This window comes from Pseudoalteromonas gelatinilytica, from assembly GCF_001641615.1.
GTDB lineage: Bacteria > Pseudomonadota > Gammaproteobacteria > Enterobacterales > Alteromonadaceae > Pseudoalteromonas > Pseudoalteromonas gelatinilytica.
Genome location: NZ_LRRU01000019.1, coordinates 1 through 57671, shown reverse-complemented (window position 1 = coordinate 57671; position 57671 = coordinate 1). Strand labels below are relative to the sequence as shown.

At 40.5% G+C, this 57671-nt stretch carries 47 protein-coding genes; 19 read left to right on the top strand and 28 right to left on the bottom strand.

Features of this window, described 5'->3' with window-relative positions; translation table 11 throughout:
• Window positions 1-116: 116 nt before the first annotated feature.
• Complete coding sequence (locus tag NH153_RS10720; protein ID WP_063703620.1) at window positions 117-485, bottom strand: hypothetical protein; 369 nt, start codon at window positions 483-485, stop codon at window positions 117-119.
• A gap of 340 nt (window positions 486-825) precedes the next feature.
• On the opposite strand from NH153_RS10720, the gene NH153_RS10715 reads away from it, so the two are divergent.
• A complete protein-coding gene (locus tag NH153_RS10715) occupies window positions 826-2865 on the top strand; it encodes an ATP-binding protein (protein ID WP_063703618.1) in 2040 nt (679 codons plus the stop codon).
• Here NH153_RS10715 and ppc read toward each other — a convergent pair.
• On the bottom strand, window positions 2862-5507 hold the full coding sequence (ppc, locus tag NH153_RS10710) for a phosphoenolpyruvate carboxylase (RefSeq protein WP_063703615.1): 2646 nt from the start codon (window positions 5505-5507) through the stop codon (window positions 2862-2864). The genes NH153_RS10715 and ppc overlap by 4 nt on opposite strands.
• 423 nt (window positions 5508-5930) lie before the next feature.
• Here ppc and NH153_RS10705 point away from each other — a divergent pair, with 423 nt between their 5' ends.
• Both NH153_RS10705 and NH153_RS10700 read left to right on the top strand, forming a co-directional pair.
• Window positions 5931-6677, top strand: coding sequence for an SDR family NAD(P)-dependent oxidoreductase (locus tag NH153_RS10705; protein WP_063703613.1), 747 nt, complete (start codon window positions 5931-5933; stop codon window positions 6675-6677).
• 10 nt (window positions 6678-6687) lie between these two features.
• The gene (locus NH153_RS10700; protein WP_063703611.1) at window positions 6688-7296 is read left to right on the top strand and encodes a flavin reductase family protein; all 609 of its coding nucleotides are present in this window, start codon (window positions 6688-6690) and stop codon (window positions 7294-7296) included.
• 15 nt (window positions 7297-7311) lie between these two features.
• Here the strand turns inward: NH153_RS10700 and NH153_RS10695 are convergent, their stop codons facing one another.
• On the bottom strand, window positions 7312-8391 hold the full coding sequence (locus tag NH153_RS10695; protein WP_063703609.1) for a M24 family metallopeptidase: 1080 nt from the start codon (window positions 8389-8391) through the stop codon (window positions 7312-7314).
• A 129-nt stretch (window positions 8392-8520) separates the two neighbouring features.
• Between NH153_RS10695 and NH153_RS10690 the strand changes: the two genes are divergently transcribed.
• The 8 genes from NH153_RS10690 (at window position 8521) to NH153_RS10655 (ending at window position 18380) form a co-directional block, all read left to right on the top strand.
• Window positions 8521-9741, top strand: a complete 1221-nt coding sequence (locus NH153_RS10690; protein WP_063703607.1) for a M24 family metallopeptidase — start codon at window positions 8521-8523, stop codon at window positions 9739-9741.
• Window positions 9742-10273: 532 nt separating this feature from the next.
• Entirely contained in the window at window positions 10274-10636 is a 363-nt protein-coding gene (locus NH153_RS10685) for a hypothetical protein (RefSeq protein ID WP_063703605.1), read from the top strand.
• Between the two features lie 270 nt (window positions 10637-10906).
• A complete protein-coding gene (locus NH153_RS10680; RefSeq protein ID WP_156503625.1) occupies window positions 10907-13273 on the top strand; it encodes a hypothetical protein in 2367 nt (788 codons plus the stop codon).
• Window positions 13266-14195 carry a hypothetical protein gene (locus NH153_RS10675; RefSeq protein ID WP_063703601.1) on the top strand — a complete coding sequence of 310 codons (930 nt, stop codon included), beginning with the start codon at window positions 13266-13268 and terminating at the stop codon, window positions 14193-14195. The genes NH153_RS10680 and NH153_RS10675 overlap by 8 nt, the downstream gene beginning before the upstream one ends.
• A gap of 240 nt (window positions 14196-14435) precedes the next feature.
• Window positions 14436-15194, top strand: a complete 759-nt coding sequence (locus NH153_RS10670; RefSeq protein ID WP_156503624.1) for a hypothetical protein — start codon at window positions 14436-14438, stop codon at window positions 15192-15194.
• Window positions 15195-15687: 493 nt separating this feature from the next.
• Window positions 15688-16086: a DUF6173 family protein gene (locus tag NH153_RS10665; protein WP_205630231.1), complete on the top strand. Its 399-nt coding sequence runs from the start codon at window positions 15688-15690 to the stop codon at window positions 16084-16086.
• 149 nt (window positions 16087-16235) lie between these two features.
• The gene (locus tag NH153_RS10660) at window positions 16236-17315 is read left to right on the top strand and encodes a protein kinase domain-containing protein (RefSeq protein ID WP_063703596.1); all 1080 of its coding nucleotides are present in this window, start codon (window positions 16236-16238) and stop codon (window positions 17313-17315) included.
• 507 nt (window positions 17316-17822) lie between these two features.
• Window positions 17823-18380 (top strand): GNAT family N-acetyltransferase, encoded by a 558-nt coding sequence (locus NH153_RS10655; RefSeq protein WP_063703594.1) that lies wholly within the window; start codon window positions 17823-17825, stop codon window positions 18378-18380.
• Between the two features lie 159 nt (window positions 18381-18539).
• On the opposite strand, the gene ppiC is transcribed toward NH153_RS10655, so the two are convergent.
• The 7 genes from ppiC to NH153_RS10620 form a co-directional block, all read right to left on the bottom strand.
• Window positions 18540-18818 (bottom strand): peptidylprolyl isomerase PpiC, encoded by a 279-nt coding sequence (gene ppiC / locus NH153_RS10650; protein ID WP_054552145.1) that lies wholly within the window; start codon window positions 18816-18818, stop codon window positions 18540-18542.
• A gap of 63 nt (window positions 18819-18881) precedes the next feature.
• A complete protein-coding gene (locus NH153_RS10645) occupies window positions 18882-19514 on the bottom strand; it encodes a lysoplasmalogenase (RefSeq protein ID WP_063703591.1) in 633 nt (210 codons plus the stop codon).
• A 58-nt stretch (window positions 19515-19572) separates the two neighbouring features.
• Entirely contained in the window at window positions 19573-19947 is a 375-nt protein-coding gene (locus NH153_RS10640; protein WP_276203793.1) for a thiol-disulfide oxidoreductase DCC family protein, read from the bottom strand.
• A 26-nt stretch (window positions 19948-19973) separates the two neighbouring features.
• A complete protein-coding gene (locus NH153_RS10635; RefSeq protein WP_063703587.1) occupies window positions 19974-20996 on the bottom strand; it encodes a zinc-binding dehydrogenase in 1023 nt (340 codons plus the stop codon).
• Between the two features lie 13 nt (window positions 20997-21009).
• Entirely contained in the window at window positions 21010-22416 is a 1407-nt protein-coding gene (locus tag NH153_RS10630) for a TolC family protein (protein WP_063703586.1), read from the bottom strand.
• Window positions 22409-25555, bottom strand: a complete 3147-nt coding sequence (locus NH153_RS10625) for an efflux RND transporter permease subunit (RefSeq protein ID WP_063703583.1) — start codon at window positions 25553-25555, stop codon at window positions 22409-22411. The genes NH153_RS10630 and NH153_RS10625 overlap by 8 nt, the downstream gene beginning before the upstream one ends.
• A gap of 6 nt (window positions 25556-25561) precedes the next feature.
• Complete coding sequence (locus NH153_RS10620) at window positions 25562-26728, bottom strand: efflux RND transporter periplasmic adaptor subunit (protein WP_063703581.1); 1167 nt, start codon at window positions 26726-26728, stop codon at window positions 25562-25564.
• Between the two features lie 118 nt (window positions 26729-26846).
• Between NH153_RS10620 and NH153_RS10615 the strand changes: the two genes are divergently transcribed.
• Entirely contained in the window at window positions 26847-27791 is a 945-nt protein-coding gene (locus NH153_RS10615; RefSeq protein WP_063703579.1) for a LysR family transcriptional regulator, read from the top strand.
• A gap of 18 nt (window positions 27792-27809) precedes the next feature.
• Here NH153_RS10615 and NH153_RS10610 read toward each other — a convergent pair whose 3' ends face one another.
• Together NH153_RS10610 and NH153_RS10605 are read right to left on the bottom strand one after the other, a co-directional pair.
• Window positions 27810-28841: a GGDEF domain-containing protein gene (locus NH153_RS10610; protein ID WP_063703574.1), complete on the bottom strand. Its 1032-nt coding sequence runs from the start codon at window positions 28839-28841 to the stop codon at window positions 27810-27812.
• A 224-nt stretch (window positions 28842-29065) separates the two neighbouring features.
• Entirely contained in the window at window positions 29066-29914 is an 849-nt protein-coding gene (locus tag NH153_RS10605; RefSeq protein WP_063703572.1) for a DUF6279 family lipoprotein, read from the bottom strand.
• A gap of 546 nt (window positions 29915-30460) precedes the next feature.
• On the opposite strand from NH153_RS10605, the gene NH153_RS10600 reads away from it, so the two are divergent.
• The gene (locus NH153_RS10600) at window positions 30461-31183 is read left to right on the top strand and encodes a tetratricopeptide repeat protein (protein ID WP_063703570.1); all 723 of its coding nucleotides are present in this window, start codon (window positions 30461-30463) and stop codon (window positions 31181-31183) included.
• A 19-nt stretch (window positions 31184-31202) separates the two neighbouring features.
• Here NH153_RS10600 and NH153_RS10595 read toward each other — a convergent pair whose 3' ends face one another.
• The 13 genes from NH153_RS10595 to NH153_RS10535 form a co-directional block, all read right to left on the bottom strand.
• On the bottom strand, window positions 31203-32615 hold the full coding sequence (locus NH153_RS10595) for a coniferyl aldehyde dehydrogenase (RefSeq protein WP_063703568.1): 1413 nt from the start codon (window positions 32613-32615) through the stop codon (window positions 31203-31205).
• 134 nt (window positions 32616-32749) lie between these two features.
• The gene (locus NH153_RS10590) at window positions 32750-34180 is read right to left on the bottom strand and encodes an SLC13 family permease (protein ID WP_063704467.1); all 1431 of its coding nucleotides are present in this window, start codon (window positions 34178-34180) and stop codon (window positions 32750-32752) included.
• A gap of 57 nt (window positions 34181-34237) precedes the next feature.
• The gene (locus NH153_RS10585; RefSeq protein WP_063703566.1) at window positions 34238-35197 is read right to left on the bottom strand and encodes a porin; all 960 of its coding nucleotides are present in this window, start codon (window positions 35195-35197) and stop codon (window positions 34238-34240) included.
• A 213-nt stretch (window positions 35198-35410) separates the two neighbouring features.
• Window positions 35411-36781 (bottom strand): sigma-54-dependent transcriptional regulator, encoded by a 1371-nt coding sequence (locus NH153_RS10580; RefSeq protein WP_063703563.1) that lies wholly within the window; start codon window positions 36779-36781, stop codon window positions 35411-35413.
• Window positions 36778-38517, bottom strand: coding sequence for a sensor histidine kinase (locus NH153_RS10575; RefSeq protein ID WP_063703561.1), 1740 nt, complete (start codon window positions 38515-38517; stop codon window positions 36778-36780). Before NH153_RS10575 ends, NH153_RS10580 begins: the two co-directional genes overlap by 4 nt.
• A 23-nt stretch (window positions 38518-38540) precedes the next feature.
• Window positions 38541-40523, bottom strand: a complete 1983-nt coding sequence (locus NH153_RS10570; RefSeq protein WP_063704465.1) for a TonB-dependent receptor plug domain-containing protein — start codon at window positions 40521-40523, stop codon at window positions 38541-38543.
• A gap of 193 nt (window positions 40524-40716) precedes the next feature.
• Window positions 40717-40986, bottom strand: coding sequence for a CBU_0592 family membrane protein (locus NH153_RS10565; protein ID WP_054552127.1), 270 nt, complete (start codon window positions 40984-40986; stop codon window positions 40717-40719).
• Window positions 40987-41133: 147 nt separating this feature from the next.
• Complete coding sequence (locus NH153_RS10560; protein WP_063703555.1) at window positions 41134-41385, bottom strand: hypothetical protein; 252 nt, start codon at window positions 41383-41385, stop codon at window positions 41134-41136.
• 39 nt (window positions 41386-41424) lie between these two features.
• Entirely contained in the window at window positions 41425-41829 is a 405-nt protein-coding gene (locus NH153_RS10555; protein ID WP_063703553.1) for a DUF1761 domain-containing protein, read from the bottom strand.
• A gap of 152 nt (window positions 41830-41981) precedes the next feature.
• Window positions 41982-42515: a response regulator transcription factor gene (locus NH153_RS10550; protein ID WP_063703551.1), complete on the bottom strand. Its 534-nt coding sequence runs from the start codon at window positions 42513-42515 to the stop codon at window positions 41982-41984.
• Window positions 42512-43723, bottom strand: a complete 1212-nt coding sequence (locus NH153_RS10545; RefSeq protein WP_063703549.1) for a sensor histidine kinase — start codon at window positions 43721-43723, stop codon at window positions 42512-42514. The genes NH153_RS10550 and NH153_RS10545 overlap by 4 nt, the downstream gene beginning before the upstream one ends.
• Before the next feature lie 17 nt (window positions 43724-43740).
• Entirely contained in the window at window positions 43741-44145 is a 405-nt protein-coding gene (locus NH153_RS10540) for a nuclear transport factor 2 family protein (protein ID WP_063703547.1), read from the bottom strand.
• 8 nt (window positions 44146-44153) lie between these two features.
• Window positions 44154-45464 carry a metal-dependent hydrolase family protein gene (locus NH153_RS10535; protein ID WP_063703545.1) on the bottom strand — a complete coding sequence of 437 codons (1311 nt, stop codon included), beginning with the start codon at window positions 45462-45464 and terminating at the stop codon, window positions 44154-44156.
• 151 nt (window positions 45465-45615) lie between these two features.
• Between NH153_RS10535 and NH153_RS10530 the strand changes: the two genes are divergently transcribed.
• Entirely contained in the window at window positions 45616-46689 is a 1074-nt protein-coding gene (locus NH153_RS10530; protein WP_063703540.1) for a ketoacyl-ACP synthase III, read from the top strand.
• Between the two features lie 70 nt (window positions 46690-46759).
• Complete coding sequence (gloA2, locus tag NH153_RS10525; protein WP_063703538.1) at window positions 46760-47146, top strand: SMU1112c/YaeR family gloxylase I-like metalloprotein; 387 nt, start codon at window positions 46760-46762, stop codon at window positions 47144-47146.
• Window position 47147: 1 nt separating this feature from the next.
• On the opposite strand, the gene NH153_RS10520 is transcribed toward gloA2, so the two are convergent.
• Both NH153_RS10520 and NH153_RS10515 read right to left on the bottom strand, forming a co-directional pair.
• Entirely contained in the window at window positions 47148-48509 is a 1362-nt protein-coding gene (locus NH153_RS10520) for a leucyl aminopeptidase family protein (protein WP_063704463.1), read from the bottom strand.
• 88 nt (window positions 48510-48597) lie between these two features.
• Window positions 48598-49008 carry a hypothetical protein gene (locus NH153_RS10515; protein ID WP_063704461.1) on the bottom strand — a complete coding sequence of 137 codons (411 nt, stop codon included), beginning with the start codon at window positions 49006-49008 and terminating at the stop codon, window positions 48598-48600.
• Between the two features lie 106 nt (window positions 49009-49114).
• On the opposite strand from NH153_RS10515, the gene NH153_RS21620 reads away from it, so the two are divergent.
• The 3 genes from NH153_RS21620 to NH153_RS10505 all read left to right on the top strand — a co-directional run bounded on the left by NH153_RS21620 (window position 49115) and on the right by NH153_RS10505 (window position 53780).
• Entirely contained in the window at window positions 49115-49267 is a 153-nt protein-coding gene (locus NH153_RS21620) for an oxidoreductase-like domain-containing protein (RefSeq protein WP_082401749.1), read from the top strand.
• A gap of 297 nt (window positions 49268-49564) precedes the next feature.
• A complete protein-coding gene (locus NH153_RS10510; protein ID WP_063703537.1) occupies window positions 49565-52150 on the top strand; it encodes a TonB-dependent receptor plug domain-containing protein in 2586 nt (861 codons plus the stop codon).
• A gap of 145 nt (window positions 52151-52295) precedes the next feature.
• On the top strand, window positions 52296-53780 hold the full coding sequence (locus NH153_RS10505; protein ID WP_063703536.1) for a tetratricopeptide repeat-containing sulfotransferase family protein: 1485 nt from the start codon (window positions 52296-52298) through the stop codon (window positions 53778-53780).
• Here the strand turns inward: NH153_RS10505 and NH153_RS10500 are convergent.
• Window positions 53713-54615: an alpha/beta fold hydrolase gene (locus NH153_RS10500; protein ID WP_062565546.1), complete on the bottom strand. Its 903-nt coding sequence runs from the start codon at window positions 54613-54615 to the stop codon at window positions 53713-53715. The two genes, NH153_RS10505 and NH153_RS10500, sit on opposite strands and share 68 nt — an antisense overlap.
• 1470 nt (window positions 54616-56085) lie before the next feature.
• Between NH153_RS10500 and ltrA the strand changes: the two genes are divergently transcribed.
• A complete protein-coding gene (gene ltrA, locus NH153_RS10495; RefSeq protein ID WP_063700015.1) occupies window positions 56086-57558 on the top strand; it encodes a group II intron reverse transcriptase/maturase in 1473 nt (490 codons plus the stop codon).
• Window positions 57559-57671: the final 113 nt, after the last annotated feature.

The window sequence follows — 57671 nt, the reverse complement described above, 5'->3', positions numbered from 1 at the left end:
GAATTACTAGGTTTTGCGCTTAATCGTCTCGATAATTAGCACAGCAAAAGCTGATAAATCACCGTATTTGTAAGCTCAGATATACACAAAATTATGAGCCATGCTAGTTCGACGATTTATTGACGAACTAGCCAGTTTTTTGCCTTGTTAAAACATTCAAAGTTTTCTGCTTGCAGGTTATAGCGCTTTGCTTTTTGCACAAATAAGTCGTGCATAAAACCATCAAAGCTAACTACAATAGCTAAAACCGCTTGTTTTAATGAATTAGCGATCACAGGCATGATGGTAAACAAATCAGCCGGTGCAAAATCATGAGTCAATTCAGACACATCAACAAGAATTTTTTCTGACCCATATAATACAGAATATTGGTGGGCAATTTGATAAAAATTAATCACATCCTGTGCACTTGCAGTCCCTCTTAACGTCATCATAACGAGTGACGTCGATGCATCATATGTAATGCAAGTAGACACGTTTGGCATAAGTTACTCTAAAAAAGCGTGGGTATTGATTTTTGGCTTAACAGTAGCTGAATCAAAAAGCTGGGCTATTTTATTGATATCGCCCCCCTAGTCAATACCTAGCAAAAAAATAGGTATGACCAGTCATTAATTTCAGATTTTAGGATTAGTTTTAGTTTAATTACTTGTTAGCTGAATTCATCTTTCATTTACTTTATACACAAGTATGAGTTTTCCTTTCCTAGATTAAGCTTTTTCAGATAAACCTCTATTTAGTTAAAATTTATAATATTTAGCGTTATTTAGGCAGCAAAATGGGTGAGTGTTTTTTGCACTCATTTATGAAATGGATTGGTGTGTCATGAAAACGCGTTTGGTTTTACTATTTAGCTTTATGCTGTTGATTTTTATAAATACAACAGAATGTAATGCAATGCCGACAGATGAATTTGAGGAGCTCAGAAACTCTATCAGACTCAGCTATGCAGACTCACCTCTTGACGGGCTAAAGTTTGTCAATGCACTGATTGAGACCACCGACCTTACATTAGAACAAAAGATTATTGTTACTAATTACAAAGCGTGGTTTTTACTTGAAACAGAGCAATTAGAATCCGCCGTGGAAACCATTGTTAAGTATATGAATATGGTTTCACAATCCAATGAAAAAGACTTGATGTATGGCTATTTCAATATTTCTGGGGGCATTTATGCGCGCCTTGGCCTGTATGAAGAGGCCTTAGCCTATTACCGCGATGCGATGCCGTTTGCACAATCTCGTGATGAACGTTTGATCTACCAAACCGAAAACAATATTGCACTGATTAAACTCAACCTAAAGCGATATGCTGAGGCTGCAATTGCATTTGAAAAGTATCGTGACTATGCACATAACAATAAGCAAACACTCAATGAATCGTTTGCAAGTAATAACTTAGCCCTTGCTTTGATTGGCCTAAAACAATACCCAGAAGCACTTAACATTATCAATCAAGCTATGCGTTTACAAACTCAGTTTGATTACACAACGCATCTAGCGGCAAGCTTAATCTTAAAAGGAAAAGTATTACGTTTTCAGGGCTTATTAGCCGAGTCTGAGAGTGTGCTTAATGATGCGTTTAAGCTTATTGAAACGAAACAACTTGAGAGTGAACAGCTCAATATTATTCTTTGCTTAGCGCAAACTTACGAAGCGCAAGGCAACACTGATAAAGCGCTCGATATACTCGCCTCTGTCGAATCATACACGCTCAACCACGCTCACTTTGAAACCCAATTATCCATCGCAAAATTAACAGCTGAGCTTTATGAGCAAAAACAAAGCTATGCTGAAGCACTAAGTGCTTATAAACAATACTCTTTGATCAATGAAGCTATTTTAACGAGGCAAGCAAAAGTTAATTTAGCCAAAGCACTAGCTGAAGCTGATGTGGCGAGTAAAGAAGTTCGAATCTCAGAATTAACCCGTGCTGAGCAAATTAAAGCAACTAAAGCAGATGCATTTAAAGACCTCACCATAGTTGTAAGCATATGTTTAGTCGTAATTTTATCTGGCTCTTTCATCGCTATTAATAGTATCGATAAGCAAAAACAAACCCTTGCAAAAACCTTAGAACAACTAAGCGATACGCAAAATCACGTCATCGAAATTGAGAAAATAGCGTCTCTCACCGCACTTGTATCCGGTATGGCGCACCAGTTAAATACACCTATCGGCACTATCGTCACTGCCAGTTCATTAATTGATGATTATATGGAAGGTTTAGAAGAAAAGTTTAAAGCGCGTGAACTATCCAGTAAACATTTTCATAAATTCATTACCGATACCAATAGTGCAAAAGAATTGGTGATAAGCAGTATTAACCGCTTAGCCGGGATTGTTGAAGAGTTTAAAGCGTTGAATGTATCAATACATCTCGATAAACCAATGAGTAAAATTCAATTGCCTAGCTATTTAAAACACCGCTTAGCCCCCTATAGTAAGCACTTAGGGAAACAAATCGAGTTTAAAATTCATGGCGATGAAGTGGCCATTACCTCCTACCCAACTATCTTGAGTGATGTATTAAAAACTTTAGTGATTAACTCCTGTGAGCATGGCTTTATTCATTCAGATCAGGGGGTGGTCGAAGTAACTATAAAAGCCTTTACGCATGTGGTTGAAATTACCTATCAAGATAACGGTGTGGGTATCAATGATGAGATCTTGCATGAAATATTTACGCCATTTTATACAACAAATCTGGGTGGTAACCATCTAGGGCTGGGCTTAAACGTGGTATTTAATGCGGTTAAATATAATCTTAGAGGGAAAATAAGCGCCGAGTCATGTAAACACGGCGCTCGTTTTGTGATTAGCTTGCCAATCGATGCAAGGTTAATCGATGACACTAGCTATTAGCCGGTATTACGCATACCCGCAGCAATACCTGTCATAGTGATCATTAATGCATTATCAATATCACCTGCTGAACTTTCGTCTGCTTCACGTGAACGACGCAGCAACTCAACTTGTAATAAGTTAAGTGGATCTGTGTACGGGTTTCGAAGCGCAATTGACTCTTTGATCCAAGGTTGATCAGCAAGTAAGCTCTTCTGTGGGCTTAGTGATTGAACAAGCTCAATCGCTTCGCTTAGCTCTTGACGTAGTTTTACACCAAGTGGCTTATATTGCTCTGTTACCAATGCATCATCGTAATGCGCACTTAACCAACTATCGGCTTTACTGAATACCATTTCTAGCATCTCTAAACGAGCACGGAAGAATGGCCATTTTAAGCTCATTTCGTGAAGTGTCTCGATGCCATACTTATCTAGCGCAGCTTTAAGACCGGTTAACGCACCTAACCAAGCAGGTAGCATTAAACGGTTTTGGCTCCATGCAAAAATCCATGGAATAGCACGTAGGCTCTCTACGCCACCGTTCGGATTACGCTTCGCAGGGCGAGAGCCTAGTGGCAATTTAGAAAGCTCTTGCTCTGGCGTTGCCATTCTAAAGTAAGGAACAAAATTTTCATCATGGCGCACAACTTGGCGGTAATGCTCACACGAATCAGCACTGATCAGTTCCATAACATCACGCCATTCGCTCTTCGGCTCTGGCGGTGGTAGCAGGTTACTTTCGAGTACAGCACCAGCGTAAATATTTAAGCTTTGTAGAGCAACAGCTGGTAAACCAAACTTAAAGCGGATCATCTCACCTTGCTCTGTTACACGTAGGCCACCTTTTAATGAACCTGGTGGTTGTGAGCGTAGTGCTTGCGCAGCTGGAGCGCCACCACGACCAACCGTACCACCACGGCCGTGGAATAAAATCAATTCAATGCCACGCTTTTCAGCTAATTGAACAAGTTTATCCATTGCTTCATATTGTGCCCAACCAGCAGCCATCATACCTGCATCTTTTGCAGAGTCTGAGTAACCGATCATGACATTTTGTTGGTTTTGAATATGACCACGGTACCAGGTGTTATCAAGTAAACATTCGATAACATCTTTACCATTATTTAAGTCGTCTAACGTTTCAAATAATGGTGCAACCGGTAAGTTAAACTTACAACCACTTTCTTTAAGCAGTAACTGCACTGCCAGTACATCAGATGCAGTGCGAGCCATCGAAATAATATACAAACCAAAAGTTTGTGCATCTTGCGCTGCAATGACATCGAATGTATCAAGCACTTCTTGTACTTCTGGGCTTGGTTGCCAATGTTTTGGAATAAGCGGACGACGCGAATTTAGCTCAGCAAGTAAGAACGCTTGTTTGTCTTCTTCTTGCCATTGATGGTAATCACCCAACCCTAAATAACGTGTTAGCTCAGAGAATACATCACCATGACGTGACGAATCCTGACGTACATCGAGTTTAGCAAGGCGCAGACCAAAGCTATTTATACGACGCAACACATCAAGCAGCAAGCCATCGGCAACCACTTTCATGTTGGTCTTAATAAGCGAGCGATAACACACTTCGATTGGGTGTTTGATCTGTGCGATATCTTTGATTAAATCTTCAGAATCAGTGCGCTTTTTCTTAATTTTTGCGCCTAAATGGGTCACTGTTTCAGCAATTTGATTCTTTAGATTTTTCAGAACGGCACGATAAGGTTCAAAGTCTTGACCTGCAAGTTCAATAAGTTCATCACTTGCATCAGACATTGATAACTCATTGCTTAGCGTTTCAATATCACGCGAATACAAATCAAGCGCCATCCAACGACCGTGATCGAGCACTTGTTGAGTCACTTCAGCGGTAACGAATGGGTTACCATCACGGTCACCGCCCATCCACGAAGTAAACTCAATTGGGCTGTAATCAATCGGTAATTCTAAATCAAGCTCGGCTTTTACATCGTCGCTAAATTCTCGTAAGAAGCGAGGTACTGCATGCCATAAGCTATTTTCTATAACCGCAAAGCCCCATTTAGCTTCGTCGATTGGCGTTGGGCGTGAACGACGAATATCGTCGGTATGCCACGCTTGGCTTATTAGCTGAGCAATACGGTTTAATAAGTCAGCACGCTCACTAGGTAAATTGTCTTTACGCTCGAGTGATGCAAGACAATCACTCAATTCAACGTGTTTGTTAATCATAGTACGACGCGTCACCTCTGTTGGGTGTGCGGTGAGTACAAGGTTTATGTGGAGTTTTGAGAGTGTTTGTGCCAAGTGATTAGGATCAACCTGACCATGCTTTGTTGCTGTTGCTAACGCTTTTAATGTTTGAGTGAGAGGGTTTAGTTGGCAAAAACCAACATCATTAAAGCGTGAAACGGTATGAAATTGTTCTGCAACATTAGCAAGATTCAAAAAATGATTAAATGAGCGTGCAACCGGTAATAGTTCTTCATCTGTGAGAGCGTGTAGTACATCGATAAGCGCTTTTCTGTCGGCTTCGTTACCACTACGTGACGATTTAGATAAAGCACGAATTTCTTCTACCTTATCTAAAATGGCTTGTCCTTGTGCATCTTTAATGGTTTGACCCAGCATTTGTCCAAGCATACTAACATTACCGCGAAGTGCAGCGTATTGTTCACTCATTCTCATACTCCTTTCTTTTACTAAGTTGAAAGTACTTACTGCACAGTATTTAACCTAGCACGAACGCAGCTAAATACTGATCCTTTTTATTAATATCATTGTCGGCGTTAATTTAATAGATCGAATTTTCTAACAAACTCGTAAAAAAGAATAACCAATCTCTCAACATAAAAGTGTAATAAATACGCACTCTAGTCCGGTTTATCGTTTGACGCTCAATACAATTGGTAAAATGGACTTACCAATTTAAAAGACAAAAACCGCATAAATTAAGGCATCGCTACTGTGAGTTTGGTCAAATTTTTATCCGTCTTTTTTATGTGTATTAATTGTGAGAGAAGAACAACAGCGTAATTTTTACTTTATTCAATGATGAGAATTTGAACGAAAAAAATTTTAATTATTTTTACTAGTAGGTCAAAAATGCAGCTTTATATAGTGTGTGGTGCAAGCAGTGAAATAGCGAAAGCTTATTTCACTGCACTAAAAAATCATATCCGTTGTGGTCATATTGTCACTATCAGTCGCGGTGAATTTAAGGCGACTTTTGATGAAACAGCAAACAATGAGATCAGCCACCAGCATTTTAAAACTGATTACTCAGATAAAAGCTTAAGTGGCATTGCTAAAGAACTAGCCAGTGGCCACTATGATTTAACACAACTGATGATATTTAATGGCCTACTGCATGATCCAGAGCACGTACCTGAACGTAAACTTGAACAAATATCTGAGCAACACTTTATAAACAGCATGCAGACAAACGCCCTACTGCCAATTCGCTGTGTGGCTTTATTCTCAACGCTTTTAAAGCCGCAAGTAGCTACGGTTATCTGTGCGTTGAGTGCACGTGTTGGTAGTATTAGCGATAACAAGTTAGGTGGTTGGTATAGCTACCGAGCGTCGAAGGCGGCATTAAATATGTTATTTAAATCTGCTGCGATTGAACTTAGCAGACGCTATAAAAAATGCCACTGTGCGTTATTTCACCCAGGTACCACAGATACGCCATTATCAAAGCCGTTTCAGGCTAATGTGCCCGAAGGTAAATTATTTACCCCAGAGTTTGTTGCCGAGCAGCTGTATTCATTAATAAGTGATGCTGACTATTTACAACAATCACAAAACCCTGCCTACTTTGACTGGCAAGGTAAACCCATAGACTGGTAACAGGACAATTATGCATTTAACAAAGCAAGTCATTGCTGATTTAGAAAACCGCTACCGCGCCCACTTAATTAATAGTTTGTCTGGATTTAAAAGTGCCAACTTAGTTGGCACACAAGATGGTAACGGCCAAACTAATTTAGCGATTGTAAGTTCAGTATTTCATCTTGGCGCACATCCCCCTTTGGTCGGCATGATCATTAGGCCTCATTCAGTGCCTCGCCATACCCTAGAGAACTTATTAGCAACTAAACAGTACACGATTAACCATGTGAACAAAGACATTTATAACAAAGCACATCAAACATCGGCACGCTACGATAAAGACGAGTCTGAATTTGATGCAACAGGGCTTACTACTGAATACCTAAATGACTTTACAGCGCCTTTTGTTAAAGAAAGTAAGCTTAAATATGCGCTTGAGCTGAAAGAACACCACCACCTTGCCATCAATGGCACTGAGCTGATTATAGGTGAAATAACCGATATCTATTTAGATGAGGCGTGTTTGCAAGAAGATGGCTTTGTCGATATTGAAGCCATTGGTACAGTAGCGGTGAGCGGGCTAGATAGTTACCATGTAACTGAACGTTTAGCCCGCTTAGCATATGCTAAAAAGTAACTTTTAATTTAAGCACTAGATTATAAATGGCTTAGGCGCATGGGTTAGCACCTCAAAACCAGATTCGGTGACAACTATGTCATCTTCTAGGCGCACACCACCATAGCCTGGTATATAAATGCCGGGCTCAATGGTGATCACATTACCAACTTCAAGGCTGTAGTCTGTCAGTGTGTTGATAAATGGTACTTCATGCAAAAATAGCCCTAAACCATGGCCAAGACCTTTGCCCGCGTATTCGCCAAAACCTGCATCAGCAATCACCTTGTTTGACATGGCATTTAAATCTAAACAATTAACGCCCGGTTGAACCATTTCAAGTGCCGCATTTTGCGCATCAAGAACAGTATTATAAATACGTGTTTGTTTTTCTGATGCTTCGCCAATAATATAACTACGAGTCATATCAGAGCGATAGCCATTTACAACTGCACCAAAATCAAGGGTTACAAAGTCACCTTGCTTTAAAACCTGATCTGACGGGTTACCGTGCGGCAAGGCTGAGCGCTCTGCAAACAGCATGATGGTGGCAAACGACATTCCTTCTGAACCAAGCTTTTGCATTCTAAATTCAAGCTCTAAGGCAAGGTCACGCTCGGTTACACCCGGTTTAAAATAAGGCAGCGTTTGTGCTAATGCTTCATCAGCGATGGCTGCGGCAGCCTTTATTTGCGCCACTTCCCAGCTATCTTTAACGCGTCTGAGCTTTTCTATTAAGCCGTTTACTGCTGTTAAAGTATGGCCGCTAAGATCATCTGCCACACCTTGCCAAATGGCTACCGTGACATAACTTGCATCAAATGCGACATGGCTGTTTGGGTTAAGGTGCCTGTTAATACAATGACCAAGAGTTTCGTTGTCTCTGTCTCGACAAACAACTTCAAACCCTGTTGTTTCAGCAATTGCACGTTGGTGGTATCGGTAATCAGTGATCAACACACACGCATTTTGAGTAATTAATGCATAAGCAGCATTACCGCTAAAACCACTTAAGTAACGAATATTTTCATGACCAAGTACTAACATGGCGCTGTAACCTTGTTGTTCTAGCAAGGCTTTAAATTCAGCTTGTCTTTTTAAGTAATTAACTTGCATTGTCGCTCCTTATTTTTTGCGAATGCTAACAGTTATAGCCACAAATACGAATATTATGCGATTAGTCGCAGTGAGTTTGCATCAGCTGTTTACTCAAGCCACAATGCACAAAAAACCAAGGAGTACACAATGACAACATATGGTATTGGCACACAAACGCCAGAGCAGGCGCTTGACTCTTTGTCAGATATGACAACAGATTTAACCCCTATTCAAAATGACGAGTTTCATGCGCGTATCGCAAAAGCACAAGCGTATATGCAAGCAAACAATATTGATGCAATTTATTTAAATGCAGGCACTAACCTAGCCTATTTTACAGGAATGCGTTGGTACGCAAGTGAGCGTTTAGTTGGCGCTATTTTACCTGCTAAAGGTGATGTGCAATACATAGCGCCGTTTTTTGAAATCGGCAGCTTAAATGATTTTATGGTGATTGACGGCCCAATTCGTGGTTGGCAAGAGCACGAAAACCCTTACCAATTGTGTGTTGAAGTACTGTCAGAAATGGGCATTAGCAAAACAGGCACCCTTGGTATTGATGAAAGCGCACAGTTTTTCATCTACGACGGTATTAATAAAGCGAACGGCGATTACAACATTGTTAACGCACAGTGCGTTACAGCTCACTGCCGCATGCATAAATCAGCCAATGAACTTGCCTTAATGCAACGTGCTATGGACATGACTTTAGAAGTACACAAAGCAACGGCAAGTATGCTTTATGAAGGTATCACCACCACTGAGGTTGAAGCCTTTATTAAAAAGGCGCACCAAAAAGTCGGCGCGCCGGGTAACTATTTTTGTATTGTATTATTTGGTGTTGCGTCTTCTTTCCCGCATGGCGTTAAAAACCCGCAAACCCTTAAAAAAGGTGATGTGGTACTGATTGATACTGGCTGTAAAGTGCATGATTACCTCTCTGACATTACCCGAACTTATGTATTTGGTGAAGCAACCGAACGTCAACGCATGTTTTGGCAACACGAGAAAAATGCCCAACTTGCTGCTTTTGCTGCCGCAAAAATTTGTGAGCCATGTGGCAAAGTAGACGATGCTGCAAGGCAGTACCTAGCCGAAAATGGCATGGGACCAGAGTATCAAACACCAGGCTGCCCACACAGAACAGGTCATGGTATTGGTTTAGATATTCATGAATGGCCATACCTTGTGGGTGGTAACCCGACCCCACTCGCAACAGGTATGTGTTTTAGCAATGAACCTATGATTGTCGTACCTGATGAGTTTGGTATTCGCTTAGAAGATCATTTTTATATGACAGATGAAGGCCCGCGCTGGTTTACCGAGCCTGCTCATAGCATTGATGACCCATTTGGCTTAGCTAAATAAACATAATTGAATACAAAGTAAAAAGCGCCAAAGGCGCTTTTTTGTTGTTTAAGATTTACGGAGAGAAGCACTTCTTTGGATAGAAATAAGATTGAGCAGGATGGCTCTTTGATAGAGTTATATCTTTAGTCGTAACTCGTTTCTGCCTCAAAGTGAGTTACGAAACGTAAAAGCTTGCTGTTTATCTATATTTATACAGCAATAAATTTTACATTGTTTTCTGTATATAAAGTTCTCGCGTTTACGCCCCATCTGACGTCTCGTTTTTTGGATGACTTAATCGAAACCCCAAAGTAAATGTTAGGTGCTTAGTAGTTTCTACAAGTATATATGGAGACTTGATTTGGCTCTTTAATAAAAATTCCCCACGTTCTACAAATTCAAATAAAAACAAGCATAGAAATAACGTCGCTAACATGTTAAAAAGATTAGTGGTTTTAATACGAATATAACCCAAAGCTTAAATCCAAATACAGGTTTAATGAGCGTTCGGGTAATACACTGGTAGCAGTATCTCAGGAAAGTTGTAAATATGGTCGATTACGAGCTTATGAAATCTTACGATATCTCTGACACTGAAAGTGTCACTATTGTAATTGATGAAGATGTCCCTTCGATAATTGTATTCACAGAAGATGAACAAAGAATAGGGAACATCGATCTATCTGAAGTTGATGAAGGTTTTTACATTGTGTGGATGTATCTGGATCAATTAAGCAACAAATATAAAAAGAAAGGAATTGGCCGAGCTTGCTTGGAGTTTTTTTCTGAATCATATCAAATGCCAATTTATGCGGCTAAGAATGATGGCCATCCAAGAGAGGATGGCAGTCACCTTACTGGCGATGCTCCTGGGTTTATTTCTAGAATGAGAAGTGAAGGGCTTGTTGTTTAGTATTGTTCACAAGATGGTTAACACGTTACCTTCTTTAAAGGATAACCAAGACACCTCTCCTAACTTATTTGAAAATAGGGTTTTCAGTGTCTTTCTTGAATTGAGGGAGCTGCTGTGCTCATAGAAATACAACAGAAGCTATCTCAGTACGAAAGCTATTGGAAGCTTAGGAAGTGGCTAAAATTAAAGTCTTTTAACGTCTCAAGGGCATATTATTCGCTTAGGCAAAAACTGAGTAATTATAAGCAGGTGTTGTCAGCATTATTTATAATGTACAAAGCAGTATTTGTTTATTTTTTGTTGCCTATATTAATAGCAACGTTTACTCAGTGTATTGAGCTTCCAACTAGAAGTTGGTTTGTTGCAAATGGCTGGGTGATTTTAAAAGATTCTGATTATTCAACATTGGTCGCAACGGTGACTAGTATTAGTGGTTTGTTCATAGGTTTGTATTATGCAGCCATGACCACTATTGGTGGCGCGATATATTCCAAAGTACCTCATAGCTTACGCCAATTACTTCTCAATGAAAGGTATGGTAATGCTTATCTCAACTATTTAGTCTCTTTCACTTTTTGGGGCATATTATTACTGGCTCAATATGTTTCCGGATATCGTGTAAATCCAATTAATGTTCTATTAATTGTTTTGTTTGGTGGTTTTGCCGTTTTTGCTTTTTTTCAAATAGGAGTCAGAGCTTTATCCTTATTTGAGCCTACAGAGTTTGCAGGAGAGATTTTTAATAATATTTCTAAATCAGTTAAAAGATTATTACCGGGTGCAAGCCACTGGGATTCGCCTGCATTCCAAAAACATGAACATAAAAATGTTCAACACTGGCTTGAGACAGTTCACGCCTTAGCTGAAATAGCCGCATCTGAAAAACACTTATCAGGTAAAGTATTTATTAATTTCACTCAAAAAATTGCACGATTTTTAAGTTGGTACGAATACCAAAAAGATCGAATTCCTCGCAACAGCGAGTGGTTTACGTTAATCCACCAACACCCAGATTGGTATCAAACCTCTGATATTGAAACCTCTCTAGCTCATCGTTCAGGTCATATTTTAGAGCCAATCAAGGTTCCTAATTTTCGGTGGTTAGAGAAAGAACTATCTGGGGTATTATTTTCGTGTTTGAGATTGAATTTAGTTAATCAAAACTACCCTCTCGCTATGCAAACTATTGGTTGTATTGAAATGTATTTAGATACCATATCAGCCAAAGGTGATATGAATTGGGCATTTGAAGTACTGAGTGAAACGACAAGTGCATGTGAAGAGCATATTAATGAGGTTGTAAAAAATGAAGATGACCAAACAGCTGAATTAATTGGTCTATGTGACTATGTGGCATATTTGCCAATTAATGCATGTTTAACTTTTTTGAATAGTTTGAGCCATAGAGATGGAGTGACTATATCTAAATTAATAGATGAAATTAACTGGAACAAGAAAAACTCAGTTTATAAAGAGCAGCTTTCTGAGGCCACCATAAAAAGGCTTGAGTGGTTTAAAGAACGGATGGAGTTTGAACATGAAGTTGAAGGTCAGTTTATAACGCCTGACTGGTATATTAAAAATGAGATATGTAAACTAGAAGCCATCGCTTTTGTCCAAAATACAAATGTCATCATCAAGAAATTAGGAGAAATGTACACTAGTTGGGTCAAGAACCTAACGTTTTCCAGAAGGTATTGGCTTGCATCAGCTTGCTCTGTTAGAGAAAAGGAATTTTGGTATAAAATATCGTACCAAATCAACGTACTTTCAGATTACTGGCAATCATTACTAAAGAATCAAAAGCATGATAACAGCTGGACTATTTTTGATGTAGAAGCTTTAAACGAAACTCTTGAAAACAAAAACAAAAGCGTCGAACAATCAAGAACAGTGTTGCTAGCTAATCTTATTAATAAAGAGCGCCCTGATGAGTTTCCTGACTACTCTGGTGTATTTTTACATTCACAAGGAGAGTCATTATTTGAGGCGTTACTGTCTAATGATGAATCTCGGATTTTTGAGTTATACCCAAGTTATTACCTTTCAAGTTTTTATCAGTTCTCGAAGCTTTTACCGCAGAGTTTTAGCAAAATTTCAGAAGCTGAAGCTAAGGCTAAAGTTGCATCAGCAGCGCTTATTGATTTGTTAGAGTTAACTGGCTATGCGCTTGTACTGATGAGGTTCTACAGTAGTACAAATATTTCTGATTGGATTAATAATATTTGGGAACGCCATCTTTCTGATTCAGCTAAACTATCTCAACTAATGGCTATGGTGAATATGTTCGATTCGGCATTTGAGATACCTCATAGAAATGAACACCGTTTTAATTGGAAACGCTCTGTATATGAAAAGGTTTCAAGTGGGGTCGAGAAGAAAGAGATTTATAGGAAAGGCAGTTATTTCCACGCAGAAAAACTTGTCAAGCATAATGATCCTTTAGTGCGTTTATTTGCCAAAGAAGGTTTAGGATTAAACCATCAAGGTCTCGATGTTTTTGTTACTGAAATTTTGATTCCTAAATTGGAAAGGCCTAAGCAAGACCTTGGCAAGTTTAGACGAGATCTCAGAAATAGAATTCAAAGGGAAGTTGAACGCTATGAGGAATATCAAAGAGGAGAATTTGATGAATAATTCTTCTTCAGCTGATATGGCGAAACCTAAGTTTTTGTCACGTATTATTGAAAGTGGTTCTGATATAGATTTTCGACGTTCTGCTCAAGTTCATATTTTAAGAGAAGAGTTACACCTAGGTGTTCTCCCCGTAGGAGGCAGAGCTATTGGTGGCAAAAATTTTGATATTGAATTGATTGGTAATGATGCTTCTATAGTAAAGGAAATGCTTCAGAGTATAGAACGAGTATCTAGAAGCTCATTTTGTGAACTTGTATGCGATATCGTTAATAACATTGCTCAAAACCTTACTTATTTTGGTTCTGTACGATATGAAATTGTTAAACAAAACACAGGCTTTTCATTGCATTATATTCCTCAGAAATCATTTTATGTCATTGGTATGTGGGGATTACAGTTTGTACCTAAAAAGCAGAGAGAACATGTTCAAAAACGATTTATTTTTAGATTAAAAAAACATATTTGGGATTTAACATTCCCTGACACAATATGCAGTAAAGGTAGTTACATAAAAGTTCTTGGTAAACTCGCTAAATATACGGAGCTTATGCCACGTAACATTCAACATGATAAAATTTTCGACACGGATCTAGGCTTCGATGGAACTAGCTTTAATAAGCAAACTAAGAAATATACATACAAAGCGCTTAAAGATATTGGAGGAGCGCAAAGAGAGACGAATCTGACATATGTTAATGAGTACTATCTTATTAATCGTATGATAAGGATGAATTTGTCAAAAGCGCTATTGAGAGAACATATCATCAACGAGTTAAACTTTTTATTCATTAAGTTGAATATTGATTCGAAATTAGCGGTTACAGGTTTGCCATCAAGCAAAGATATCAGAAGTATCCTACGTGAGCTCGATGCAGGTGAAATTGGGTTAGATGAAGCTTTGAAAGAAACTGATTCTTATTAGTGAGATTAAGAAAAAATAGGTTCAGGTCAGCTACAGATTAGTGTGCTATAGGCTGAATGTAACCAAGTTACCTACCTTAACTATGCAAAGAATCTCTTTTGCGACAATAAAAATATTATGGTTGGCAATGTACTACGTTATTTGTTAAGAATGGATTTATTAATACATATGAGTGACATTGGCTGAAAGATGCGCGGTGCGCTCACTATAAAATTATTATGAGTAATCGAGGCTTCATCGTTGAAACAAAAGTCTAAAAATATGAATGAAGCACCAATGTGTTCTTCCTCTATACTATCTCCATATTGGCGAGGTAGCTCTGCGATTTGGCATATAGGCGAAGGACTTTCTGAGATAGCTGAGAAACTTAAGCAATTGGAAGTGGCTTATGACAATAGAGAGGAGCGGCTTGAGCAGTTCTATGAATTAAATCCTCATTTCCTTGATAATGACGAACTGCTGGTTAAATCTAGTGAATACTGGGAAATTGTTTCACCTTTTGCGAACCTTAGGGAGCAAATTAAATTAAGAGTAGAAAGAACTATCGTAATGGCAGCGATAGAGGCAGAGAATAATATCAATATGGTTTGCGTCTATAACTTTAGACGTGAAATGACGGAAATCATTGAAAAGCTAAGCCCTACAGAAAAATTTGTAATGCTTGGATCTATTCTTACAAATAGGAATGTTAAAGGCGTAGCGGAGTATGCTCAACTTCAAGCTCTTATGAAATACAGGAATGCTTTTGCGCATGGTCATAATACGGATAGACCAGTTAAAACACTTCATCATAACCATCTAATCCATCCTGAGAAATATTCGGAATTTCCTGAAGAGCTAGAAAAGCTAAAAGAATTAGTTGGCGGTTTTTTTAAAGTTAACAGTTTTGTAAGATCAATGAGCAAAAATGAGTATGCAAAGGGAGAAAGTGGAGATGAAGAAGATTTAAAACCAATCTTGGAAGAAATTGAAGCTAACATGCTTATCTGGGTAAATTGAGATATGACAATTCTAGAAACTCATAAAAGTGCTTCACGCTGACATTTACTGCTACGCGCGTTTTTGTTTTTGTAGCAGCGTTCCATTTTCATGCAAAAGCGATATATGCAGTATGTGCAGGTGAGCAAGGTGTTACCAATAAATACTCTAACTCAAAACTGTCCATAGGCGAGTTATCTGCTGACTCGCCTTTGCCCCAAAAAGAGTTTGCCTAATTGTTCAAAAGGTCTTCTTGGAACTAATAAACATTGAATATTTCTTTTGATACATTTTTTATATTCAGAATTTACAACTTTCCCCTATATTCAGGAAAATAAGCAATTAGCGCATATTTGTCATCAGGCCACTTTACCAATATAAAAATATTTTGTTAGCTAGCAAAAGGTTGGCCAATTTGATAAAAATATAGAAATGATAAAACGAGTAGATGTTTGGTAGAAATATACGCGATTTGCGCACTATTAAAATGTTATGTTTAAAGGAGAGTAAAACTATGGAGCCAAAGGACTTACTAGCAAATATCTCACAGCCGGCCTTTAAAATGCCGCAGATTGATATTCCAACAAACCCTAATTTGGCAAGTGAATTTCATCATCGCCTAATTAATTGGATCAACGATTTCCATAAATCACTGGATGATGAGCACGAAGTAGGCGCAAGGTTGGTCAATTTTGGGCAAGCAATAACATTCCATATTGAAGATATTAGCTATTGGAATCCCTCTTTGATTTCATTTATTGGCAAAAATGAGAATGGTGAGCCAGTAGAATTAGTTCAGCATGTAACCCAAATAAGTATCCTTCTGGTAGCTATGAAGCGTGAAAGTGTCGAACAGCCCAAACGACCTATTGGGTTTGCAAGTTGGGATGAGTATGAAAGTCAAAAAACATAACAAGTGCAAGCACAGGACAAATTTTTGCGCGCTTTTTAGTTTGGTCGAGTGTGTGATTACAGTGTAAGCTTCTGGTTCATTTATCAAATTTGCCTGTGTTGCAGACATTAAATACCTAATTTTTCAACATAAAAACAAGGAGTTATTGTTTGAATTTCTATGAACTAGAACCAAGTAATCAAAAGGTTATTTTGGAAAGTAATTTATCTGAACTAGGCAAGATTGTTAGAGTTACTTCTGGTAAATGTGGAAGCATTTATATCTTTGATCAGGGAGAGTACACAACGCCGAGATATGTATGCGCAAAGATTCCAAAGCTGCTAAATAACGACGAGAACGCAACCGAAACTAATCGACGTTTTGTCAATGAGCTAAAGAACCAGTTAAAGTGGAGTGAACACTTTTTTGTTCATTGGGCATTTGATTTTAAAAATGTTTTAAATGCTCCTGTAGCATTGTTTAGATATTGGGATGGAGATTTAAGTACTCTAATCGGTTTAGAAGATATTTCTGAAATTCAGAAGTTATCAATTATGGTTTATATATGTTCAGGTTTGCTTCATTGTTACAGAAATGGTTTGATCGCACATCAGGACTTGAAACCTGAAAATATATTTATTAGAGATGTAAGCCAGCAGTTTGTTGGTTTACCTAATCTAGATATATATAAAATTGCTCTTATTGGTGATTTTGGGTTAGCTAACGCAGCTGAAGATTCAGGTGTCTATGATGGTACTCGACCTTATATGGCTCCCGAGCAATGGGGTAGATCACCTTTATCCTCTAAAGCAGATGTGTTTGCACTTGGTGTGATTTTTTATGAGCTTATGTCCGGTGGACATCATCCAGTTGGTATTAAACTCAAAGAGCATTGGCCGGTACCATCCAATAGAAATAGTAAAAAGTGGCTAAATTCGCGACCTTGGAGAAATTGGGCAACTAGTTCTGAGCCAAAACTTATAGACCAAAGCATACAAAACAATGCCGAATTTTTGAGATTGATTGAAAGTATGCTTGATAAAGAGCCTAAACTGCGTCCTGATCTTGAACACGTTATGAATACTTTATTGGCTTTAATAAACCACAAGTCCAATGATAGTTACGATCAGGTGTCGTTTTTAGTAAATTATTTCAATACTAACCTCTCGGATAAACCTTTATCAGAGAGATCGCCATATTTGTTTAACCAATGGACTTCATTTTCAAATGATTTTGGCGACGGCATTTAACAAACTGTTCAAGAGTGATTCGCAACGCATGGCATTTTTACTATGCGTTGCGTTTAGTGTTTAAGGTGGTATGCGGTAGCATCGGTATTGCGTTGCTCACACCTTAACAGGGCGTTATATTGCATTTTAAGTTTGTGAAAGCAATTTAGTTAAGTGATCTACCTTGCCTATATCTTCTGGCTCATTATGCTTTGTTTCGCCATTCCAAACATTTGGTCAGGGTTATCTACATTTAGCTTTTTAGCCTGCATTGTTGCAGTATTAATGACTCAATTAAAAGTTATAAAATTTACCGAAAGGGTCAATACGTAAGTGGTTGGTATATTAATATTCACCATTAGTAGTAACATCTATGGCAATAACCATGCTTTACTGTGGTGTAGTTGAAATATAACAAAACTAATTAAAAGAGCTGACAAAACTCAGTTGGCTGAAGTCGCATCGCTCAAGATTATAGTCAACTAAATTCTGCCGCTTAAAACGGCGTTTTATTTCAAGGAAGACTAAGTGCAATTTCCAGAGCTAGAAACATCTCGTTTAATTCTTAATAAGTTATCAAAAAGTGACGGACAGGCTTTACTTGATATTTTCACTGATGAAAACGTTGTTAGATATTACGATATCGATGTTTTTAACTCAGAAAAACAATCATTGGAGTTAATTGATTTTTTTAATCAACGCTTTGCTGACAAAGTAGGTGTTCGTTGGGCTATTCGAGTTAAGAGTTCGGGAAAACTAATTGGTACGTGTGGATTTAACTCAATAAACTTGAAGATGAAAAATGCAGGTATTGGCTATGAGTTATCCTCAAAGTATTGGGGGCTTGGCTATGCTTGTGAAGCTGTTAACACGATTATCCAATTTGCATTCTCTAATGACCAACCTTTAGGCGAACTCTACCGGATCCAAGGTGATATTATGATTGGAAATGCTGCTTCTGAGTCAGTGTTAAAAAAGCTAGGTTTCAAAGAGGAAGGAATTAGGCGTTCAAGTGGTTTCTGGAAAAAAGAATTCCATGATTTAAAGTGTTTTGGTTTAATAAAACCTGAATTTAAAGAAATATAACAAGTTAATTAAACTAAAGACTTAAAATAGCCCTTTGAATTACAAACTATAAAGGTCTGATTTTGGGCAAAGTGAGTCAAAACCACAAACTTTAACTCACTAATAATATATATTAAGAGCTAACGACGTCCCTTATTAGTTTTAGGCAGGCTTTAAACTTTACGTTCTGTAAAGCACTTTAATTACATGCCAACCAAAGCGAGTTTTCACTAGATGTGGCTCTAAGATTTCGCCGCTGAAAGCTACTTTGTCAAACTGTGGCACCATTTGACCGCGTCTGAATTCACCCAAATCGCCGCCTTTTTTACCCGACGGACAGGTTGAATATTTTTTAGCTAACGTCTGAAACTTCGCACCTTTTTTAAGTTGCTTGATGATGTCTTCAGCTTGTTCTTTGTGCTTAACAAGAATGTGCAGTGCGTGCGCTGTATTTGCCATGGAAAATCTCGAAAATTAAAACGCGCGTATTTTATCACGGCAATCAACACTGAGCCACTGCGGCTATTTATGTTTACTTGTTGCCTGCAAAAACCCTGTCACTAAACAAAATTGTGCAATGTAATACGTTATCATTATTACGATATCTGCATGCACTATTTCTAAATAAAAGCGGTTAAGGCCAAGAATAGAGTCTGATATAACAAACACTGCCCCACCTAACACTAAAAAGCCGTTAAATTTGTCTGTCATCCAAGTAAGGCTTGCCATTATGCTAAGTACCAACATATAGACAATCACCGGAATGAGCATGTCATTCAGGTTTGGATAAAATAAGCAAAAAATGATGATGGCCAAAAATAGATAAAGAAGTACAACGTCTAGTCGCCAGTTTTTAATTGGCAACATGGTAATGATATAAAAGGTATGGCTTATAAAAAAAGCCGCTAAACCACCTATAAAGAGTTGCCCTGTATCAAGGGCTAGCAACACATCACCTAGTGATGAAAAACTAAGAGCGAATAATAAAGTAATAAAAGTGCGATTTTGTAACTGACTACGCCACTTTAACACCACCACAATCAACAGGCCGATTGGTAATGCTTTAAATAGCGCCAGAATAGGCTGAGGCAATGATGGTATAAAGAGCAGTAAAGCAATGTAAACCGAACTTAGGATTAGAAAGAGAATGTTCATATTCTTATTATTGTTATTTGTTCCCAATAACGAGAATAGCAAGCTTTACTCTAAATGTTTATAAAAAATGCTGCTTCTGTTTTTCGGTCATTAACTTACACTGTGTCCGTTTGCCAAAAAAACGATAACGATGGCGGCCAACCCAATTATACATACGATCGCGAAAGCCTTTTGGCAGTAGCTTGAACAGCTTAACCAAAGAGAATGGAAAACCTAATTGAGTTGCGATAAATAACACAGCATCACTTTGTTTATATAACTGGTTATTATCAATCACTAACATTGAAGAGAGTGGATCGTCAATTTGATGCGCCTTTAGTAAACGTTCACCTTTATCGCTTTGCATGGGGCATAACTTAAAGGTTATTTGCTTATCAAAGCGAACAATAAACCGCACACAAAAATGGCACAGATTGCACTGACCATCAAACAAGATGACTGGGCAGTGAGTTTGCAAGATTAACCGCTTACCTGCACAACTTGTTTACCGGTAAAGCCACCAGCAAGTTGTTTATTTAAAGCAGCTGAAACAGCCTCAGCGGTAAAATCAACGGCATGAATTTGCGGTAATTTGATCTCACCACGGGCTGCATTATCGAGTAATAAGTTACCCATAAAGCTCAATTTTTGTTGCGCACATAAGCTATTTGCAAGCCAAGCTCCACCTAAGGATACAATGCCAATATTTGGTGCGCGTCTAAACATAAGTTCTTGTTCAAACTTAGGTAACTCATTTAAACATGCAATACGGCCACAAAAGCGCATTAGCTCAACGTTACGAATGGTGGTATCGCCACCAATACAATCAAGCACCGCATCAAAGCCTTGCGGGCCTAATTCACGGCGAATTTTATCTTCAAGTTTTGGGTCTTTGTAGTCAAACACCACATCAGCACCTAATTGCTTAAGTAACTTATGATTGTGTTTGCTGGCAGTGGTAAACACGGTGGCACCACGTTGCTTAGCAAATTGAATAGCGAATTGACCAACGCCACCCGCACCTGCATCAATAAACAGTGAATCCCCTTCGCTTAGCTGCAACTTATCAAGGGCAATTAATGCCGTCATACCTGAACAAGGTAAGGTTGCGGCATCTGCCGGTGATACGTTATCCGGCACAACCGAAACCGCATAGTTTGGTACCGTTGTGTATTCAGATAACACACCTTGGTCGCCAAGGCTGGCGTGCCATACAACACGTGCTCCAACACCTGGGAATACACCTTTACTTGCCTGAACAACCACACCAACAGCATCATGGCCTAGTACATGCGGGTAATGCCATTTACAAAAACCTTGTTTTGCAAAGTTGGCATCACCATGGTTTAAGCCCACATATTCAACTTTAACCAAAAGCTCATTGCCTTCAGGGCTCGGTACTGGCACAGAAAGCTCAGATAACGCTATGGCGTCATTCGGCTCAATCAGTGCAAGCGCGCGCATTGTTGACGGAAGATCTGTAGTTTGTTGAATATGTGACATTTAATACTCTGGGTTAAAGGTTGTTTAGTTCAAAGCTCCAACGACCATTAAATGCTTGATAAGCACTTACTTTGGCCTGTAATGAAGCAATTGTTGAATCAACAGCGTTCTCTTGCGCTATTAAAACATCCTGTCTCGCATCTAACAACTCTAAGTAAGGAATATGTCCTTCTTGGTACATTGCTTGAGCTTGACCAAATGCTTTATTCGCATAATTAAAACGTTGATCAGCATAACTTAACTGTTGCTGCTGTTTGACTAGCCTTTGTAAAGTAAGTTCACTATCGCTAATGGCTTTTAATACTTTACTTTGATAGTCACTGTAAGCGGCTTCACTTAAAAATTGCTGTGCATCACGCTGAGCTAATAATGCAGGATAGCTGAGTAATGACCATTCAACTTTTGGCGTTACTTGCCATTGTTGCACAGTATCTTCTAAGCCATTGCTGGTTAAGCTCACCACACCTGCAAACCCGGCCAGACTAATATCTGGCAGTAATGCTTTTGAGGCGGCAACACTTAGCGAATAAGCCTGACTAAACTGATATAAAGCACTGGTGATATCTGGTCTCAGTGCCATTGCTTCACTGGCTTTAGTAAACGACACGCTAAATTCATGGCTTAATAACTCAGGCTCTTCAACCAGTGTTATATCGCTTGCAAGTCGCCCTGTTAGCACCGCAAGGGTTGCGAGGTCACGATATTGCAAGTAGCTAAGCTCAGGAATAAGCGCTTGTTGCTGCTTTAACTGCGCAAGGGTACGATTAAGGTCAAGCTCATTCGCAACCCCCTCTTCTACTCGCGCTTTGAGCACATCAATACTTTGCTCGAGTGCCTCGATTTGCATCTCAATGATAGCTTGCTTTTGCACATTACCTTGATAGCTGACATAGCCTTGCACCACAGCTGAAACCACTTCAACCTGTAATGCTCTTAACTGTTCGGCTTGGTTTAGTGCACCTGCATTAGCAGCATCGACAAGCGCGGTAATACGACCAAACAAATCAAGCTGCCAATTAACATTAACACCTGCGTTTGATTGGCGCGAAATTGCGCCATCTAAGCTGCTGCGTTCTGCGCCTACACTTAGGCTGCCCTGCGGATAATAATCCGCACGGGCTACACCTAAACGGGCAATGGCTGCATCAAGTTGAAGTTGACTGGTTTTTAGGTCGTGATTCATTGCTAAAGCATCAGTCACTAAATTGTTTAACTGCGCTGAATCTAAACGGCGCCACCAGTTATTTTCGCTCGCACCTTCGTTTTGTTCACCAATTTGTGTATCGCTAACAAATTGTGTCAAGCTCACTTGCTGCTCTTGCATATCGACGCTTTGTGCGCAGCCTGCCAGTGCTCCGGCTAACAGCATCGCACTAACTAGTTTGCCGTGTTTAAAGAGTGCATGAAGAGGCTTATGCATCGTGTTGCTCCTTCTGCGATTTTTTTGTGACTAACATATAAAATACCGGGGTGAACAATAAGCCGAACACAGTTACACCAATCATACCTGAGAACACCGCGTTACCCATGGCATGACGCATCTCAGCACCAGCACCTGTTGCTAGAACAAGGGGTACAACGCCTGCCGTAAAGGCAATTGATGTCATTAAAATTGGGCGAAGTCGCAAGCGACACGCTTTGATGATAGCTTCAAGGTGAGACATCCCCCCTTTATGCTGATCTCGTGCAAACTCAACCATCAAGATGGCGTTCTTACTTGCTAGTGCAACCAGTACGATTAATGCGATTTGCGTGAAGATGTTGTTGTCATCACCAACAAACCAAACACCCAACAAGGCCGAGAAAATCGTCATAGGCACAATCAAAATAATAGCCAGTGGTAATCTTAAGCTCTCGTATTGCGCAGCAAGTACCATAAATACAAGCAATACAACGAGTGGGAAAACATACACCATGGTATTACCCGCTAATATTTGCTGATACGTTACTTCTGTCCACTCAAACTCAATACCATTTGGTAATGTCTCTGCAAGGATTGCTTCAATCGCATGTTGCGCTTGGTCAGAGCTATACCCTGGTGCTGGGCTACCATTTAATTCAGCTGTAGGATAACCGTTATAGTGCATTACACGATCTGGGCCTGTTGTTGGTGTGACCGTTAATACAGAGCCTAATGGCACCATCTCACCCATGCGGTTACGTACTTTAAGATTTAAAATTTGCTCAGGATCTTGGCGGTAATCAGCATCAGCTTGCGCATTAACCTGATAGGTACGGCCAAACAAGTTAAAGTCATTCACGTACATAGAACCTAAGTACACTTGTAAGGCATTGAATACTTCATCAAGTGGAATACCTTGTATAAGCGCTTGCTCACGGTCAATGTCGATATCCATTTGTGGCACTTGAATTCTAAAGCTTGAGTAAAGGCCCATTAATGCTGGGTCTTGCTGCGCTTTAGCAATGGTTGCTTGTAAGCTATTAAAGAGTGCTTCAAAGCCTTTATTAGCACGGTCTTCAATTTGTAGTTTAAAGCCACCCGTTGTACCTAAACCTTGAATTGGCGGTGGCGGGAATACCGCAACAAACGCTTCATCAATACTGGCAAACTTTTGATTTAACTGAGCCGCAATTGCCATTGCCGACATACTCGGATCTTGTCGCTCTTCAAAAGGGGCAAGCGGAGTAAATACAATGCCGCTGTTAGGGCTATTTGTGAAACCATTTACCGATAGACCAGGAAACGATACTGTGTTTGCAACACCCGGTACTTGTAATGCAATTTTTTCCATTTCTTGCACAACTTCTTGGGTTCTGTCTAAGCTTGCCGCATCAGGCAACTGTGCAACTGCCACTAAATATTGCTTATCTTGCTGTGGAATAAAACCACCCGGTACTGCGTCAAACAATTTAACTGTGCCACCGACAAGTGCAACATAAGCAACTAAGACAATGACACTCATACGAATTAGTTTTTGTACCAGCTTTTCGTAGCCATTAGCGCCTTTATCAAACAAGCGGTTAAAAGGTTTAAACAGCCAATTACCGAATACACGGTTTAATAACTTAGTTAAACGGTCTGGTTTTGCATCATGACCTTTTAATAGTAACGCTGATAACGCAGGCGATAGTGTTAACGAGTTAAACGCTGAGATAACCGTTGAAATAGTAATGGTTAATGCAAATTGCTTATAAAATTGACCAGATAAACCCGTAATAAAAGCCGTAGGAATAAATACCGCACACAGTACTAGTGCAATGGCGATAATCGGCCCTGTTACTTCGGTCATCGCAACTCGGGTTGCTTCAAGTGGTGATAAACCTTGCTCGATATTACGCTCAACGTTTTCAACCACCACGATGGCATCATCAACAACAATACCAATGGCAAGTACCAAACCGAATAACGATAGGGTATTAATCGATACACCTAACCATTGCATAACCGCAAACGTACCAATCAAAGACACTGGTACTGCAATCAGTGGGATTACCGATGCACGCCATGTCTGTAAGAACACCACGACAACGATTACCACTAGCGCGATTGCTTCTAGTAGCGTTTTGATAACTGCATCGATTGAGCCGCGTACGAAAATAGTTGGGTCATAAACAATGTCGTATTCAACACCTGCCGGAAAGTCTTTTGATAATACTTTCATGGTTTCACGTACTTGATCAGAAAGCTCAATCGCATTTGACCCCGGACGTTGGAATACCGGCATAGCAAGGGCTGGTTGACCATCTAACATCGCTCTTAGTGCATAGGTGTCTTGACCTAATTCAAGGCGTGCCACATCACTTAGGCGTGTAAGCTGACCTTGCTCACCCACTTTGATGATCACATTTTCAAATTCTTCTTTTGAGCTTAAGCGTCCTTTAACATTCATTAGAATTTGAAATTGATTACTTTTCGACGTAGGCTGCGCACCTAAACTACCCGCAGCAACCTGTTGGTTTTGCGCGCGTAATGCATTTACTACATCCATCGCTGTTAAGTCACGTGCAGAAAGTGCATCTGGGTTAAGCCAAACACGCATTGAGTACTGACCACCACCAAACATACGAACATCACCTACACCCGGAAGACGTGCAATTTGGTCTTTGATATACAAATCAGCATAGTTCGCTAAGTAAGTTGTATCATGCGTTTTTTCTGGTGAATATAAATGCACCACCATGGTTAAATCTGGTGATGATTTTTCTGCTACAACACCTAAACGTTGAACTTCTTGCGGTAAGCGTGGTAGTGCACTGTTAACACGGTTTTGCACTTGTACTTGCGCACGGTCTAAATCAGTCCCTAACGCAAAGGTAACTGTTAAAGTCATACGGCCATCACTGGTTGCTTGCGAAAACATATACAACATGTTTTCAGTACCATTGATTTCTTGCTCAAGCGGCGTCGCCACTGTTTCAGCAATTACCGTTGGGTTTGCACCCGGGTAACTTGCCGTCACAACAACTGTCGGCGGTACGACCTCAGGGTACTCACTCACTGGCAATTGAAATAACGAGATTGCCCCTGCGATGAGAAAGATAAGCGACAGCATCGCTGCAAAGATGGGTCGCTGGATAAAAAAGTGTGAAAATTTCATTTTGCCCTACTGTTTTGCAACCAAATCAGAATGATTATTTGAAAGAGTGAATGCAATTCCATCGCTATTTATAGTGACTGTGTTTGGTGAAATTGGCATACCAGGGCCAACACGCGCCGGACCATTCACAGCAATCACATCGTTTTCATTTAGACCCGATGTAATCGCGCGTAAGCTGCCGTAACGCTCACCCACCGTCACTAATTTATATTCAAGAACATTGCCTTCACCCACAGTGAGTACAAAGCGATTCTTTAAATCAGTCCCAATTGCACGCTCAGGCACGATAACTTTTTCGCTTACTTTATCTGCGGCAAGCTTAATACGTGCGAATGAACCTGCACGCAGTTGTTGCTCATCGTTTTCGAACACCGCACGCACTCGAAGAGTACCGGTAGTTTGATTGATTTGGTTATCAATGAAGTTGATTTTGCCATTGAAGTTAAAGCTGGTTTCACCCACTTTTTGCATCACAACTGCTTGTTCACTTTGCGCTGTTACATCAGCAAATGACTGATTCCACGTACGCTCATCAATATCAAAGTAAGCATACATTTGCTGGTTTGACACAATGCTTGTTAACACGCTTTGACCAGCAAGCACATTGTTACCTTTGGTGATATTCGCACGCGATACAACGCCATCAATGGGTGAACGCACTTGGGTAAATGCTAAATCAAGCTCTGCCGCAGTAAGCTCAGCCTGTAGCGCTAGCAATTGCGCTTCGCGTTGTCTTAGTGTTGATTTACGAGACTCAGCTTGCTCCGTTGAAATTGCTTTACGCTCAGTTAAGCGCTCTGCACGTTTTGCTTCACTTTTAGCTTGCTCAAGTGCCGCCTTAGCACTTTCGATTTGCGCTTTTAAGCTATCGACTACGGCTGCAAAAGGACGTGCATCAAGGGTGAAAAGCAAATCACCTTCTTTAACGCTGTCGCCTTCTTTAAAGTTAATTTTATCGATGACACCCGAAACACGTGGCATTAGCGCAACTTCTTGTGGCGCCTCTAAACGCGTTGTATAGGTGTGCCAATTTTGTACCGGCTTTACAAGCACTTGTGCTACATCGATAGGTTGTAAATGTTGTTGCTGCGCTGCTTGGTTGGCTTCTGTGCCACACCCTGCAAGCGTTAAGCTCGCAATGGTCACAGCCACTGCAAGAATAGATTTGTTCATCACGACTCTCCTGTTAATAGATTGGAGACAATGTTACGGAACTAATTAGCGGATAAAAATGATAGATTTTTAAATTCTTTAATGCCAGAATGGCACCAATAAAGTTTAAGGAACTGCTATGGATACCACCAGCCGTTTATTAATGTTGCTTGAAGTGATTGAACGAGGCTCATTTGCTAAAGCTGCAGAGTCTAGAAATATAGACCGTTCTGTCATTTCAAAACAAATTAGCCGTCTTGAAGATGAATTAGGGGTGCGTTTACTCAATCGTACCACGCGTTCTTTTTCGTTGACTGCCGCTGGCGCTGAAATGGTAAAAAAGGCAGCCGAACTGAGAGATTTGTTATCTGATACCGTAAGACTTGCAGAGAATTACCACCAAGAACCCCGTGGTACGTTAAAAATTACCTCATCAAGTATTATCGGTAAGCGTTATATCCAACCGGTCATTAACGACTTTCAAAAACGCTTTCCACAAGTTGAAGTAGAGCTTCGCTTAGACGACAGATTGATTGATTTAGTATCAGAAGGCTATGATTTAGCGTTTCGTGTTGGCGAACCAAAAGACTCATCATTTATTGCCCGTAAAATTGCTCGCAACCGTATGTTATTGCTGGCCTCACCTGAGTTTATCGAAACTTACGGTATGCCAAAACAGGTTGAAGATTTAAAAGAGCTACCTGCTGCGAGCTATTCAAGCCCAAGTAAACGCATTGGCGGTATTCGTTATCGTAATGCCGATGGCGATATTATTGAGCAAAATATTAAAAGTGTTTTTCGTGCGAACGATGCCGAAGTACTGTTAATGAAGGCTATCTCAGGCAATGCATATGTTTTGGCACCGGCGTTTATTCTTGACGATGAAGTTAAACGTGGCGATCTCGTGCCTATTTTAACCGATATGGAATTACTCGATTACAGCGCGGTGTATGCGGTTTACCCACACAGAGACTTACCAGTCAGAACACGTTTATTCTTTGATGCTATGCGTGAATACATAGGCAAAGATATTCCTGTATGGGAAGCAAACATCCCTGACTTTGACACTATGTACAAAGGCTAACTTGCGAAGCTTGAGTAGCTAACTCGCTTTATTTTGTTGGCTTAATTCATACGCCGTTACTACTCTATTTCGGCCTTGCTGTTTTGCTTGGTATAGCGCATCGTCAGCACGCTTAATAAAGTTTTTCAGGGTTTGATTTGGCATGTAGCAAGCAACACCAATACTAATGGTCAAATTAATAGCTTGCTCATCAATGTTGTGGATGGTTGTTGCTAAGTGCTCGCGCAGCATATCTGCAAATTCATAGGCACTTTGCGGGTCGCTCTCAGGTAAGAAGATAGCAAACTCCTCACCGCCGATACGAAATACGTAGCCTTTACTAATGCGTTGCCTAAAGAAACTGGTGACTTCAATGAGAATACGATCGCCCACATCGTGGCCATACTGATCATTAATATTCTTAAAGTAATCAAGGTCTAGCATTAAAATAAACAAGCCATTTTTGTTTTTTAGTTCAACTTCAAAATAATGGGTCATCGCCAAGCGGTTACCTGCCCCCGTTAAAGGATCAAGTAATGCTAAGTTTTCGAGCCGCTTACCATATTCTGCACGACTATTCTCAAAAGTATGCGATACCGCCCAAATACTGATGTAGGTAAACGAAAAATTAAGTAAAAAATTAATACTATTGAGAGGCTCAAGACTTGATTTGGTTAATAGGATCCCGCCTTGCAGCAGAGCAACGACCAAAGACAAGACTTTGCCGTATTGTTTACCTAATAATAAATAAAATAAAACCGGTAATGAGCAAGTCCAAATAAACAGCAAGCTTTTAATATTACTGAGATACGTGCCCAATGTGATTAGTAGCGTTAAAAACACACATAAGGTAAGCGACTGCCAAAGATGGCCATTGCGTTTTCGGGTATAAAAAAAGATATAAAAACAAAACGATGCAAAAACGACTTCTAATGCCCCAAGGACAAAAAAGTCATTAATAAAAAGATTAAAACCGGCGAATATTCCAGCCAATACACCCAAACAAAAGCCCATCCATTTAAGAACGTTATTTCGTAAAGCTTGAGTGCCTCTTAGCGCCCCAATATCCATCCAGTTTCTCGTTATTGTTGTCGTTGCTTAATTTTAACGCGAAACAATAAATTTAGGAACAAGTTATTAAGTAAACTCGTTTAAAAATGCAAACGTTTACATAAACGCCAGAAAAACTAATACTTTTTAACTTTTATTTTCAAATAATAAAATATGCAATGAGGTACACGATGCTAAGAAGCAGCGGTTTTACAGTGCGTCCAAACACAGCAAGCACCTAGCAGCTAATCATTAATTAAGTCACTGACCTCTTCAATTAACTCATCAAACTCATCGCGTACGTTACGACGCTGTTTATCGGTTAATGTAGGTTTTAGCTCCAATAGTAAGTTAACGTAGTTATCGAGATTTTTATCATCGGCGGCAACTAACTCATCGCTCATAAATGCAAAACGGTCATTAATGATAACAGCGAGTTGACTATCAAAATCTGCTGGTTTTTGCTTTTGCATAAATAGCGCTTTTAATGTATCTAAACGCTTTTGCTTGTACTGCATCCATAGCAAGAATGTACTGACTCGCGTATTTGATGAGTTCTCTATCAGTGTTTTTTGCTGTGAAGAAAGCTTAGTACCGAACCACTCTTTGTAGTTTTCAAGGTTTTCTTCTAAGCGTTCTTTTCTATGTTGCTCTGGCGTTTTCTCTTCGTGCTCTTGGTATTCATCGTTAATGTTTTCTTGCAGTGCTGCAACAAACTCAACACGTTGTTCATAAGAAAGAGCGTTTGCTAAATCGATAAGTTCAGGCTCGATTTTATCAACCAGCGTTTGCCAATGCTGCTTTGCTTGTACAAAGTGTGCTTTAAGTTCGTTATGGCCAACTTGCTTATCTAACATAGTCTTTAAGCTTTCAAGATCACGTTTGTATAAAGGAAGTTGTGTTTCTCGATGCCAATCGCGGCTGCTTTTAACAATATGCTCAAATTTGTCAGCTTGGTCACTGTTGAGATCGACATAATCATCAATCCAAAATCCTGATAACCAACCTAAATTATTGTAAGTAAAGCTAGGAGAACACCCCGCTACTGTAAACAATAAACTAAATACGATTAGATACTTTGATAGCTTTTTCATTGTAGTTTTTTAAAATCCTGTTTCAAAACAAAGTAAACTTACCACTAAGAACAAAAATTCAGCAACTGCAATTAAATGAAATTAATTATCATTTAGGTGTTGACGAACGATTAAACCTAAGTAATAATCGTTATCAACAACTTGGTTCGCTAAACTATTCTCACAGCAACATCATACTGTTAAAGGCTTTGATGCTGTTTTGCCAAGTTAGTTCAAGACGTAACTCTTGATTGTCGTCTGTTTCCTCGACCCAAACATAGACATAAAACGTTACACTTTACTTGCTACATTGCTCATATCGGTGACGGTAGATATGACACGAAAAAGCCCGCTACGGGCTTTTTTTATTTCTTTAATTTTTCTGTAAAATCTGTATCTTAAGCCTACTTGTTAATTGCAAAGCTTGCCGCTGTCTATAAATTGGGCATTTGCAGCTGTTGGGTCTAAACTAAAAGTGATGTTTTGCTCAGTGGCTGTTTGGCAATGCATTTTATCAATAGCTCAATGCTTTGTTATTGATACCTAACACACATTTGGAGGCAGACTATGATCAAGCCTAATTTTAAATCACTATTGCTCGCTAGCACGTTAATCTTGTCACCTTTAGCAAATGCCAGTCTTGAAGATGCCCAATTAGCGGCAAATGAAGGTCGTTTTGAAGAAGCCCTTCATGAATTTAATTACCTTGCAGACAAAGGTTATGCCCCTGCAATGTATGAGCTTGCTAAAATGTACGAAGGTGGCTTTGGTGTGCAACGCGACTACCGTAAAGCAGCAGAGTTGTACGAAAAGGCAGTAAAAAAAGTACATGCTGATTCAATGTTTGCATTAGGTGTACTTTATCAAGAAGGTAAAGGTGTCAAACTTGATAAAGAAAAAGCAATTTCATTATATGAAATGGCATCACAAAAAAATCACCCAGCAGCTCAGTTTAATTTAGGGGTTATGTACGCCAATGGCGAAGGGGTAATTCAAGATTACCGCACAGCACTCAGTTGGTACCAAAAAGCGGCAGCGAATAACTTTACTCTTGCTCAGTTCAATATGGCATTGATGTATTACGAAGGTTTAGGAGTTCCTAAGAACCTCGAGAAATCATACATTTGGAATACCATTGCGGAATACAACGGCAACATGGATGCAAGCCATAGTCGTAAGCTTGATGAGCGTAATATGATGCCAGCAGAAATTGAAGCAGCGAAAGAAAAAGCTGACGCGATTTATGCAAAAATACAGGCTGGTTTATACGCACCTGACGGGCGTCTATAAATACGCATAGTACTTGCGCTTAACGGCGCAAGTACATCCATTTTAATAATTTGATCAGCAACTTATTTTGCTTTAATAATAAGCTGGTACGTGGATTAAACTTACCTGATACTAGGGTATTTCGTGCATGGCTAAAGGTTTTAAAGCCTTCAACGCCATGATAGTGCCCCATCCCTGACTCACCAATACCGCCAAATGGTAACTGATCTGCTGTTACCTGCATTAGTACATCGTTAATTGCCAATGTACCACTTCTGATTGATGAACTTAACTTACTGATTTTGTCTTTGTCATGGCCGAGAAGATACAAGGCAAGCGGTGATGAGTCGGCGTTGATAGTGTCAATAACTTGTTGCAGTGATTCATAACTCACAATTGGCAGTAAAGGGCCAAAGATCTCATCTTGCATGAGGCGCATATCATCATTTACTTGCGTTAAAATATGCAAACCCATGCGATGTTTGAGTTCATCAACTTGATGACCTTCTATTGGCTCGAATACTTGGGCCCCTTTGTCTTTTGCATCATTTAGTGTCGCAATTAAGCGTTGATATTGCCTATCAGAGACAATCGAGGTGAGGTTCTTACCTTCAACACCTTGTTTAAAGTGCTTTTTATAAAGCTCACTAAGTTGTAAGACTAACTGATGCTCAAGCTTTTTAGGTACAAACACATAATCTGGGGCGACACAAATTTGCCCTGCGTTGTTTAACTTGCCAAATAACAGGGTTTTTGCAGCCTCTTTGATATTTACATCATCAAGAATCACCACCGGTGATTTACCACCTAACTCTAGGGTAACTGGGGTGAGGTTTTTACTGGCTGCTTGCATCACTTTACGCCCTACTGATGTAGAGCCCGTAAACAGTAAATGAGCCAAAGGTAAATCACAAAATGCGGCTGCGGTGCCGGCTTCGCCTTCAAAAATAATGCAGTGCTCAGCAAGTGCACCTTCCATTATCTGCTTAATAACAGCATTGGTATGTGGGGTGAATTCGCTCAGTTTTAACATCACGCGATTACCCGCCGCTAATGCGCTAATAGCCGGTACTAATGCTAATTGAATGGGGTAATTCCACGGCGCAATAACACCCACGACTCCTTTAGGCTGATAATGAATGTGTGCCGATGAAGGCCATAAACTAATACCCACACTGCGTGATTCGTTTCGTGACCATTTAGGTAAGCGCTTGATGATGTCAGTTAATGATTTTACCGTTGGCAGTAAATCCCCCAATACCGTATCGAACTCAGTGCGGTAACCAAAGTCTTTACTTGTTGCTGCAACTAGAGCTTGCTCATTGTCTATAAGGCGGGATTTTATCGTTTTTAACAGCTTAATACGCTTATCAATCGCTAAATAAGGGTCTGCCAAAAAGGCGTTATTGAGTTTTATAAATTCGCTCTGTAATTGTGCGTGTATATCAGTCAAAACATCATCTCTTGATAAACGATTTTAGCCACTATAACGAGCTAAATTTATCTGAGCAACTTTATAAATGTAAAAACAGCGCTCAAAGTGAGCGCTGATATTGGTTGGAATAGGTTGAAAACTTAAAGGCTTAACTAAAAACCAAAGACCACTGCGGCAATAGTCATGGTCACTAATGTGATCATCGCAATAGCAATTATGTTCAGTGCAAAACCAGAGCGGATCATATCGCGCATTTGTATTTGCCCAGAGCCAAACACGATCGCATTAGGCGGCGTCGCAACTGGCATCATAAACGCACAGCTACAGGCAATAGCCGCTGGAATAACCCATACAAGCGGTGTACCAAATACTGACTCAGCAACTGGGCCTAATAGTGGTAAGAAACCTGCCGCTGTGGCTGTGTTACTGGTGATCTCAGTTAAGAAAGTAATAAGGGTTGCCACTGCAAGTACACTTAATACCAATGGAATTGCACTCGCCCCTTCAATCATGTGAGCAATGTATTCAGCAAGACCTGAAGATTTAATTTGCGCAGCCAGTGTTAAACCACCACCGAATAATAGCAACACGCCCCAAGGTACTTTAGCGGCACTTTCCCAATCAAGAATACGCTCACCATCACCTTTGTTTGCTGGTAACACGAACAGCAATAATGCTGCCGCTATAGCAATACCGGTATCAGAGATTTTCAAGCCTGAAAAATCAGCCAGTAGAGGCCTGAAGATCCAGCATACTGCCGCTAAAACAAACACGGCTGCTACGCCTTTTTCAGCGCGTTGCATTGCACCAAGCTCTTGTAACTGCGATAAGAATAACGATTTAGTATCTTTACTCGCTGCTTTTGCACATTGTGTATCTACTTTGTAGGCAAATTTAGTTAGCCACACCCAGCATAAAATAAGCATCACGGACGCAAGTGGTACACCGACTTTCATCCACTCAGCAAAGCCAATATCAATCTTGTAGCTGTCTGATAAATACGCAGCCATTAATGCATTGGGTGGTGTACCAATTAAAGTAGCAATACCACCGATACTTGCACCGTAAGCAATTGATAATAATAATGCTTTACCAAATTGGTCATTATCAGGGTTAGACTGTTTAACCAACATAGTAATCGACATAGCAATCGGTAACATCATCACAGCGGTCGCTGTATTTGACATCCACATTGATAAAAATGCCGTTACTAACATCATGGCTAAAATTTGTAGGCTTGGCTTAGTACCAGCACGAAGCATAGTATTAAGTGCAATGCGCTTATGTAAACCCCAACGCTCCATCGCGATTGAGATCAAAAAGCCGCCTAAGAATAAAAAGATCAAAGGGTGTGCATAAGGTGACGCGACCCCTTTGATTGCTGCAATATCAGCAAGAGGTGATATAACCAGTGGCAATAATGAAGTAGCAGGAATTGGCACAACTTCGCTTACCCACCAAGAAGCCATCCAAAATGCAAGGCCTGCGGTACGTAGTGCTGGTACGCTCATACCCGCAGGTGGATCAATTAAGCAAGTTAATAACATCACTAATGGGCCTAGCAGTAACATTACTGTGCTCATTAATGGGCGTGGCTGTGAGCCATCTTTTGTTTGATTTACTAATGACATACCGACTCCTTAGAACTTGTATTTAAGGCCAAGTGCAACGCTGTTGTCTGATTCAAGTTCTAAATCTAAATCAGTATAGAATAAGTATGCTGTAGTTTGTTTATCGAAGTTATAGTCAACACCTGCTGTCCATTGTTTACCTTCTTCAGCATGGCGGATCTTTGAGTCGTCTTTAACGTATTGCAGTTTCGGTACCCATTTATCGATTGCGTAGCTTGCACTAATTGCATAACCATTGCCTTCTTTCGTACCGTCGGTAGATTCACTGCGTTGGAATAAACCTGCTAACTGTAGGTTTTCATGTTTCCATGCGGCAACCACACGGCTTGCTGTTAACTTATTTAGTGCATCAACATGGCTGATAGCGACATAGTAGTCTTTAGATTTTAATGCACGGTCACCATAAATAACCGTTGCAGCATAACCAGATTCATCATTGCTGCTATCATCTTTTGGTGCATAAGTTAGCGCAAGTGATGCGCCACCATACGTTTTTGAGCTGTAAGTAATGGTATCGCCGATACGGTCTTGACCAGGGATCAGCTGAGCGATATCAGCTTGGGTTTCGTTAAAGCCGTCAACTTTACCTTCAGAATATTTAAAACGGGTGTCGTTACGGCCTACAACGACTTCACCAAAATCGCCAGCAAGACCTAAGTAAGTATTACGAGCTGAAAATGGCTCATCAGTATCATCATGCTCAAAGCCTTTTACTTGTACTTCGTATTTGAATACTGCTTTAAGTGACTCAGTTAATTTGTGGCTACCTTTAATACCAATACGCGAGAAAGGGGCTTCGATTTGAGTGCCCTCTTCTGCATAACGCATAACGCCTGTATCTGTGTTTGCTATTTGAACTTCTGCTTTACCGTATACCGCGTAATCTGCTGCCATTGCTGAGCCTGCTGTGCTCGCTAACACTACTGCCGCTGCTACACGTGTTTTTGTATGAGTGAATATTGTTGTCATTATGCGCCCCTTATTAGGTTCAAATTGTTGTTCCTAACTAGTAAGGCAAGTTGGTTGCCAACTTAGATAATTTAATAAAAACCCTTAAATAACAGCAATTTAACTTTATTGACATTTTTTAGGCTGGCTTTTATGGGTGGATCTCCACACATTTTTAAACCTGTGCTGTCACCAGTTCCACCCATTGTGAAGCGTTTAATCTGAGAGGTTTGTTTAATCTTTGAACATTTCGCGATTAATACCGTATTTGCTCATCTTGTCGTAGAGGGTTTTACGGGCAATTTGTAATGTGACCATGGTGTCTTTTATGCTGCCGTTGTTTCGTTCTAACGCTTCTTCGATGAGTGACTGCTCATAAAAGCTAATCTTCTCGGCAAGACTTAAATCCTGAGCAAGTTCGTTTTCATTGTTTGTATCACTATAAGAAGCAAAAGCCAAATCAGAACCTAGCAATACCGCACGTTCAGCCTGATTTCTAAGCTCTCGCACATTTCCCGGCCAATCGTAAGCAAGGAGTCGCTGCTTTGCTTCACTACTCAGTGGTGCAGGTGGTTTATGAAAACGTGTCGCTGCTATCGAGCTAAAATGCTTAAACAGCAGCGGAATATCAGCTTTTCTATCGCGTAATGCCGGGATGCTCACTTTCACTAAGTTTAAGCGGTAATATAAATCAGCTCTGAACTCCCCTGCTTCAACTAAGCTCATTAAATCAACTTTGGTGGCAGCAACAATACGCACGTCTAAATCAATAGCATGGTTATCACCTACAGGCGTTACTTTTCGCTCTTCAAGTACCCTTAATAACTTTACTTGTAAACTTGCGGGCGTTGACTCTATTTCATCTAAAAAGACAGTGCCGCCTTTGGCAAATTCAAACTTACCTTGGCGAGATTGTGTTGCCCCAGTGTATGCGCCACTGGCTGCACCAAAGAGTTCGCTTTCGATAAGTTGCTCAGGGATTGCACCGCAGTTTATGGCAACAAAATTAGCCGCTGATCTATTACTTTGATCGTGCAAGTAACGAGCGACTAACTCCTTACCCGTGCCTGTTTCACCTTCTATAAGCACATCGGCGGGGGTATCGATTACCGCATTGAGTAAATGCATCATTTGTTGCATTTGCTCGGTTTCACCTAAAATTCGCACACCAGGTGCAGAGGTTTTCTCTACGGCAATTTTTAAGGCTCGGTTTTCCATCACTAAAGCACGTTTTTCTGAAGCGCGCGCGATACAGTCTAACAATTGCTCTGTCAGTGGTTTTTCAAATAAATCATATGCGCCAAGTTGCATGGCTTTAACGGCCACAGATACATCAGCAAAGCCGGTAAGAAAAATAACCGGCAGTTCGCTATCAAAGGCTTTAACTTGCTCTAAAAAAGCCAAACCGTCCATTTTGGGCATGTTTATATCACTTAATACAATCCCTTCAAAACGACGACTTAATTTTGAAAGTGCCGCTGTAGGCTCACTAAAACACTGAACTTGATAACCTTCAATCTCAAGGAGTTGCTTTAATGAATCGCGGATCACCGCTTCGTCATCAATAACGATTACCTGATTACAGGTCGCTGCAACTTCACTCATGAGGGTTCCTTATTTGTTTGTAAGGTTATTATAAATTGTGCGCCGCCTTCAGGGCGGTTGTGCGCAGATAATCGACCATTAAATGAGTCGATAATTTGCCGTGAAATAGATAAGCCCAAACCTAAACCATTGCTGGTTTTAGTACTGTAAAATGGCTCAAAGATGTTACCTAATGCGTGTTGATCAATACCTAGGCCTGTATCAAGAATTGATAGCTTAACGCGGTCATCGAATAGTTCGAGCTCGAAACTCAATTCACGCTTTTCAGATTCACTCATAGCTTGGCTGGCATTGGTGATCACGTTGACCAATACTTGTTCAAACTTAACGCTATCGACCCACACAGTAATGTTTGCGTCAATATCAGCAGCTTTTACCTCGATATCGTCTTGCTTTAACTGGGCGCTGGCGATCATTAACGCATTTTTTAACATGCTCGCTAAGCTTTGCTGCCTAAGTTGGGTTTGTGCGGGTTTACTAAAATGCTTAAGCTGAGCGACAATTTTGTGAACACGCTCTATTAGAGATTGCACCAGCACTAAATTTTCACTGGCTTGCTCAATATTGCCTTTAATAAGTAACCGTTTTGCACTCACTAAATATGTATTCATGGCACTTAGTGGCTGATTGATTTCATGATTAATGCCCGCACTTAATTGACCTATCGTTGCAAGTTTAGCTGTTTGGATCAGCGCTTTTTGGGCTTTTTCGAGCGCTTGAGTTCGCTCGATCACTTCTTGCTCAAGGCTGTGCCTTGAAAACAGAAGCTTTTTATAGCCCGCAAAACGCACCATAGCCATATGAATTAACACCACGGCAATGGCATAAAACACACTAAACCACAAAAGCCTTGGAATTTGTGCAAGTTCCACATTCGTTACATCCACCAGCACAGTGGCGTTAGCGTTAATAATCGCTATTTTTTCTGAAGCGCTGATATAGCGCGCTTGTTTGCCATCAAGTTGTATATTTTGCTGAGCGGTCTGTTCACTTAATGGCTTATTAGTATAAGCCAGTAAACTCGGTTTATGAGACAAGTAGCGCCGCGACTTAATCAAAGCGGCCATTTGTTCATCATTAAGTGATGTAAGTGCTTTTAAGCGCCAATCCTCAACGTCTGACATCACTATGACACTGTCTTCTAATGCGATATAAAAATGAGTGCTGTCTGATGCATTAAGTAGCTGACGGTCTTGTTCAAACTTTTTCGCATTCACTTTTAAAGTGACAACGGCAATAACGTTACCTTCATCGATAACCGGCTCTGAAAAGTATATACCTCGCTCACTTGAGCGCATGCCCAAAGCAAAATAAGCCACTTTTTCACCTTGCTTGGCTAAATAAAAATAAGGCCGAAAAGCAAAGTTGCTGCCTAAAAAGGTGTAATCAACCTGCCAGTTACTGCTTGCCACAACAGAGCCTGTTAAATCCATCAAATAGACATCAGATGCACCACTGGCACGTTGAATATCTTCTAAATAATAATTAACGGCTTGCTCGCCAATCCCTTGCTTTACAACAAAAGATTTAACTAAATCATTGGCGCTCACTAGGGTAGGAATGGTTTTAAATCGGGCTAATTCACTTGAGAAATAATGACTTAACTGAGTCGCTTGTACGCGACTTTGTTGCTCTGCTTGTTGATAATCGTGAGCGCGTCCAACGTAAAAAACTAACACAAGCAACAACAAAAGCATTGCACCTGCAATAACTAACTTTTTACTTAATGACGACATTCAAACCTTTGTGAGCAGCGCAACTAGAAATTGAATTGGTAGTGTAACGATAAATCTTCGCTTGTACCAGCGACTGCGCCATTGTCCATTCGAGGATCAAACACGTTATATTTTTTGCCGAATAGGTTTTCAGCTTTCAGCATAAGTTGGCTATTGGCGTTTAACTGCCATTTTACACTACCACCGACTAAGCTATAGGCCGACTGTTTGAAGTGAGCACCGGTAACTGAACTTACCTCAACTTTATCACGCCACAATAGGTTTAAACTCACTTGCCAACTGTCAGATAAGTTATAACTACTCACTAAGCTTGCAAAACGTTTAAAGCTCGCATTAATTGGATCTTCAAAGTATTGCGTATAAGTGCCCGTTACAGAGAACTCTTTACTTGATTGCCAAGTGCCATCAAGCTCGATACCACTGTTTTGGGTATTAAATGAATTTGCAAATGTAAACAAAGCGTTCGTAGATTGTGTTGGCTCAATGTTAATAAAATCATTGAGTTCATTATAAAAAAGCACAGCATTAGCTTGTAACTCTGAGGTTTGATAATGCCAAACAAGCTCAGTCGTTTTTACCGACTCAGAGCGAAGTGATGGGTTGCCTACGGTGACATCATCATTTGAAAAAAGCTCATTAGTAACCGGAGTTCTGAACGATTCGCCATATTGCACTTTCACAGTATGCTCTGGGTTTATTACATAAACAGCGGCAAGACGAGGCGAGAATTTACTGTCGATGTCTTTCACATCGTCATAGCGAGCCCCTACAAATAAAGTAAGTGCATCTGAATAAGGTATTTTTAACTGCCCGTAGGCGCTATATGTTTCGAAGGTATACTTAAGTGATGCAAATTCAGGAAAGTCCATCACAGTCACAATACCTTGCTGATAATAAGCGGGATCAATAATGACTAACATCGACTCATCATCATAGTAACTAGTACGCACCCCTGCTTCGACTTGTTTAGCCTCTGCGTATTCTATACCCGCTGCAAGCTGCCATTGATTTTCAATTTGATAACTCAGTTCAGTCTCAAATTTGCTATCGGTTGTTTGCCAAGCTGGGCCAAGTAAAAAGTCAGGTATATCGTCAAATGCAGCGATTAATCCAGCACTTGAGATATTATGTTTGGTGTACGAGTAACTAGAATCGAGTTTTAACTTATCGTTATTAACCCAGTTATATTTTATTCCAACAAAGGTGTTATCACTGGTGTGTTGGTTTTGTGTTGAATAGCCAGCAAGGTTTAAAAACTCATCAAGAGAGGTTTCGTTGTAACGTGCGCGTAGTTTCAGCTTTTTGTAATCAACACCCGCTTCTAAATAAAGCGCCTCAAGAGGATCTTTTACCCCTTGCGGATAGCTTTCGCCGTCTTTTTGATCATAAGAAATACTCGCAAAGAGTGATGTATCATCACTAAAAGAGGTATTAAACTGCCCTGTTGCCCCATAGCGACCATTGTTGCCAACCACAAGTTGCAGTGCGTTTCGTTCTTTAGAGGTAACAATATTCATCACCCCTAAAAACGCATTACTGCCATATAGCGCCGAGCCGGGGCCGCGAATAAACTCTATTTTTTCGATCACTTCAATAGGGATATAAGGCATGTAAACAGAGGCTTTACCAAATGATGATTCATTGACTCGCTCACCATTGATCATCACCAGTACATTACCGCTATCAAGATACACTCCCCGAGCATGATCTTTAGGCACGGCACCAACCCAATCACCACGGGTTGATTGCATACCTGGCACAAAATTCATTACTTCATAAGCGTTATCAACACCAAGTGCTTGAATTTGTTTACGGCTAAATACACTCATTGTCGAGGGAACAGAAGACAGGGTTTCGCTGGTTTTACTAGCAATATCGACTTGTACATCAAGCAAGTCTTCAAAACTTAAAGAGAATAAGTCTTGCTCGTCTGTTGCGTTTGCAACCAGTGGAATGGTTGAGGCAACTGCAATTGAAAAAAGTGCTGAACATCTTAAAAGCTTCACGCTGCGAGATACCTGTACTAAAAGCCCATGCTGCAAAAGCAACACCTTGTTTACACTATTAATACAAAAGATTGGCAAGCTTGCAATGTTTTTATAGTTTTAGTTGAAGAGTTCTCAGAAGTAGAGACAAAAAAACCCATTTTCAGCTGTAAATGGGTCTTTAAAAAGGTCTGTTTTAGTGAAGTAGGCTTAATTAAGCTGTTTCAACATTTCCAGTACGCTTTGCTTTGATATACTTATATAAACCAATAAGTGACGCCGCTATCCAGAATATTTCGATAACAAAACTAGCAAGGTTAAAGTTATAACAAAGGCTAATCAGTAACAGGATTGCACCTGTTAAGTTCATCATGTTATACACAAGGCCAGTTGGCGATGCTTTATTCAGTTGTAATAAAAAGAAAGCACCAACCACTAAGAATGTGCCTGTCATGCCAATAATATCAAATAAAAGTGCTATCACGTGCGTGAATCCATTTTGTTCATGTGTTTATACCCATACAACTGGCCCAATCCATGGGGAGGGTTGTTTTCATTCATTGAAACAGCAAACCGGTCAATAGTATCAGAGCATGAGGGATAAACGAGGATAAATGTCCGTATTTTAATCCTATTTATGCGTTACCTTACCACCGATGATTTTTAGAGCAGGTGCGCCGCGGATCATGGTTTCGCGGGCGAATTGACGTTGGCAGTCAGGGCATGTTCCGGTTTCATTGGTAAAGTCTTGGCTAATGCGTTCTACAAAACATTTAACCAACGCGCCCTTTCCACTTTTGCGGTATTTAAATAATTGGCTTTTACATTGAGAGCAAAAAATATCGACCGTTTTAGTCGGGCCTTTTTTGTTAGGTTTTGCCATGACAACTACATTGCTAAATTAAAACCTTACTTTACCATGTTAAGGCCAGAGCCCCAAAACTAAGCCGATAATAGAAAACTGTAATATTGAATAACTTGCATTAACTAAAAACAATTTTAATGGGCGTTGTTCAAAGATATAACCAATCCCTAAAGCACAGCTTACCCAACACAAGCCAATAATAAAGCCAGTGCCTACGGCCACTCCCACATTGACATTTGCACCAATAAATAGCGATAAACTAAAGGCAATTAAACAACATAAAACAAAGCTGCCACCAAACACCATAACCGGGTTGATGCTTTGCAGGTCAAGCTCAGTTAAACCACAGCTTTCCATCCAAATACGTTTAAAAAGCCAAGGAGAGTACCACACAGCGCCCAATAGGAAAGATGCAAGGGCAGCAAAAAAAATCGCGAAGAAATTAAGTTCAGAAAAATGCATACACCAGACTCATACAACTAACAGGGTTAATTTGACTTTAGTTAAGGATCAGCGATGCGGCAAATCAAAAAGGCTGAGATTTGTACCCATTTACACTTAAACCATACTTTTGCATTAAACCCTGCTTTATTTCAGTTTAATAAATAATCAATTTAGTGTTGTACGGGTTTTTTCTGTAATTTACGTTGTAGGGTTCTTCTGTGCATATTAAGTTGGCGCGCAGTTTCAGAGATATTACCATTGTTGCTATGCAATACATGTTGAATATGCTCCCACTCAAGGCGCTCTGGCGACATTATTTGGCTTGGCTCTGTGCTTTCCAACGAAACGCCTGATTCAACATCACCCACAATTGTTTTTAATAATGAATTAAAATCGACAGGCTTTGGTAAGTAGTCATCTGCACCTAGCCGTATGGCTTCTACGGCACTGGCAATACTGGCAAACCCCGTGAGTAATACGATACGCGCTGAAGGAAATTGTTCTCTTAAAGGTTTAATTAGCGCAAGGCCGTTATCATCCCCAAGTTTTAAATCCACTAGAAAGTGGCTTGCCTCAAAAGTGCTTATTTGTTGTAAAGCTTGCTCACTGTTATGAGCGAGCTCACATGTAAAGCCTTGTTTTGTAAAGCGCCTTGCCAGTGTGGTGGCAAGATTTTCATCGTCTTCAATAATTAAAAGTTTCATACAATTTTTAAACTAACCATCGCAATCGCGCCTTGCTGCGGGTGATTACTGAGTGTTAATGAGCCATTCAAACGCTCTAACGTGACATTCGAGAGCATCACAGCCATCCCCATTCCATCGCTACTTGGCATAAGCTGACCGCCTAATGATGCCATTTGTTGCTCGCTAAAGCCTTGACCGAAATCACGCAACGACAATGAAAGTGTTTGTTTATCGATTTGCCACTTAGCCTCAATGTTGTGTTGCTGATTGTGGTTGTTTGCCGCTACAGCGTTTTGCAGTAAGTTTAAAATAGCTGGCAACAGCATGGCATCACTTAAAATCGAGCATTCAGGGGCGTTATTTAGCCACTGTAAGCTTTGCTCTGGAAAATGCAGTGTCATCGCATCTTGAATGGTGTTTTGTAGTGTTTTAGCGCTAATTTCCTGTTTCGTTTCACCGGTTCTTAACGCATTTGAAAGTGATCTAAAGTGCTCAAGTTGCTCTTTACACTGGGCTAATGGTTTAGCCATTTCTTGCACAATGGGATCATTAGCTTGCTGCTCTTTAAGCTCTTCAAATAACAGCTGTAAGTTTGCTATTGGCGTTGCTAGCTGGTGCGTTACTTGCGCTGCTGCGCCATCAAGCGTTAATAACTGCTCATGCCTTAATTGTTGCTCGCGAGTGCGTGCAATGGTGGTTTCTCTCGCTCTTAACGCACTGTTTAATGTGCCAATTACAAAGGCAATAACAATGGCGCTGATAACAAAGTTAATCCACATACCAATAAAATGATGTGTCATCTGCATTTGGTGCATGGTGTGTTCAGGCATTTTTATCAGTAAAAAACTATAAGCGGCGATTGCCAGCACTGCCGTGTAGGCAAGCCCTTTTGCATTAACAGACACCGCCGCTATCATTATTGGTAACAGCAATAACGAAACAAACGCATTGGTTGCCCCGCCACTTAAGGAGAGCAAAATAGTTAAAAACAGTAAATCTGCTGTCAACTGCATCAACACAGCAGCAGGCTTGGCTTTCGTTACTTTTCGATAAGCAAATATACTTAACAGCTGAAAGATTGCTTCAACACAAATAACAGCAAGTAAAGGCAGTAAAGGAATTTGGTATTCAAATAAAAAATACACCGCTATCACAGCAACAAACTGCACAGCGATTGCGGCGCTTCTTAAAATTAGCAGGCGACTTATCGCCGGATCGGTTTGCATAACGGACTCTTTAAAGCTTAATCATCGTCCATAGAAATAGTAAAAACAGCACAAGGCGTTCCTTGATGAAACACCATTTGCCATTGTTTACCATTAAAACGCCACAGTGACATACGGACTGAGTAGTTAAACTCTGAGCGAGCAGAACGTCTAAAGGCCGCTTGATAGCTTAGCTGTGCAACATCGTCACTGAGCATACGACCTTTAAAATGTTGATTATAAAACTGCGGTACCACCTCAGTTGGTAGGCGGGTTAAAACTTGGAATTTATTAAATGACGTGCCATCAGCGGCTATTTCAATAAAATCATCATCAAGCAATGCATCAAGCGCTTCAGCAGATTGCCGTACCTCTGGCTCAAGAAGCTGTCGCTCTGCATCAATTAAATGATTAAATAACGTCTCTTTAATTTTACCGCCCATAGTAACCCTTACTGTTTGAGCACTTTACCGCCCTTCATAACAAACTGAACCTGACTAAGTTCATTAATGTTATCAAGCACATTCATATTTACGCTGATAATATCTGCTTGTTTACCAACACTCAAGTCACCGAGGTTATCACTTTGACCTAATAGTTTAGCAGCTTCAACGGTGGCTGATTTAATAGCTTGCTTTGGTGTCATGCCGTATTTAACTAATAACTCAAACTCTTTAGCATTATCACCATGCTTAGATACGCCTGAATCTGTACCAAAGGCTATTTTAACCTTGTTTTTTAACGCTAATTTAAACGATGCTTCCATTTTTGGCGCTACTACTTCGACCTTATCAGCAATTGCTTTTGGCATATTTGGGTTATTTAGCACTTCTTCTTTTACTGTCGCGCCAGCGAGTAAGGTTGGAACTAAATACGCGTCTTGCTTTTTGAAAAGCTTAACCGTGTCTTTATCTAAAAAAGAGCCATGTTCGATTGAATCAACACCTGCTCTAAGTGCTGCTTTTATGCCTTCTGTGCCATGAGCATGAGCGGTGACTTTGCGGCCTAAATGATGAGCAGTGTTAACAATGGCACTGAGTTCTTCATCAGTAAATTGCTGATTAACCCCTGCCGCTGTATTACTTAAAACACCACCTGTCGCGGTTATTTTAATCACATCGGCACCGCTTTTAATTACATCGCGCACTGCTCGAGTACAATCGGCTGCGCCATCACACACACCTAAGCCACCCCCTTCTGTCGCTTTGGTAATATCACGGCGATAGCCATGCATATCACCGTGACCACCGGTCGGTGTGATCATATCCCCTGCTGCAAAAATGCGCGGGCCAACAATGTCGCCACGTTCAACCGCTCGCTTTAATGGGAAGATAACTTGATAGCTGCTACCTAGGTCACGCACAGAGGTAAAACCTGCATCAACCGTACGTTGTAAGTACTTTAAAGAACGAAGTGCATAGTCAGCTTCGTATTCAGTTGTCCACTGATGTGGGTTACGTTTTGCATCACGCTCAAAAGTAACATGAACATGCATATCAATCAGACCCGGCAATACCATCTGATTTTTTAAATCAATAATATCTGCATCACTGAGGTTTAACTGCTGCTTTGTTAAATAGCCTGCTTTTATTGCAGCAATTTTACTATCTTCAATAACCAGTGTTTGTTGTTCTTTGACATCTTGTTCCGTGCCTACCAGCACCTTCCCAGCATATATAAGTGTAGTTTGTGCATTAACCGCAAACGCTGATAATAAAGACAGTACCGATAATGTGCTTATTTTTAGGTTTATTTTTTTCATAATCGCCTCTTTTTTATACTAGGTTTAACTTAAATACGCGGTAATTGCCATTATTTACGACATAGCAAAGCAATGAACTAGTGTTAACAAGTGAATTTTGATATAACTTCGGGAAAATTTAACAAGTCTGACCACATAAAGAGAACACATTATGTCTTATGCCCAAATTACTGGCTGGGGTAAATGTATACCACCAGCAAGCATCAGCAACGAAGAAATTAGCAATATTGTTGATACCAACGATGAATGGATCACCACACGTACAGGCATCAAATCTCGCCGTGTCAGCCATGTTTCTACTGCCGACTTAGCTACGGTTGCTGCAAAACATGCCCTTGCCTGCGCGGGCGTTGATGGCAAAGACATTGATCTTGTGATCCTTGCAACTTGTACTCCATCAACAATGGTGGCAAATACAGCGTCTCTAGTGCAAAAAAATATTGGTGCGGTAGGCGCAGCAGCAATGGATACTAACGCTGCATGTTCAGGCTTTTTATATGCATTACAAGCAGCCACAGCGCAAATTCGTGCGGGTATGATCAAAAAAGCAGTCGTTATTGCTGCTGAGCGCATGACTTGGTACATCAACTGGGCGCGCCGCGACAGTGCTGTATTATTTGGTGATGGTGCTGGTGCCGTTGTATTAGAAGCCTCAGATACGCCATCTGGTTTACTTGCAACTAAAACTGGCTGTGACAGTGAAGATCGCGATATCTTACACATCGAAAACTTTGGTAGTGATTTAAATAAATACGAGCCAATTGGCCCGTCTAACTTGTTATTCGAAGGTCGTGAAATCTTCAAGCGTGCTGTTAAAGGTATGAGTGAAGCCTGTGATGACGTGCTAAACCAAGCACAATTACAGCTTGATGATATTGACGTATTAGTTCCTCACCAAGCAAACTTACGTATTATCCAAGCTATTCAGCAACGCTTGAAAGTAGCTGACGAAAAAGTCATGGTGAACATTGCCGATTACGGTAATACATCTGCTGCGACAATTGCGATTGCAATTTGTGAAGCTGTTGAGCAAGGGCTTATCAAGCCAAACTCAAACATTATGTCAGCGGCATTTGGTGCAGGCTTAACGTGGGCGGCAAGTTACATTAAATGGGGCGAGCGCGTGACACCAATTGCGGTGTCTGATGCAGCTCTACCTGAGTGTGATAAAACAGGTCTTGAACTTGTTGCACCGGCTGTTGCGGCATGTAAAGCGGCAGAATAAAAAGCTGCATTCATTAATAGAAAAGCGCGGCTTAGTCCGCGTTTTTTTATGAGCATAAAAGGAATCGACCATGGAATTATTAGGCATCCATCACGCTGCAATCATCTGTAGTAATTACAACAAATCAAAGCATTTTTATAGTGAAGTATTAAAACTGCCGATTATTCACGAGCTATACCGCGCGGAACGTGACTCGTATAAATTAGATTTAGCACTTCCTGATGGTAGCCAATTAGAATTGTTTTCGTTTCCCGGAGCGCCACAAAGACCCAGCTATCCAGAGGCACAAGGGCTTCGACATTTAGCATTTAAAGTTGCCGACATTGCAAACGCTAAGGAATATTTAGAGCAGCAAGGTATTTCAGTTGAAGAAATAAGAGTGGATGAAATCACCGGGAAGCAATTTACGTTTTTTGCCGATCCCGATGATTTACCGTTAGAGCTTTACCAGCTCTAGATTATTGAAAGCGATCTTGTAGGTAGTTAAACACGGCGCGAATACCCAGTGCTTCACCCCCTGCTGGACGACCTGGTAATGAACGTAAGTTCCAAGCCATCACATCAAAGTGAACCCACGGCGTGTTTGGCTCGACAAACTCTTTTAAATAAAGCGCAGCAGTGATTGCACCACCGAATGGGCTTGATGCACAGTTGGCAATGTCAGCTACGTCGCTTTTTAATAATGCTTTGTATTGATCAAATAACGGTAATTGCCAAATTGGATCATGACAGCTTTCGCCGGCATCCATTAATTTGTTCGCAACATCTCGGTCATTTGCGAAAAAGCCAGGCAATTCAGTCCCTAAAGCGATACGACAAGCACCTGTTAGGGTTGCAAAGTCAACAATCAGCTCTGGGTTGTCGTTTTGCGCTTCAGCAAGTGCATCGCACAGTACTAAACGACCTTCAGCGTCCGTGTTATCAATTTCTACAGTGATCCCTTTGCGCGTTTTGATCACATCACCGGGTCTAAATGCATTACGAGAAACCGCATTTTCAACTGCAGGTACTAGTACTCGTAAACGAATTGGTAAGTTGGCAGCCATAATTAACTGTGCAAGGCCAATAACATGCGCAGCACCGCCCATGTCTTTTTTCATGTTGCGCATGCCTGAACTTGGTTTTAAATCTAAACCACCAGAATCAAAGCACACACCCTTACCTACTAGGGTGATCTGCGGAGCATCTTTTGCACCCCAACGTAAATCAAGTAAACGCGGTTTATTCTCAGATGCGCGACCAACCATGTGGATCGTTGGGTAGTTTTGCTCTAATAATTCATCACCAACCCACTCGCTAAACTCACCATCAAAGGTGTCTGCTAAATCTGCCATCACTTGAGAAAGATGTTGCGGCATCATATCTGCAGCAGGCGTATTAACTAGATCACGGACTAAATTAATCGCACTTGCATGCTGCGATAAACGCTTAACTAAGCTTTCATCTTTAATAGCTAGTGTGGCACGTGGCGATGGTTTTTCTTTATATTCACTAAACTCGTAACCACCTAACACAAAACCCAGCGCTACTTGTTCTACAAATTTGTCATCACCTTGAATTTGATAACAACCTGCTGGCAGTTTTGTCGATAAGTCACCCGCTAACCAAAAGTCCTGTAAATCATTAACTAAACAATACACATGCTCAAGTGAACCGGTTTCACTATCAGCAATTAAGGCCATGCCTTTGTTTTTGAAATCACAATTTGTTAGCCAATTTTGTAAGGCTTGCGGCTGCTCGGTTAACCACGTTGATAGGTCAGCTTTAGCAATAAATGACAGGGGAATTCCCGTAGAAGAATGGCGAATTAATGAACTCATTAAACGACTCGATATAAAGAAAAGGTATTTAAGCATACCAATATCTTGATACAAAAGGTATAGGCAAAATCAGATAAGCAAAACCTAATCAGTGTTTGTTTTGCTTCTCTTTTTCTTCTTTTTCTACTTGTTGATCAATCTCTTTAATCGACTTATTAATATTGAATGAGCTAGGTAGCACATCAACACCAACCCATTGACCCAGTTTTACAACCAAAGGAATTGTCACGGGTGCAAAGGGTAATACAGCAAAGACACCTAAACCGAGCCCTTTTAAAATATCTAAAAACTGCTCATTGGCTGTATGTAACTCTTCTTTAGTAGCTAAGCCTTGAGTGTATCGCCTATAGATATGAAGCATCTCTTTTGTTTCTTGCTTTTCTTGGGCAAGTGCGATTTTAAGTGCTACCATAGCGCGCTTGAAACGTAGGGTCTGACGCTTTTTGGTAATTTTAGCCACTCTGAATGGGGCTCGATGAATAACTTTGTATAATCGCATTTGGCTATTTTCACACAGCATGCGAAGTTCACAAAGCATAATTTACTTATATTAGTTTTTGTTTTATTCTTCATACTCTATTCGTAATTATTTTTCAGTATTAAAAATGAACACACCTATACAACAGGCTGAGCCAAAACCCCAAAAGCCGGCCCCAGATGAATGTTGTGGTGGTGGTAGTTGTTGCCCATGTGTGTGGGATGAATACCGAGAAAAATTAAAACAATGGCAATTAAACAACATTCCGCAACAAGCCTAATAGACCGTTCCAAATCCAATTCCGCTCAAAAACCAATCAAAAAATTCCTTTTTTAAAATATTTTTGGATATTTTATATACTTTCTTACACATAAAAGAAAAAACAAGAATAATTTATCCCCTGCAATTTCATACACATAATTAAATAAACAATAATAACTTGCAAATTAAAAAGCCAAAAACAACATCGTATTAACAATTTGCAAAATAAATTTACAGGCTGTATAAAAGATTTACACCAAGTTTTTTGATTAGCTTTGGTGACATAATCATAAATATTCTAACTGGGGAAGTCGGAATGAAATTCAAAAATAATGCGCTACAACAAGCAATTAAATTTGCTTTAGCGACAACAACAGCAGGCCTGTTTGTGTCGGGTTCAGTTGTTGCTGCAGAGCAAGCAGCAGAAGAAACTAAAGTTAATAAAAATGTAGAAAAAATTGCCGTGGTAGGTACTCGTTCAGCACCACGTTCAATCGGCGATTCACCAGTACCGATTGATATCATCGGTGGTGAAGAGCTAGATAAAGGCGGCAACACTGATATGCTTGAGCTTTTAAAAGGCTCAGTTCCTTCTTTTAACGTTCACCAAAACCCAATCAGTGATGCAGCGTCACTTGTTCGCCCTGCTAACTTACGTGGTCTTCCATCAGACAGCACATTAGTGCTTGTTAATGGTAAACGTCGTCACCGCGCATCAGTTATCGCCTTCTTAGGTGGTGGTATCAATGATGGTGCTCAAGGTGCTGATATCTCAGTTATTCCAAGTATTGCTTTAAAGCAAGTAGAAGTACTTCGTGACGGTGCTGCGGCACAATACGGTTCTGATGCAATCGCAGGTGTAATGAACTTTGTATTAAAAGACGCGTCTGAAGGCGGTTCATTTGAAATACGCCAAGGCGAATACTACGAAGGCGATGGCGATACAACGCAAATTTCAGGTAACGTAGGTTTACCATTTACTGACAGCGGTTTTGCTAACTTAAGCTTCCAATATAAAACAGCTGATGCAACTAGCCGCTCAGTGCAACGTCCTGATGCAGCAGCGCTTAACGCTGCAGGTGTGCCAGACGTTTCTTCTTTAGCACAAGTTTGGGGTGCGCCTGAAGTTGATGATGATATCTCAATCTTCGGTAACATCGGTTTAGACTTAAGCAACACATCGCAATTCTACATGTTTGGTAACTACTCTGAGCGTGATGTACGTGGTGGTTTCTACTATCGTAACCCACACACTCGCCCAGGTGTTTACTCAAATGATGGTGGCGAAACACTGCTTGTTGGTGATTTAACTGGCGATATGAGCGGGAACTGTCCTACCGATATCATGATTGATGATAACGTTTTAGATAACCAAAGATACATCGATCTAGTTGCTAACAACCCAGACTGTTTTGCATTTAACGAAATGCTTCCAGGCGGTTTTACACCTAACTTCGGTGGTAACATCACTGATACTGCTTTAACAATTGGTACTAAAGGTGAAATCACATCTGGTTTCCTTGAAGGTGCTTACTATGATTTAAGTGGTACAGTTGGATATAACGAATCACGTTATTTCATCTATGACACAATCAATGCGTCATTAGGTCCAGATAGCCCACGTGATTTCAGCCCAGGTAAATACTCACAGTTAGAGAAAAACTTTAACGCTGATTTATCAAAAGGGTTTGATTTTGGTTTAGCTTACGATGTAAACGTTGCCGGTGGTCTAGAATGGCACGAAGAAACATTCACAGTTGTTTCTGGTGACGAAGCGTCTTTCACTGCGGGTCCACTAACTGAACAAGGTTTTGGTATCGGTTCGAATGGTTTCCCTGGTTTTAAACCATCTGATGCGGGTGAATACACACGTCGTAACTACGCAGCGTACGTTGATGTTGAAGCTCCATTCACAGAAGACTTCCTAATGGGCTTAGCACTACGTTATGAAGATTATGATTCATTTGGTTCAACAACAAACTACAAGTTAACGGCTCAATACCACTTAACTGAAGACCTAAACGTGCGTGGTTCAATCAGTACTGGTTTCCGTGCACCAACCGTTGGTCAAGCAAACGTAAGTAACGTTCAAACAAACTTAAGCAGCGGTGTACTTGTTGACTCAGCACTTTTACCACCAACAAACCCAATTGCCGTGCAATTAGGTGGTACAGAGCTTGAACCCGAAGAATCACAAAGCTATACATTTGGTGCAGTTTGGACAATTGGTGACTTATTCTTCACTGTTGACTATTACAACATCCAAGTAGATGACCGTATCAGTCAATCAGATAAAATTGAGTTAAGCCAAGCTGATAAAGACACACTTGAAGCAGCGGGTGTACCAAACGTACAAAACTTAGCGCAAGTAAGCTTCTTCACGAATGACTTTGATACAACAACGCAAGGTATTGATGCAGTTGCTAACTATTCAACTGACCTACTAGGCGGTAGTTCAACATTCAGCTTAGCGTACAACTGGAACGACACTGAAGTAACTAAGTCAACAGACATTACTGGTGAGTTTAAAGTAAGCCGTTTAGAAAATGACTTACCAAATCACCGTGCAACGCTTAGCTGGGCACAACAGTGGGAAAACTTCTCTGCATTTACACGTGTTAACTACTATGGCGAATACCAAGGCGTTCACGTAGATTATGATGCAACAGCGAAAACAGCTGATGCAGCAGTAACGATTGATGCAGAAGTAACTTACTTCCTAACTGAAGAGCTTAGCTTCTCTGTAGGTGCTACAAACTTATTCGACCAAGAAGCAGAGAAACTTGATTTCTATGACAGTACTGGCATCCCTAACAACAACTGGGGTGGTAAATACTACGAAACGTCGCCGTACGGTATCAACGGTGGCTTCTATTACGTGAAAGCTACGTATACTTTCTAAATAGAACCGCTTTCTAGGTTGAGCAATCAGCCTAGAAAGTCGATACCCCGGATTTATTCTGGATATTTATAGTTATTCAAGGCGAAAGACATTTCGCCTTTTTCGTTTTATAGTAAATAAAAATAACAAATAACCCGCCATTCCTATGCTGTTAGAAAAAGCGAACCAACTACTGAATGAAAACAAGCTTAAAGAGGCCGAGTTTCATTTTAAAACCATTCTCGATTCAGATCCTGAAAATGGCGAAGCGTTATTTGGATTAGGCCGCATTGCCCTGCGTTTAGAGCGTTATGATGCAGCGGTTTACCTTCTACAAAGAGCCTGTGAACGACTACCTCACATGCTTGAACCACTCCATGCCCTTGCCGATGCTTTTAATGGCGTGCATTCGCCACAAGATGCCTTAACCGTACTCGAATATGCAAAGTCAATTGCCAGCCATAACCCTGAGCCACATTACTATCTTGCTCAGCATTATTTAACCTATGGTGAGCTAGACAAAGCCTACAATATTTTAAAACATGCCCTTGGTATGGGAAATTACCCTGTAAAAGCATACATTTTATTTGAGTTAGTGCAGTTTGGACGTTTTAACAACGAACAAAATTACATAAATGAGCTACACCAGTTTTTAACTTTAACCAATAATCTGCGCTTAAAAATGGTGTGTTATTATGCACTGGGTAAAAGCTATGATCAGTTAAATGATACAGAACAAGCTTTTAACTACTTCAGCCTTGCTAATAAGCTACAAACAAAACTCACGCAGTTTAAAACCCGTGACTTAGTGCCTTTTTATCAGCGCATCATAGAGCAAAATACAGCTGAGCTAATTGATGCCAGAGACAAAACATTCACAGGCACAATTACCCCCATTTTTATAATTGGCATGCCAAGAAGTGGCTCAACGCTGGTAGAGCAAATGCTGGCAAGCCACAATGACTTTGCCAGCCTTGGCGAAGATGCCAGTATCAGTAATCAGGTTGTTGCATACCTTGAACAACAAACGCAACTCCCCTACCCAGATTGCTTAGCAGAGCTAAACCAAGGGCTAATTAACAATGCCCGCACTATTTATATTGAACGAATAAAACAAGCGCCAGTTGTACGCCCCTTTATGATCAATAAGCTACCAGCTAACTATCAGTCACTTGGATTGATTTACTTACTCTTTCCTAACGCCAAGTTTATTAATATGCAGCGCGAGTATAATGCAATGGCTTGGTCAGTTTTTAGCAACTATTTTGCTGAAAACGAACCTTATTTTTGTTCACTCCCAGAGTTTAAACAGTACTTTGATTTGTATCAGCAGTTAATGGAACATTGGCAAAACGTGATGCCAGAGGCGGTTTTTGATTTAAGCTATGAAGCACTTATCAGTGACAGCGAACAAACACTAACAGCCCTGTGTAAGTTCTTAGACATTGAGTACAGCACACAATTTTTAGATTTTTATAAGTCAAAAAAACCGGTGGCAACGCTCAGCAAAACGGCTGTGAGACAGCCGTTAAGTGATAAAGCATTAGAGAAATACAAACGCTACGAGAGCGCAATGCACACGCTTATGCGTGAGTCTCAAACCAGTTCAACAAGTCAACAAACTGATCAAAACGCGCCTGTGGGTGAGTAAGCATATTAATGTGATCATAATCGACCTTATGGCCAAACTTACGGCCATAAATGGTCATCGTTTGCTTGCCGATGCCAGACTCTTCCATAAACTTTTCAATATCAATCGGCTGGCATAGGGCTTTATCTTTAATACCCGCCACATGCATAATGGGCGGCAGCGCCTTATCAGCTAATGCGTTGGCGTAATCAAAGCCATCGTCAGTATCGACCCAAGGTTTACGCTTAGCCCACTGCATACTTTGATAATGCGATTTACGGGTTTCATCATCACTGCCCCACTTCAGCTTTTTAGCCGGAACAAAGCCATGCTTACGGGCAACTAAGGGTGCCAAGCCATACCAAATTAAATTACCTTGAATATACTTGCTTGGATGATGGTTATACAAAGACCGTTTAGAACCAAAATAGCCGCAGGCTTTAACATCATCAATCAACTCAGGAAAACGGGCAAACACACTGTTCATTAACACCCCGCCCCATGAGTGCGCCACCCAATAACGAGCAGGCTCGCCTTCAAGCTGCTTAATTTTATCTAAAAATGCAGGGATATCTTCTAAAATAGCCTCGGTTTGACCATACTTTGCATGCTTTGAAATCGCAGGTTTACTCTCACCACGACCACGTAAATCTGCCACATAGCAAACATAGCCATGCTCAGCTAAAAATGGTGCTAAACCTTTATTGCTGTGGGTGTAAAAGATTTTGCCATTTTCAACGGCACCATGCATAAAAAACACCGCAGGGCCTTTCGCATCAGTCTTACTGATACGGCGTAAATGTAAGGTTTGGCTTTCGGCGAGTTTAATAAACACCGATTCTTGTTTAATCGTCACGTTTGACCTTTTTATTCTTATAGACTCATCGTACCAGTGTTAAGTTACGCCAGTCTATTCAGCAAAGCAAGTTTTGCCTGGCGATTGCCACTCAAAATGAGAATCTCAGGCACGATGAGATTTTGATTAAATAGTAACACCAATGCAGAGCCATTATTCATTGAAGTTAGAAGTTAGAAGTTAGAAGTTCGAGATACATAAGCCTTTGGCTAATTGTTTGATGATTTCTATTGTATCGGTGCTGATGTCTTTATAGATAAAGGGACAAAATTTTATGTAGGGAACACAGAAACGAAACGTAAGGCATGCCTAAACAAACATTTTCCGCGGGCTTCAGTTATAAGTTCTAGCAATCATGATGCACAATAAAGTAGGCATAATGTGATTTATTGCTTACTTTATTAGACATAATTTAGGTTTATTAATATCTTTAAGCTATGAAAGTTTGGTATTTCTTTACTAACCAGCAACGATTATTTCTGACGAAAAACTTTCTCTTGTAGGCTTTAGGGCCTTTATCAATATTATGGAACAATGGAGCATTGGAGCATTGGAGCATTGGAGCATTGAACCGAAAAATCAAAATGTATTTTAGGCCTAGATATTCTAAACATACTGAACGAGAAAGCTTCTGGATTTAAAATACACCTACCGAAGCCTTCTTTAATTCGAACTTCTCATCTCATCCGAATATACAAATCATTACGAATTATTTTCCGTTCAGAACATCAAGCTAATATCCTTTGGACTATGGTACCAAGAATGTAGAGATGCGACTTGTGCACACAAAGGTGTTGATAAAGGTCGATCCGTAACAAAATGCTCAAGAGGGAACCTCAATGTTTAGCTACCTCTGAAGAATAGATCCTTAGAACATTTACGTTAACTCGTTTTGGGGTGTGCGACGTGAAGTCGTATGAAGCGCTGTTCACCGCTTAATGAGTGAACCATCTGTATCACCAGATGATCCTAGGAGCCTGAATAAAGTAGCGGCTCTGACAATGTAACGAAGGTTGGTATGCGCCAATCGGGATCTTAATCGTGAGAGGACGATCCTCCTGATAACCACAAATCGGGTGAGTGCTAGGCAGTCAGTATGATGAACATAAGTGAATCCGCGTAAGGTGCGTTATATGATGAAACAGCGGAAGTGGTTAATACGCTGTAGCCAAAAGGCGCGAGAGTCGGAAAGAGATTGCCCCATGCTCTTTCGTGGTCACTGTACTCTCCGCACTATAGCGGGCATCTAACCTGACATTGCGCAACATACGGAACACGGTAAGCCTGTATCACTCCCTTTGGGAAAGCTTATATAGCCGATAGTGGTGCAGGTAGAGGATGTTGGAGAAAGCAAAGGCTGGATTGTAATGATGCAGATACAGACGTCTGTCTGGCACGAAAGTGAGCTGACTTCCGACTGGTCTTCCTTTGCAAGAGAATTTGAAGAACTTTATTCAAGGAGAAACGCAAATGATGATTTCAAAAGAGATTAGTGCCTCTCCTGACAGTGCTCAATGGCAATCCATAAATTGGAAAACTGTTGAGTCACACGTTTTAAAGCTTCAGATGCGTATTGCAAAAGCAACAAGAGAAAGTAAACACGGCAAAGCGAAAGCGTTGCAGTGGATACTGACTCACTCGCATTCGGCAAAACTTCTTGCTGTTAAGCGAGTATCACAAAACAAAGGCAGTAAAACGCCCGGAATAGACGGCGTCATCTGGAATACGGATACGCGCCGCATGAAAGCAGTCAATCAATTGAGCAGAAAAGCTTATCAAGCCAAACCGCTCAAGCGTATCTACATCCCTAAGAAAAACGGCAAGCTCAGACCTTTAGGTATCCCGTGCATGGTCGATAGAGCGCTACAAGCGCTTCACCTTCTCGCACTAGAGCCTGTGTCAGAAACACTTGCTGACCCAAATAGTTACGGCTTTCGGCGCAACAGAAGTACTGCTGATGCTATTGCTCAGTGTTTTCTCTGTTTGAGTAAAAAGCAATCCGCACAATGGGTTCTTGAGGGAGATATTAAAGCCTGTTTCGACAAGATTGGGCATCAATGGCTTATGAATAATATAGCTGTAGATAAACGAATATTGGAACAATGGTTAAAGTCTGGTTTTATGGACAAAGGGCTGTTCTATCGCACTGACGAGGGAACACCACAAGGCGGGATCATATCTCCAACCTTGATGCTGATGACTCTTGCAGGTCTTGAGCAACGCATAAAGTCCACCGCACTTAAAAATGGGGCGAGAGCCAACTTTATAGGATACGCTGATGATTTCGTCGTCACTTGCACTTCAAAGGACGTGCTGGAGAACGATATCAAACCGTTGATTGCTGACTTCTTAGCACACAGAGGCTTAACGCTCTCCGAAGAGAAAACGCACATTACTCACATTAGCCGTGGTTTTGACTTCCTAGGCTTTAACCATAGGAAGTACAAAGGAAAACTGCTCATTAAACCGAGCAAATCTAACACGTTAATATTTCTGAGTAACTTGCGCGAACTCATCAAAAAGCACGCAACCACCCCCGTTAATGATCTAATCAAGTTGATAAATCCGAAACTCAGGGGATGGTCGAACTACTATCGTCACTGCGTTGCTAAACAAATATTCGGATATGTGAGTCACAAACTATTTCTAGCGTTATGGCATTGGGCTAAAAGGCGTCATCCAACAAAATCAAAAACTTGGATCGCCATGAAGTACTTTATCAACCGTCGAGGCCAATGGCAATTTCACGGTTGGCTGAAGAGCATGAACATGGATTGTCAGTTTAATCTATTTCAAATAGCTAAGGTGCCAATAGAGAGACATGTGAAAATCAGGAGTGAAGCTACGCCTTTTGATCCTTTATACCAAGAATACTTGGCAAAGAGAAAAGCAAAGAGGCAATGCCGCAACTCTTGGAATGAACCTAATCTCGCTGCTTTATAAGTTGCTGGGTACCAATTAGGTGCCTTCGTGAAGGCTTGAGCCGTATGCAGTGAAAGTTGCACGTACGGTTCTTAGGAGGGCGACACTTGGTAACAGGTGTCGTCTATCCGACA

Coding starts and splice junctions, on each gene's coding strand:
- NH153_RS10720 (WP_063703620.1), bottom strand. CDS start 485: ATGCCAAACGTGTCTACTTGCATTACATATGATGCATCGACGTCACTC.
- NH153_RS10715 (WP_063703618.1), top strand. CDS start 826: ATGAAAACGCGTTTGGTTTTACTATTTAGCTTTATGCTGTTGATTTTT.
- ppc (WP_063703615.1), bottom strand. CDS start 5,507: ATGAGTGAACAATACGCTGCACTTCGCGGTAATGTTAGTATGCTTGGA.
- NH153_RS10705 (WP_063703613.1), top strand. CDS start 5,931: ATGCAGCTTTATATAGTGTGTGGTGCAAGCAGTGAAATAGCGAAAGCT.
- NH153_RS10700 (WP_063703611.1), top strand. CDS start 6,688: ATGCATTTAACAAAGCAAGTCATTGCTGATTTAGAAAACCGCTACCGC.
- NH153_RS10695 (WP_063703609.1), bottom strand. CDS start 8,391: ATGCAAGTTAATTACTTAAAAAGACAAGCTGAATTTAAAGCCTTGCTA.
- NH153_RS10690 (WP_063703607.1), top strand. CDS start 8,521: ATGACAACATATGGTATTGGCACACAAACGCCAGAGCAGGCGCTTGAC.
- NH153_RS10685 (WP_063703605.1), top strand. CDS start 10,274: ATGGTCGATTACGAGCTTATGAAATCTTACGATATCTCTGACACTGAA.
- NH153_RS10680 (WP_156503625.1), top strand. CDS start 10,907: ATGTACAAAGCAGTATTTGTTTATTTTTTGTTGCCTATATTAATAGCA.
- NH153_RS10675 (WP_063703601.1), top strand. CDS start 13,266: ATGAATAATTCTTCTTCAGCTGATATGGCGAAACCTAAGTTTTTGTCA.
- NH153_RS10665 (WP_205630231.1), top strand. CDS start 15,688: ATGGAGCCAAAGGACTTACTAGCAAATATCTCACAGCCGGCCTTTAAA.
- ppiC (WP_054552145.1), bottom strand. CDS start 18,818: ATGGCAAATACAGCGCACGCACTGCACATTCTTGTTAAGCACAAAGAA.
- NH153_RS10645 (WP_063703591.1), bottom strand. CDS start 19,514: ATGAACATTCTCTTTCTAATCCTAAGTTCGGTTTACATTGCTTTACTG.
- NH153_RS10635 (WP_063703587.1), bottom strand. CDS start 20,996: ATGTCACATATTCAACAAACTACAGATCTTCCGTCAACAATGCGCGCG.
- NH153_RS10630 (WP_063703586.1), bottom strand. CDS start 22,416: ATGCATAAGCCTCTTCATGCACTCTTTAAACACGGCAAACTAGTTAGT.
- NH153_RS10625 (WP_063703583.1), bottom strand. CDS start 25,555: ATGAAATTTTCACACTTTTTTATCCAGCGACCCATCTTTGCAGCGATG.
- NH153_RS10620 (WP_063703581.1), bottom strand. CDS start 26,728: ATGAACAAATCTATTCTTGCAGTGGCTGTGACCATTGCGAGCTTAACG.
- NH153_RS10615 (WP_063703579.1), top strand. CDS start 26,847: ATGGATACCACCAGCCGTTTATTAATGTTGCTTGAAGTGATTGAACGA.
- NH153_RS10610 (WP_063703574.1), bottom strand. CDS start 28,841: ATGGATATTGGGGCGCTAAGAGGCACTCAAGCTTTACGAAATAACGTT.
- NH153_RS10605 (WP_063703572.1), bottom strand. CDS start 29,914: ATGAAAAAGCTATCAAAGTATCTAATCGTATTTAGTTTATTGTTTACA.
- NH153_RS10600 (WP_063703570.1), top strand. CDS start 30,461: ATGATCAAGCCTAATTTTAAATCACTATTGCTCGCTAGCACGTTAATC.
- NH153_RS10590 (WP_063704467.1), bottom strand. CDS start 34,180: ATGAGCACAGTAATGTTACTGCTAGGCCCATTAGTGATGTTATTAACT.
- NH153_RS10585 (WP_063703566.1), bottom strand. CDS start 35,197: ATGACAACAATATTCACTCATACAAAAACACGTGTAGCAGCGGCAGTA.
- NH153_RS10580 (WP_063703563.1), bottom strand. CDS start 36,781: ATGAGTGAAGTTGCAGCGACCTGTAATCAGGTAATCGTTATTGATGAC.
- NH153_RS10575 (WP_063703561.1), bottom strand. CDS start 38,517: ATGTCGTCATTAAGTAAAAAGTTAGTTATTGCAGGTGCAATGCTTTTG.
- NH153_RS10560 (WP_063703555.1), bottom strand. CDS start 41,385: ATGGCAAAACCTAACAAAAAAGGCCCGACTAAAACGGTCGATATTTTT.
- NH153_RS10555 (WP_063703553.1), bottom strand. CDS start 41,829: ATGCATTTTTCTGAACTTAATTTCTTCGCGATTTTTTTTGCTGCCCTT.
- NH153_RS10550 (WP_063703551.1), bottom strand. CDS start 42,515: ATGAAACTTTTAATTATTGAAGACGATGAAAATCTTGCCACCACACTG.
- NH153_RS10545 (WP_063703549.1), bottom strand. CDS start 43,723: ATGCAAACCGATCCGGCGATAAGTCGCCTGCTAATTTTAAGAAGCGCC.
- NH153_RS10540 (WP_063703547.1), bottom strand. CDS start 44,145: ATGGGCGGTAAAATTAAAGAGACGTTATTTAATCATTTAATTGATGCA.
- NH153_RS10535 (WP_063703545.1), bottom strand. CDS start 45,464: ATGAAAAAAATAAACCTAAAAATAAGCACATTATCGGTACTGTCTTTA.
- NH153_RS10530 (WP_063703540.1), top strand. CDS start 45,616: ATGTCTTATGCCCAAATTACTGGCTGGGGTAAATGTATACCACCAGCA.
- gloA2 (WP_063703538.1), top strand. CDS start 46,760: ATGGAATTATTAGGCATCCATCACGCTGCAATCATCTGTAGTAATTAC.
- NH153_RS10520 (WP_063704463.1), bottom strand. CDS start 48,509: ATGAGTTCATTAATTCGCCATTCTTCTACGGGAATTCCCCTGTCATTT.
- NH153_RS10515 (WP_063704461.1), bottom strand. CDS start 49,008: ATGCGATTATACAAAGTTATTCATCGAGCCCCATTCAGAGTGGCTAAA.
- NH153_RS21620 (WP_082401749.1), top strand. CDS start 49,115: ATGAACACACCTATACAACAGGCTGAGCCAAAACCCCAAAAGCCGGCC.
- NH153_RS10510 (WP_063703537.1), top strand. CDS start 49,565: ATGAAATTCAAAAATAATGCGCTACAACAAGCAATTAAATTTGCTTTA.
- NH153_RS10505 (WP_063703536.1), top strand. CDS start 52,296: ATGCTGTTAGAAAAAGCGAACCAACTACTGAATGAAAACAAGCTTAAA.
- ltrA (WP_063700015.1), top strand. CDS start 56,086: ATGATGATTTCAAAAGAGATTAGTGCCTCTCCTGACAGTGCTCAATGG.